General features: G+C 31.3%; 56 protein-coding genes and 1 pseudogene (1 of these 57 running past the window's edge). 8 read left to right on the top strand and 49 right to left on the bottom strand.

Going from position 1 to position 57,671, the window contains the following annotated elements; translation table 11 throughout:
• The 8 genes from J2Z42_RS14510 to J2Z42_RS10495 form a co-directional block, all read right to left on the bottom strand.
• Positions 1–85 (bottom strand): NAD(P)H-dependent oxidoreductase (locus tag J2Z42_RS14510; protein WP_245331583.1); only part of this gene is annotated, 85 nt, incomplete at its 3' end.
• A 3-nt stretch (positions 86–88) separates the two neighbouring features.
• Positions 89–373, bottom strand: coding sequence for a putative quinol monooxygenase (locus J2Z42_RS10465; protein ID WP_209702607.1), 285 nt, complete (start codon positions 371–373; stop codon positions 89–91).
• Between the two features lie 53 nt (positions 374–426).
• A complete protein-coding gene (locus J2Z42_RS10470; RefSeq protein ID WP_342590021.1) occupies positions 427–1,527 on the bottom strand; it encodes an NADH:flavin oxidoreductase in 1,101 nt (366 codons plus the stop codon).
• Between the two features lie 90 nt (positions 1,528–1,617).
• Positions 1,618–2,814 carry a MalY/PatB family protein gene (locus J2Z42_RS10475; protein ID WP_209702608.1) on the bottom strand — a complete coding sequence of 399 codons (1,197 nt, stop codon included), beginning with the start codon at positions 2,812–2,814 and terminating at the stop codon, positions 1,618–1,620.
• Between the two features lie 76 nt (positions 2,815–2,890).
• On the bottom strand, positions 2,891–3,724 hold the full coding sequence (locus tag J2Z42_RS10480) for a methyl-accepting chemotaxis protein (RefSeq protein WP_209702610.1): 834 nt from the start codon (positions 3,722–3,724) through the stop codon (positions 2,891–2,893).
• Positions 3,725–3,736: 12 nt separating this feature from the next.
• Entirely contained in the window at positions 3,737–4,990 is a 1,254-nt protein-coding gene (locus J2Z42_RS10485) for an NAD(P)-dependent oxidoreductase (protein ID WP_209702612.1), read from the bottom strand.
• A 100-nt stretch (positions 4,991–5,090) separates the two neighbouring features.
• Positions 5,091–6,245, bottom strand: coding sequence for an iron-containing alcohol dehydrogenase (locus tag J2Z42_RS10490; RefSeq protein ID WP_209702613.1), 1,155 nt, complete (start codon positions 6,243–6,245; stop codon positions 5,091–5,093).
• Positions 6,245–6,445 (bottom strand): tautomerase family protein, encoded by a 201-nt coding sequence (locus J2Z42_RS10495; RefSeq protein ID WP_209702615.1) that lies wholly within the window; start codon positions 6,443–6,445, stop codon positions 6,245–6,247. Before J2Z42_RS10495 ends, J2Z42_RS10490 begins: the two co-directional genes overlap by 1 nt.
• A gap of 305 nt (positions 6,446–6,750) precedes the next feature.
• On the opposite strand from J2Z42_RS10495, the gene J2Z42_RS14695 reads away from it, so the two are divergent.
• The 4 genes and pseudogenes from J2Z42_RS14695 to J2Z42_RS10515 all read left to right on the top strand — a co-directional run bounded on the left by J2Z42_RS14695 (position 6,751) and on the right by J2Z42_RS10515 (position 8,333).
• Positions 6,751–7,308, top strand: coding sequence for a TetR/AcrR family transcriptional regulator (locus J2Z42_RS14695; protein WP_209702617.1), 558 nt, complete (start codon positions 6,751–6,753; stop codon positions 7,306–7,308).
• 223 nt (positions 7,309–7,531) lie between these two features.
• On the top strand, positions 7,532–7,834 hold the full coding sequence (locus J2Z42_RS14700) for an FIST N-terminal domain-containing protein (protein ID WP_342590022.1): 303 nt from the start codon (positions 7,532–7,534) through the stop codon (positions 7,832–7,834).
• Positions 7,835–7,860: 26 nt separating this feature from the next.
• Positions 7,861–7,956 (top strand): annotated as a pseudogene (locus J2Z42_RS14525) (methyl-accepting chemotaxis protein); the annotation flags it as partial.
• 44 nt (positions 7,957–8,000) lie between these two features.
• Positions 8,001–8,333: a winged helix-turn-helix transcriptional regulator gene (locus J2Z42_RS10515; protein ID WP_209702618.1), complete on the top strand. Its 333-nt coding sequence runs from the start codon at positions 8,001–8,003 to the stop codon at positions 8,331–8,333.
• 497 nt (positions 8,334–8,830) lie between these two features.
• Here the strand turns inward: J2Z42_RS10515 and J2Z42_RS10520 are convergent, their stop codons facing one another.
• Both J2Z42_RS10520 and J2Z42_RS10525 read right to left on the bottom strand, forming a co-directional pair.
• Positions 8,831–9,244 carry a (2Fe-2S)-binding protein gene (locus J2Z42_RS10520; RefSeq protein WP_209702620.1) on the bottom strand — a complete coding sequence of 138 codons (414 nt, stop codon included), beginning with the start codon at positions 9,242–9,244 and terminating at the stop codon, positions 8,831–8,833.
• 570 nt (positions 9,245–9,814) lie between these two features.
• Complete coding sequence (locus tag J2Z42_RS10525) at positions 9,815–10,012, bottom strand: DUF1450 domain-containing protein (RefSeq protein ID WP_209702622.1); 198 nt, start codon at positions 10,010–10,012, stop codon at positions 9,815–9,817.
• Positions 10,013–10,411: 399 nt separating this feature from the next.
• Between J2Z42_RS10525 and J2Z42_RS10530 the strand changes: the two genes are divergently transcribed.
• Positions 10,412–10,516, top strand: coding sequence for a winged helix-turn-helix transcriptional regulator (locus tag J2Z42_RS10530; protein ID WP_439897328.1), 105 nt, complete (start codon positions 10,412–10,414; stop codon positions 10,514–10,516).
• Positions 10,517–10,703: 187 nt separating this feature from the next.
• Here the strand turns inward: J2Z42_RS10530 and J2Z42_RS10535 are convergent, their stop codons facing one another.
• From J2Z42_RS10535 to J2Z42_RS10545, 3 genes are all read right to left on the bottom strand, one after another.
• Positions 10,704–12,035, bottom strand: a complete 1,332-nt coding sequence (locus tag J2Z42_RS10535; protein ID WP_245331584.1) for a recombinase family protein — start codon at positions 12,033–12,035, stop codon at positions 10,704–10,706.
• On the bottom strand, positions 11,980–13,269 hold the full coding sequence (locus tag J2Z42_RS10540; protein ID WP_245331581.1) for a recombinase family protein: 1,290 nt from the start codon (positions 13,267–13,269) through the stop codon (positions 11,980–11,982). Before J2Z42_RS10540 ends, J2Z42_RS10535 begins: the two co-directional genes overlap by 56 nt.
• A 152-nt stretch (positions 13,270–13,421) precedes the next feature.
• A complete protein-coding gene (locus J2Z42_RS10545; protein ID WP_209702624.1) occupies positions 13,422–13,712 on the bottom strand; it encodes a hypothetical protein in 291 nt (96 codons plus the stop codon).
• A 391-nt stretch (positions 13,713–14,103) separates the two neighbouring features.
• On the opposite strand from J2Z42_RS10545, the gene J2Z42_RS10550 reads away from it, so the two are divergent.
• Positions 14,104–15,615, top strand: a complete 1,512-nt coding sequence (locus tag J2Z42_RS10550; protein ID WP_209702626.1) for a transposase — start codon at positions 14,104–14,106, stop codon at positions 15,613–15,615.
• Between the two features lie 134 nt (positions 15,616–15,749).
• On the opposite strand, the gene J2Z42_RS10555 is transcribed toward J2Z42_RS10550, so the two are convergent.
• The 8 genes from J2Z42_RS10555 to J2Z42_RS10590 form a co-directional block, all read right to left on the bottom strand.
• Complete coding sequence (locus tag J2Z42_RS10555) at positions 15,750–16,085, bottom strand: gamma-glutamylcyclotransferase family protein (RefSeq protein WP_209702755.1); 336 nt, start codon at positions 16,083–16,085, stop codon at positions 15,750–15,752.
• Between the two features lie 83 nt (positions 16,086–16,168).
• The gene (locus tag J2Z42_RS10560) at positions 16,169–17,089 is read right to left on the bottom strand and encodes an amidoligase family protein (protein WP_209702628.1); all 921 of its coding nucleotides are present in this window, start codon (positions 17,087–17,089) and stop codon (positions 16,169–16,171) included.
• 144 nt (positions 17,090–17,233) lie between these two features.
• Positions 17,234–17,674 carry a hypothetical protein gene (locus J2Z42_RS10565; protein WP_209702630.1) on the bottom strand — a complete coding sequence of 147 codons (441 nt, stop codon included), beginning with the start codon at positions 17,672–17,674 and terminating at the stop codon, positions 17,234–17,236.
• A gap of 191 nt (positions 17,675–17,865) precedes the next feature.
• Positions 17,866–18,351, bottom strand: coding sequence for a sterile alpha motif-like domain-containing protein (locus tag J2Z42_RS10570; RefSeq protein ID WP_209702632.1), 486 nt, complete (start codon positions 18,349–18,351; stop codon positions 17,866–17,868).
• A gap of 378 nt (positions 18,352–18,729) precedes the next feature.
• On the bottom strand, positions 18,730–21,396 hold the full coding sequence (locus J2Z42_RS10575) for a DUF927 domain-containing protein (protein ID WP_209702634.1): 2,667 nt from the start codon (positions 21,394–21,396) through the stop codon (positions 18,730–18,732).
• Between the two features lie 31 nt (positions 21,397–21,427).
• Positions 21,428–21,673, bottom strand: a complete 246-nt coding sequence (locus J2Z42_RS10580) for a hypothetical protein (protein WP_209702636.1) — start codon at positions 21,671–21,673, stop codon at positions 21,428–21,430.
• A gap of 44 nt (positions 21,674–21,717) precedes the next feature.
• Positions 21,718–21,930: a hypothetical protein gene (locus tag J2Z42_RS10585; protein WP_209702638.1), complete on the bottom strand. Its 213-nt coding sequence runs from the start codon at positions 21,928–21,930 to the stop codon at positions 21,718–21,720.
• 118 nt (positions 21,931–22,048) lie between these two features.
• A complete protein-coding gene (locus J2Z42_RS10590) occupies positions 22,049–22,258 on the bottom strand; it encodes a helix-turn-helix domain-containing protein (RefSeq protein WP_209702640.1) in 210 nt (69 codons plus the stop codon).
• A gap of 171 nt (positions 22,259–22,429) precedes the next feature.
• On the opposite strand from J2Z42_RS10590, the gene J2Z42_RS10595 reads away from it, so the two are divergent.
• Both J2Z42_RS10595 and J2Z42_RS10600 read left to right on the top strand, forming a co-directional pair.
• Entirely contained in the window at positions 22,430–22,858 is a 429-nt protein-coding gene (locus J2Z42_RS10595) for a helix-turn-helix domain-containing protein (RefSeq protein WP_209702642.1), read from the top strand.
• Positions 22,859–22,998: 140 nt separating this feature from the next.
• The gene (locus J2Z42_RS10600; protein WP_209702644.1) at positions 22,999–23,193 is read left to right on the top strand and encodes a hypothetical protein; all 195 of its coding nucleotides are present in this window, start codon (positions 22,999–23,001) and stop codon (positions 23,191–23,193) included.
• Between the two features lie 16 nt (positions 23,194–23,209).
• Here J2Z42_RS10600 and J2Z42_RS10605 read toward each other — a convergent pair whose 3' ends face one another.
• The 28 genes from J2Z42_RS10605 to J2Z42_RS10740 all read right to left on the bottom strand — a co-directional run.
• A complete protein-coding gene (locus J2Z42_RS10605) occupies positions 23,210–24,247 on the bottom strand; it encodes a virulence RhuM family protein (protein WP_209702647.1) in 1,038 nt (345 codons plus the stop codon).
• Positions 24,247–24,840, bottom strand: coding sequence for a type IV toxin-antitoxin system AbiEi family antitoxin domain-containing protein (locus J2Z42_RS10610; protein ID WP_209702648.1), 594 nt, complete (start codon positions 24,838–24,840; stop codon positions 24,247–24,249). Before J2Z42_RS10610 ends, J2Z42_RS10605 begins: the two co-directional genes overlap by 1 nt.
• A 266-nt stretch (positions 24,841–25,106) precedes the next feature.
• On the bottom strand, positions 25,107–26,537 hold the full coding sequence (rlmD, locus tag J2Z42_RS10615) for a 23S rRNA (uracil(1939)-C(5))-methyltransferase RlmD (protein WP_342590020.1): 1,431 nt from the start codon (positions 26,535–26,537) through the stop codon (positions 25,107–25,109).
• 236 nt (positions 26,538–26,773) lie between these two features.
• Positions 26,774–28,192 (bottom strand): pyruvate kinase, encoded by a 1,419-nt coding sequence (gene pyk / locus J2Z42_RS10620; protein ID WP_209702650.1) that lies wholly within the window; start codon positions 28,190–28,192, stop codon positions 26,774–26,776.
• Positions 28,193–28,254: 62 nt separating this feature from the next.
• Positions 28,255–29,211, bottom strand: a complete 957-nt coding sequence (gene pfkA / locus J2Z42_RS10625) for a 6-phosphofructokinase (protein ID WP_209702652.1) — start codon at positions 29,209–29,211, stop codon at positions 28,255–28,257.
• Between the two features lie 195 nt (positions 29,212–29,406).
• Positions 29,407–32,883, bottom strand: coding sequence for a DNA polymerase III subunit alpha (locus tag J2Z42_RS10630; protein WP_209702655.1), 3,477 nt, complete (start codon positions 32,881–32,883; stop codon positions 29,407–29,409).
• Positions 32,884–32,961: 78 nt separating this feature from the next.
• A complete protein-coding gene (gene lepB, locus J2Z42_RS10635) occupies positions 32,962–33,498 on the bottom strand; it encodes a signal peptidase I (protein WP_209702662.1) in 537 nt (178 codons plus the stop codon).
• Between the two features lie 149 nt (positions 33,499–33,647).
• Positions 33,648–34,952: a DRTGG domain-containing protein gene (locus J2Z42_RS10640; RefSeq protein WP_209702670.1), complete on the bottom strand. Its 1,305-nt coding sequence runs from the start codon at positions 34,950–34,952 to the stop codon at positions 33,648–33,650.
• A gap of 9 nt (positions 34,953–34,961) precedes the next feature.
• Positions 34,962–35,915, bottom strand: coding sequence for a DNA-binding protein WhiA (gene whiA, locus J2Z42_RS10645; RefSeq protein ID WP_209702672.1), 954 nt, complete (start codon positions 35,913–35,915; stop codon positions 34,962–34,964).
• Between the two features lie 9 nt (positions 35,916–35,924).
• Positions 35,925–37,262, bottom strand: a complete 1,338-nt coding sequence (gene mgfK, locus J2Z42_RS10650) for a gluconeogenesis morphogenetic factor MgfK (RefSeq protein WP_209702673.1) — start codon at positions 37,260–37,262, stop codon at positions 35,925–35,927.
• Positions 37,259–38,143, bottom strand: coding sequence for an RNase adapter RapZ (gene rapZ, locus J2Z42_RS10655; RefSeq protein ID WP_209702675.1), 885 nt, complete (start codon positions 38,141–38,143; stop codon positions 37,259–37,261). Before rapZ ends, mgfK begins: the two co-directional genes overlap by 4 nt.
• A gap of 145 nt (positions 38,144–38,288) precedes the next feature.
• Positions 38,289–39,203 (bottom strand): UDP-N-acetylmuramate dehydrogenase, encoded by a 915-nt coding sequence (murB, locus tag J2Z42_RS10660; RefSeq protein WP_209702676.1) that lies wholly within the window; start codon positions 39,201–39,203, stop codon positions 38,289–38,291.
• Between the two features lie 77 nt (positions 39,204–39,280).
• Entirely contained in the window at positions 39,281–41,149 is a 1,869-nt protein-coding gene (gene uvrC, locus J2Z42_RS10665; RefSeq protein WP_209702678.1) for an excinuclease ABC subunit UvrC, read from the bottom strand.
• A gap of 29 nt (positions 41,150–41,178) precedes the next feature.
• Positions 41,179–41,787 carry a metal-dependent hydrolase gene (locus tag J2Z42_RS10670; protein WP_209702680.1) on the bottom strand — a complete coding sequence of 203 codons (609 nt, stop codon included), beginning with the start codon at positions 41,785–41,787 and terminating at the stop codon, positions 41,179–41,181.
• Between the two features lie 151 nt (positions 41,788–41,938).
• Positions 41,939–43,363 (bottom strand): peptidoglycan D,D-transpeptidase FtsI family protein, encoded by a 1,425-nt coding sequence (locus tag J2Z42_RS10675; protein WP_209702682.1) that lies wholly within the window; start codon positions 43,361–43,363, stop codon positions 41,939–41,941.
• A 1-nt stretch (position 43,364) separates the two neighbouring features.
• Positions 43,365–44,567, bottom strand: a complete 1,203-nt coding sequence (locus tag J2Z42_RS10680) for an FtsW/RodA/SpoVE family cell cycle protein (protein ID WP_209702683.1) — start codon at positions 44,565–44,567, stop codon at positions 43,365–43,367.
• Positions 44,568–44,597: 30 nt separating this feature from the next.
• The gene (locus J2Z42_RS10685; protein WP_209702685.1) at positions 44,598–45,038 is read right to left on the bottom strand and encodes an FHA domain-containing protein; all 441 of its coding nucleotides are present in this window, start codon (positions 45,036–45,038) and stop codon (positions 44,598–44,600) included.
• A gap of 69 nt (positions 45,039–45,107) precedes the next feature.
• Complete coding sequence (uvrA, locus tag J2Z42_RS10690; RefSeq protein WP_209702686.1) at positions 45,108–47,930, bottom strand: excinuclease ABC subunit UvrA; 2,823 nt, start codon at positions 47,928–47,930, stop codon at positions 45,108–45,110.
• 23 nt (positions 47,931–47,953) lie between these two features.
• Positions 47,954–49,933 (bottom strand): excinuclease ABC subunit UvrB, encoded by a 1,980-nt coding sequence (gene uvrB / locus J2Z42_RS10695; protein WP_209702688.1) that lies wholly within the window; start codon positions 49,931–49,933, stop codon positions 47,954–47,956.
• A 4-nt stretch (positions 49,934–49,937) separates the two neighbouring features.
• Positions 49,938–51,236 carry a PDZ domain-containing protein gene (locus J2Z42_RS10700; protein ID WP_209702690.1) on the bottom strand — a complete coding sequence of 433 codons (1,299 nt, stop codon included), beginning with the start codon at positions 51,234–51,236 and terminating at the stop codon, positions 49,938–49,940.
• A 114-nt stretch (positions 51,237–51,350) separates the two neighbouring features.
• Entirely contained in the window at positions 51,351–52,526 is a 1,176-nt protein-coding gene (locus J2Z42_RS10705; protein WP_209702692.1) for a S41 family peptidase, read from the bottom strand.
• Between the two features lie 160 nt (positions 52,527–52,686).
• Positions 52,687–53,577 (bottom strand): permease-like cell division protein FtsX, encoded by an 891-nt coding sequence (gene ftsX / locus J2Z42_RS10710; RefSeq protein ID WP_209702693.1) that lies wholly within the window; start codon positions 53,575–53,577, stop codon positions 52,687–52,689.
• Positions 53,567–54,253: a cell division ATP-binding protein FtsE gene (gene ftsE / locus J2Z42_RS10715; protein ID WP_209702695.1), complete on the bottom strand. Its 687-nt coding sequence runs from the start codon at positions 54,251–54,253 to the stop codon at positions 53,567–53,569. Before ftsE ends, ftsX begins: the two co-directional genes overlap by 11 nt.
• Positions 54,254–54,406: 153 nt before the next feature.
• Entirely contained in the window at positions 54,407–54,757 is a 351-nt protein-coding gene (locus tag J2Z42_RS10720; protein ID WP_209702697.1) for a type II toxin-antitoxin system PemK/MazF family toxin, read from the bottom strand.
• Positions 54,717–55,037: a CopG family ribbon-helix-helix protein gene (locus J2Z42_RS10725; protein WP_209702699.1), complete on the bottom strand. Its 321-nt coding sequence runs from the start codon at positions 55,035–55,037 to the stop codon at positions 54,717–54,719. Before J2Z42_RS10725 ends, J2Z42_RS10720 begins: the two co-directional genes overlap by 41 nt.
• A 221-nt stretch (positions 55,038–55,258) precedes the next feature.
• Entirely contained in the window at positions 55,259–56,422 is a 1,164-nt protein-coding gene (gene alr / locus J2Z42_RS10730) for an alanine racemase (protein ID WP_209702701.1), read from the bottom strand.
• Positions 56,423–56,434: 12 nt separating this feature from the next.
• On the bottom strand, positions 56,435–57,058 hold the full coding sequence (locus tag J2Z42_RS10735; RefSeq protein ID WP_209702703.1) for a germination lipoprotein GerS-related protein: 624 nt from the start codon (positions 57,056–57,058) through the stop codon (positions 56,435–56,437).
• A 124-nt stretch (positions 57,059–57,182) separates the two neighbouring features.
• A protein-coding gene (locus tag J2Z42_RS10740) for an NAD(P)H-hydrate dehydratase (RefSeq protein ID WP_209702705.1) crosses the window boundary here: on the bottom strand, positions 57,183–57,671 show its 3' end. It continues 1,011 nt past the right edge of the window; the window shows 489 of its 1,500 coding nt (coding positions 1,012–1,500); the start codon falls outside the window, past its right edge; it ends in the stop codon at positions 57,183–57,185.

Consider the following 57,671-nt stretch of genomic DNA (forward strand, 5'->3'; position numbering starts at 1 on the left):
TTTCAAGTTCATTTGCAACTATTTTTATAGCATGATAAGTGTTTCCTTCTTTATTTGGACTTCCGTTAAACGCTACAACTTTCATTTATTATACCATTTTATATAAGTTAACCTCTGTCTCACCTTCTTGCAAATCTACAAGTTTAGGAACAATATTAGTAAAATGTTTGGAGTTATTATGAAGATTAATAGCCTCTTCATTTTGCCATTCTTCTATGAATGTTAATGTATTGCACTTATTAATATCTTCATACAAGTTATATGAAATACATCCTTTTTCATTTCTACTTTCTTTCATAAGCTCTTCTGCTAGAATTTTAAATTCCTCTGTTTTCCCTTTCTTTAATAATGATTTTGCAACTATTGTAATCATACTATTCCTCCATATTGTTCTATCTTTTGCAACTTCACAAAACTATTTATTTCTCAAATCCTATTCAAAATACATTTATTAGGTTCAGTTTCCCAGCATTTATTACATGAAATACATTTTGGTATATAATCGATATTTTTTATCCATTTATTAATTAAGTCTGGCTCACATAAAAGTGGTCTAGCAATAGAAAAGTATTCAATATTTGTTGTGTTTAAAATCTCATGCATTAAATTTATATTTCTATTTCCTCCCATCAAGATTACTTTTGCACTAACTTCTCTAGCAATCTTAGCAGTAACTTCTCTGAAATATGATTGTTTATTCAATGATTTTATACTAGTTCTTGCTGGTGCCATTCCTTTACCAGAAGATTCATTCACTGCGCTAACTTCTATTATGTCTACACCTAATTTATCCACTGTTTTGAAAACTTCCATAGCTTCAGCTTCAATTAGACCTTCTCCTTCATCCATAAAATCATCAAAATTAAGCTTAATCATAATAGGATACTCATCCCCAACTCTTTTTCTTACTTCTTCAATTACCTCATATATTATTCTTGCTCTATTATGGATATTTCCACCATATTCATCATTTCTTCTATTATAATATGGGGTCAAAAACTGACTTAAAAAATATCCGTGTGCTGCATGAATTTGAACTGCATCAAAACCTGACTTTTTCGCTCTTACTGCAGCATCTCCAAATTTTTTCACAATAGATTCAATCTCTAGTTTAGTTGCCTCTCTAGGTGTAATCTCTGTTACTCTATTCTCTACTTGTGATGGCCCTAGAATGTTCATTTCATTTACATTTGGGTGATGACTTTGAGAACCACCAAATACGATCTGTAATGCAATCTTACTACCATGCTGATGAACTTTATCTACTAAAACTTTATATTCTTCAATAAATGAGTCATCGTAAATCCCAAGCATCCTTGGATTTGGTTGTTCATCCTTTGAGATAAATGCATATCCTGTTAATATTAAGCCAACTTCGCCTTGTGCTAATTCTTCATATACTTTAATTATTTCATCATTAATATGGCCATCTTTTTCTGCCATTTTCATCCAAACTGCAGAACGAATAAATCTGTTTTTTATATCTAAATTCTTAACCTTTGTTTCATCAAATAAATTCTTAATAATACTCTCTCCTTAGTTTTATACTTTTGTAAATACTTTTATCAAAATTACAGCTATTTTTTATATCCTTATTTAAAATAAGAATTTATTCACTTACAATAATGAGCGATTTCTTAAAGCCATTTCTAATCTAATTAATGCTTCCTTAATATAAATTCTTGGACACCCAATATTAATTCTTTGAAATCCTTCTCCAGCTCTTCCAAATATAGCACCATCATTGAATTTTACTTTAGCCTCTTTAACAAGAAATTCATTTAATTCATGATTATTTAGTCCTAATTCCCTCATGTCCACCCAAACCAAAAAAGTACCTTCCGGCCTAATTACCTTCAATTTTGGTATTTTCTTTTCTATATGATTTATAAAATAATTTAAATTATCTTCTAAGTATTCTTTGAGTTGCAAAAGATATTCTTCTCCATCTATATAGGCTGCTTCTAATGCTACTTTCCCAAACACATTCCCTGAACCTACTGCTCCTCTTGCGGCAATGAATTTATCTCTCATATCCTTATTAGGTATAATAGCAACAGCTTCACCGAGCCCTGATATATTAAATGTTTTACCTGGTGCAATAAAAGTAACAGAGTGATTAGCAAATTCTTCTGAAATAGATGCAAATGTAGTATGTTGACTCCTTTTAAAAACCACATCACAATGTATTTCATCTGAAATGATAACACAGTTGTTTTCTAAGCAAATTTCACCTAATTTCATAAGTTCATCTTTACTCCAAACTCTTCCTACTGGATTATGTGGACTAGATAATATCATCATTTTAGCATGATTGCCCATTAAAGTTTTAGAATCATGAAAATAGTTCTTCAAATCTTCATAATTCATTGTATAATTTTCTCCATCAAAAGATAGTTCATTGTTTTTAACATAACAATTATTATCCTCTATAGCACTTCTAAAATGATGAAACACTGGTTCTTGAATAATAACCTCTTCTCCCTTTTGTGCAAAAGCCTTTACGGAAGCATATAAACCTCCAACCACTCCATCGCAAAAAACAATCCAGTCCTTTTCAATCTTCCATCGATAATCCCTCTTTACTTTTTCAATAACTGCTTCGTAACAAGAATCCAATTCAATAGGGTATCCAAATACAGTATGTTCAGCTCTCTTTTTAATTGCTTCTGCTACAGGCTCTGGGCAAGGAAAGTCCATATCAGCCACCCACATAGGCAGTATATCCTCAGCGTTAAACTCATTTTTATTAAAGTTCCATTTAATAGAATCTGTTTTTTTTCTTTCTATAATTTTATTAAAATCATATTTCATTTTCCCCCACATCCTTATTACTACAAATTATTTCATATAATGAAAAACAATATCTGAATTACTTAATTCCATAATGCTACAATTTCCCTCCTATTTCTTTAATGATTTTAGCCGTATTATTCAGTTCACTTATAGTTCTATTGATTTCTTCAATATTTGCCACCTGAATTTCAAACATGCTATTATTTTCATACATTTTATTAGTTATATTTTTAATTGAACTTTTTAACTTATTCATTACACTATTTATCTTTTTTATTGATTCACTACTAGAATTTGATAATTTTCTTATTTCTTTAGCAACAACTGCAAAACCCTTTCCCATTTCTCCAGCTCTTGAAGATTCTATTGCAGCATTAAGACCTAATAAATTAGTCTGTTTTGATATATTTTCAACAAAATTTATAATTTCATCTGTTTTTTCCATTTCTTCATTTGTTGTATTTATTTCATTTAATATATTATTACTAGATTTAGCTACATTTTGTATTCTAGTTACTACATTATCAAGAACCTTTGAAATTTCAGTAAAGGAATCCACAAATGTTTGTGAATGACTTTTAATATCATCTCCCCAATCTCTTCTTCCCATAGCTATACTTCCTATTATTTCTCCATCTACATTTTTTATTGGAATTGCTGTGGCTTTTATAGCTATTCCAAAATATTCTTTAGGCAAGCTTTTTACTACAGTTTTTCCTTGCTGCATACATAAATAAGCAGGAATATCCCGTGGTAATATATCACCTTCATTGTAAATACTTTCTCCAGTATCTTCTGTTTGCACAATTTTAATTATTTTTTCTTTGTCAGCAAGTAGAAAGCTTACTTCATTATTAAATAGTATACCTATATAAGGTAATACATAACTAATGCTTAAAAGCAAATTTTTATTACTAATTTTTTCCATATATAAACCTCTTTATTTAGATTTCACTTCACAACTTTGGGTAATATATCCTTCAATAGCCTGTGCAACTAATTTTGATACCCGTACAGCAGCTACTACCGTTTTAGCCCCTGTTACCACATCACCAGAAGCAAACACCCCTTCTCTAGTAGTTCTTCCTAATTCATCAGTAACTACTAATCCTTGAGCATTAACCTCAATTCCTTTTGTACTAGACACTATATTTGCTCTAGGTACCTGACCTGCTGCTATAATTATGGAATCTGCTTTAAATATATCTTCTGAGCCTTCTATTTTCACTACTTTTGCTTTCCCATTTTCATCTTTTACTATTTCAGTTCTTGCATATTTAATGCCTTCACCAATTATTTCTACAGGTACCTTATAGTACTCAAACTTAACACCGTCAATCCGAGCATATTCCACTTCAGTTCTCCCCGCTTGAATATCTCCTGGCCCTCTTCTATACATTATATAAACCTCTCTTGAGCCATTTCTAAGAGCAATTCTAGCTGCATCCATTGCTACATTACCACCACCTATAATGCACACTCTATTTCCTAATTTATATGCATCAGGTTTTTTTAAGTAATCTATAGCATAATGAACATGTCCTAAAGTTTCCCCTTTTATACCTAAGGCCCTAGATTTCCATACCCCCGTCCCTATAAATACAGCTTTATACTCATCTCTAAAAAGATCATCAATGGTTATAACTGATCCAATTAGGGTATTAGGTCTTATTTTTATTCCCATACTAACCAATTTTTCTTCCAACTTTTCTAAGACACTATTTGGCAACCTAAAGTCAGGGATACCATATCTTAAAACTCCACCAATCTTATCATGAGCTTCGAAAATAGTTATATCATAACCTTTATCCGCAAGAATAAATGCTATGGTAATCCCTGCTGGACCTGAGCCTATTATAGCTACTTTTTTATTAATTTTTTTTACTGCTCCTGAAGTGATGAAGTTCAAATAATAATTTGATATATAATTTTCTACTGAACTTATTTGAATTGGATTACTTTTTCTACCCATTACACAATGTCCTTCACACTGATTCTCATGAGGACATACAAGTGAACACACTACAGAAAGAGGATTGTTTTTAAAAAGCTTTTCTCCGGCTTCTATAATATTTCCTTCTAAAAACAGCTTCATAACCTCATTTACTGGCGTGTTAACCGGACAACCTTCTCTACACATTGGTTTTTTACACTGAAGGCATCTTTTTGCTTCTTCTATTACAAATTCTCCCATGAAACTTTCACCTTTCTTATCTAGCTTAATCTTATTTTTATTTAATAATAAGAGCCTCAGCTTCTAAGGCTTTGGCTCTTATTGTTGTCAATATAAATACTTATTCTGCACTTACTCCATAATAAGCATTCTTATAAAGCTCTGCTAATTCTTCTGCACTTGTTTCTCTTGGATTTGTAGGAGTACATACATCATTGAAAGCATTTTGAGACATTTCTTTTAAAACAGCATTAAATTTATCTTCACTTATTTCATTTTGAGTTAATTTGTTAAATGAATCCGGAATTCCTAAAGTTTTATTTAACTCTCTTATAGAATTAGATAAGTTATCAATACCTAAATTCTTTTCTATTAGGTGATACTTATTTGTACCTTTTCTGTTATATTCGATAACATACGGAAGTAAAATAGCATTTGCTAAACCATGAGTTATTCCAAACTGCCCTCCTATGCTATGTGCTAAACTATGAACAATACCTAAAGATACATTACCAAATGCCCATCCAGCAATAGTAGATGCATTATGCATCGCTTCTCTTGCTTCCATATCTTGTCCATTTTCATAAGCTTTAGGAAGCCACTTAAATACTAATCTAACCGCTTCAATTGCCAATGGGTCTGTTAGCATACTAGCAACATTTGAGACATAAGCTTCTAAAGCATGTGATAATACATCCATACCAGTATAAGCGGTAGCATTCTTTGGCATTTTAGCTGGAAGATCTGAATCAAGTATTGCAATATCAGGTACTATCTCAGGAGATACAATAGGATACTTCGCATGGGTCTTAGTATCTGTTGCTACAAAGCACCCTGTAATTTCTGATCCTGTTCCACTTGTAGATGGAATTGCAATAAATTTTGCTTTGTTTCTTAATGTTGGAATTGAACCTGGTTGAATTAAGCTTTTGAATTCTAGTTCAGGATATTCATAAAACACCCACATGCCTTTTGCTGCATCTAGAGATGAACCCCCTCCTATGGCAATAATCCAGTCTGGTTCAAATTCTAACATATCCTTTGAACCTCTAATAATTATTTCAACAGTTGGATTAGGCTCTACATAATCTATAACCTTAACCTCAATACCTGATTTATTTAAATATTTTTGTGCTTTTTCAATAAAACCAAATTTCTTCATTGAAGATCCACCAGTTACTATTATTGCCTTCTTACCTTCAACTTGAGAAAGATACTCCATACTTCCTTCTCCTGATACGACCAAATTTGGTACTTTAAACATAGAATAAGCCATTATTTATCTCCATCCTCTCTTAATTTTAATAATGTATTTCCACCAATTCCTATATTTTCAGGTTCTACCTCGTTAATAATTATTCTAAAGAACTCCTTTTCAATTTGAGTGATCTCACTTAATTCATCTGTTACTTTTTTTATCATCATTTCTTTTATCTCTTTTTTTTGTGGGGTTATATCAATATTTATTATAGGCATAAATTCCCAACTCCTTTTGTTTTATTGATCTATTAAAATTTGTAAATCGACTTACAGACATAGTCTATATAACCTATTCAAAATAAACAAGTATGCACTTTTATGTAACAAAGTTTCCTAGAGGTAACCTTTATTTATAACATTAAGAAATTTGCAGCAATTTTTTATTATTTGCCAAAGTCACAATTAAAAGTTAAAAATTCAGTGAACACTTAAAGAAAAGTAAGTATTGACATTACATAAATAATGCCTTACTATTAACCATATGAATGATTGTTCATTCAGAAGGAGGACTTTTAAATAAAATGGATAAGAAAACTTTAATTCTGAAAAGCGCATTAAAGCTTATAACTGAAAATGGATTTCACGGAACGCCTGTATCTATGATAGCTAAGGATTCCGGTGTTGCGGCTGGAACAATTTATTTACATTTCAAAAATAAAGAAGATATTTTTGATGAACTATATATTTATGTAAAAGCAGATTATAATGATGCTATTGTAAATGGAATGTATGAAGGTATCAGCGTAGAAGATGAATATCACTTAAAGTGGACAAATATGGTTAACTATCTTATTAATAATCCAGCAGAAGCTAAATATATAGATCAATATCTTACCTCTCCAAGTGCAGATAAGGATTTAATTAAAGATAAACTTGAAAAATGCGCTGGATTAAAAAATCTATACGAAAGAGCTATTACAAGTAGTTTAATTAAAGACATTTCTTATGAAACTGTTATAACTGCTATGCTTGGTACTGTAAATCAAATATTTAGAATGCATAATTCAAATATTTTAAATATAGATGAAAAAGTTATAGAAGAGGTTTTTCATTTATTTTGGACCGGAATAAAAAAATAGATAAACAAAAAATTCAATATTTATAAAAATTATTGAATTTTTTATTGAATATTTATGAATGAATATTCATTCTTAAGTAAGCAGATATATTTATACAAAATAATTTAAATTTAAAAAGAGGAGTTTCTTTATGGAAAATATAAAAATGGCTTATAGTGAGTTACATTAAGTTAAAATATCTGCATTCCATTGTACTAAAAATTTCTCAAATCCAAAACTAATAATTTATTTTGCACCAGCCAAAAACTTTAAAGAAATATCTGAAAGTTTTAAAGAGCTATTTCCAAATACCTTAACGGTAGGATGTACATCACAAGGTCAATTTTCAAATAATGGATTCAAAGTGAATTCTATAATTGCAATGTCTTTTGAAGGAGACGTGTTAGCGAAGTCTTTAGTTATGACTGAAATAGATAAAGCTCCAATTAAATATTTACCAAAAATAAGAGAGACTATTACTTCGCTAAACAATAATAGAAATAATATTGCTATAGAACTTATGTGTGGTAATACAGGAAAGGAATAAAAGAGGTTTCCAAAAAAATAAAGAATATATCTAATCAAACAAATATACTTGCATTAAATGCTAATATTGAAGCTGCCAGAGCAGGAGAATATGGAAAAGGTTTTACAATTGTAGCCAATGAAAATAAGGCATCTTTTATACAATAATATAAAAAGGGGAGATTATTTTGATAGAACATAATAATAAGAATTATATTTGCCCATTAGATTTAGGATTTGAAACTATAAGAGGTAAATGGAAATCAATACTATTACTTAATTTATATGGGAGTTCAAAAAGGTTTTTAGAACTTAAAAGATCTGCAATAGGTGTGAGTCACAAAGTATTAACTGATAATTTAAAGCAACTTGAATATGACGGCTTAATAAACAAAGTTGTTTATGCACAAGTTCCACCAAAAGTAGAATATTCACTTACAAAAAAAGGGGAAGAATTAGTCTCTGCTTTAACTTTAATTCGAAGTTGGTCTAAAAAGTACTATTCAAATATAATATGTTAGAAGATTACTATTTTGATGAAGTCAAAGATAGATTTAATTTGATATTTTTACCACCTTATAGTCTAAACCTTAATCTATTTGAGTGGTTATGCAGATGATTAAAATCTTATGTAATTAACAATGTGTTTTTCTCTTCTTTACTAAAAGTTAAAGTTACAATTCAAAAGTTTATAGCAAATATAAATGAAGTTCCCACCAAAACAATAGACAGGCTATATGTTAGAATATAGAAACTTTATTGCAACATATATATTATAGTAATTCTATATAATCAGAAATTTAAGTGTATTCTTCCAAATCTACCATCAAATTTTCATAAAAAAAGACTATAGTAGATTTGTTTTTACACAAATCTATCTATAGTCACGAATCTCTTCTGCTTTACACAGTGCTATGTTGGATTTATTCTGCTGCACTTAATATAAAATTCCAATTAATTTCTCTAATACTAATTGGTTTCACCATTTATTGCTTAATAAAGTTTACTCTACGAATTATTATTTTGCTAATAATTGAGCAACTAATGCTTTATTGCTTTCTACACAATTACCACAACCAGTACCTACTTTAGTAAGGGCTTGCACTTCTTCAAATGACTTAGCACCACCTTTAATAGCATTCACTAAATCTTTTACTGTAACTTTAAAACATCCACATACTACTACATTTTCATCGATTTTTCTTTTTAATAATAAGTCATCAACTAATGCTTTAACACCATCTGTACAATTACCACAACCAGTACCGACTTTAGTAATAGCTTGCACCTCTTCAAATGACTTAGCACCACTTTTGATAGCCTCATTTAAATCTTGTTCAGTAACATTAAAACATCCACATACTATTTTGTTATTATCCATTTTATTTTCTCCTTTAAGTTTTTTTATTTTTGAAATTATTGATTTTATCATTTTTTTATTTTCTCCATTTAAAATCTAGTGCATATATCTATGCAGTAATTTATTTTTTTATTTTTAAAATCATTATGTATGATTTATTTATAGGTTTATGTTAATTAGACTTCAACTTTATTAAATATTATTTAGACTTTGAAGTAAATTCTCTACATTAGTTCCATGAACTGCGTTATTGATAACTCTTTTGTTCTTTGAAAACTAATGTAGCTACTTTGGTACATAAAATAATTGCCAATTTACTTTTTTACCTATTATTGCTATTGTTCGTATGTTTTAAGGGTCTTTTTATTATAATTTCTTATACTTCTTCTATTTAATATTGAATCCACTTTTGTAGACCTTCTATATGTTCAATTTATATTAAAATGTGCATTTTTACTTATCAATCATGAAAACCTTACTTACTTATACACATTAATAGCCAGTTTTTTTACTTTATATTGTTACTTTATAAACTTATTTATTATTTGGGAGAATAATTATAAACTGTCTTTACAGCGCCTAGGTCAATGACGACCTATGCCACTATTGAACTTATTAAAATTTGTATTTATCTTAATAAAATTACTTTGCTAGTTTTACAGCTTCTATAAACTCTGCACTTGAATCCTTAATAACTAGTTCGTCATTAATATATCCAAAGCTTTTTCCCTCATTTTGGCCACATAAGCCTATGCAACCTAAATATAAATTTTCTTCTAGTACACTTGCTTTTAATTCTTCAACATCTACTCCTGAGCAATTTGGACAAACTTTTATCATTTTCTATTCCTCCTAAAATATTTTATTATTAAGATTTTTCCATTAATTTTAGATTACTTCTGAAATTTGATTTTGTACGCTAAAATATTTATGCAATCTACATAATGAGATTTCTAAAACTCTTAATGCCCTTAGTCTACTTTATAAATATATACCACACAAGTATGCACTTTTAGGTAAGTTAAGTTACCTAAAAGTAAGTAATTAGTTTTATAAAGAATTTATGAACAATAAATTCAAATTAGTTTTAATTGACTAATTTGAATTTAGCTTCAGTTTTGATATACTATTACTATCTAAAAATTATATTTAAAAAGGAGAAACTATGATAAGCTATAATATGAACTAGAAACAGATGGACTTATTGAAAAGAAAGTTTTTGCGGAAGTTCCTCCACGTGTGGAGTATTCTCTGACTGAAAGAGGAAAAAAACTTTTCCCTGGTTTAAATATGATTCAGCAGTGGGCAATAGAAACATTCCAAAACAACGAAACAATTAAGTAATATATAGATTACTTGGTTTAATTCCCAAGCTATAAAATATCTTTTATAATTTAAAGCACTTAGTTATATGAGCAGCCTTTAATTTTAAACGGAATATATTTCCAAATTTATTAAACACTACTTTTAAAAAATAAAAAATAGCAGACTAAAGTGCAACTTAACACCTTAGTCTGCTATTTTTATAACTTTATTCAATTACAACTTCAATCTCTGTCCCATCAAGTAGGGTTACAATAATTTTCTCCCCTTCAAACACAGTCATCTTTTCAATAATCCTAAAAAACAAATCCATATCAAATTCTTCTATTGGTTCTGCATTTTCTATAATTCTCATAAACTGCTTTGCCTTATATCTTTGAAGCAAGTTATCACTTTTTAAATGTTCCTTCCACTTCTCCATAAAATAATTCTTATTTTCAATCATTGCATTAAAGGTATTTATAAAAGCTTGGTATAAAACTCTATCATCTATATGCTTATTCTGGCATCTCTTCTCACCTTTTACTGTATACTTCTTATTACATCTCCAAATAATTCTTCTAAGTCTTTCATCTGTAGAATTCCATACCTTTCTCCCAAAGGTACTGCCACAGTGTCCACAAATAACTCTTCCAGCAAAAGGATTGTAAGCTGTGGCATAATCTAATTTGCTAATGTTATATTTTTCAGCAAATACTCGCCTTCTTTCTATTTCAAGCTGTACTGCCTCCCACATTTCTTTATCAATTATGGCAGGATGGCTTTCTTCTACATAGTATTGAGGAACCTCACCATTATTCTCTACCCTTTTCTTAGTAAGAAAATCTACTGTATAAGTCTTTTGAAGTAAGGCATCTCCTTTATACTTTTCATTAGTTAGTATTCCTCTTATAGTGCTTTCATACCATTTAGCTTTACCATTCCATCCTTTAACCCCTTCTTCTTCAAGTTCTCTTGCAATTCTGTTTGAACCTTTTCCATCAAGGTAATCCTTATAAATTCTTCTTACTATCTTGGCTTGTTTTTCATCTATTATTAAGTTTCCTTCTTCATCTTTATCATAACCTAAAAACTTTTTATGATTAACTATCACCTTTCCTTGTTCAAATCTTCTACGGATACCCCAAGTGCTAATTTGACTCAGATTGTTGGATTCTTCTTGTGCCAAGGAACTTAAGATAGTTAACAAAACTTCTCCCTTACTGTCTAAAGTATTGATATTTTCCTTTTCGAATATTACTCCAATACCTAGCTCCTTAAGCATTCTTACATAATTCAAACAATCCAGAGTATTGCGAGCAAATCTTGATATTGATTTTGTAATGATTATGTCTATATTTCCAGCCTTACATTCCTCTATCATTTTATTAAACTGCTCTCTCTTTTTAGTATTAGTTCCTGAAATGCCTTCGTCTGCAAATATTCCAGCAAATTCATAGTCTGGATGATTCTCTATAAAAGCTGTGTAATATGCAACCTGTGCTTCATAGCTTGATAACTGTTCTAATTGGTCTGTTGATACTCTGCAGTAAGCTGCCATCTTCTTTTTCTGTGGTTCTAGGTTCTGTGCTAAATTGGTTCTGTTTGCCCTTGCTGGTATAACTGTAATGTTTCTTGCCATCCCTCAATTCCTCCCTCACAATAATTTCTTCCTTTATATTAAGCCTGCTTAAAACTTCATCTTCTATTGCCGTTCCTTGGCAGGCATCTTTTCCATTTTTAATATAATTACTACATTGCCACACTATCTTTTTGCAATTTAATTTGCTATTCCAAGTTCTTCTCCTTAAAGTTGAGCCGCATTTACTGCAGTAAAGCATTCCTGTTAGAGGATACCTCTTTGTGTACTTATCTGTATCTCCTGCAACATTACCTTTGGCTTCAGCTCTTCTTTTAATTTCTTCTTGAACTTGTTCCCACATCTCTCTTGAAATTATCGGAGAATGGTTATCTTCAATATAATAACTATCAATAACTCCTTTATTCCTTACTGAGCCTTTTTTCAAATGGTCTGGTGTGTAATATTTCTGAAGTATTGCATCTCCCTTGTACTTCTCATTCTTTAAAATTCCTAGGATTGTGGTATCGTGCCACCTTGCTCCTCCAATTGTAGGAACCCCTTCTGCATTTAATTCCTTTGCAATGGTAAAACCACCTTTACCACTTAGGTACTCATTAAAAATTCTTTTTACCACCTCAGCCTCTTTAGGATTTATAACTAAATCTCCATACTCATCCTTGTCATATCCTAAAAACCTTGTGGTATTAATTATTAGTTCCCCTTGTTCAAACTTTTTTCTTGCTCTCCATTTAAGATTATCGCTCACATTTTTACTTTCTTCCTGTGCAAATGAAGAGAGGACGGTAAGCATTAACTCACCGTCCCCTGACAAAGTATTTATATTTTCTTTTTCAAACCTAACTTCTACACCTATATCTTTCAGTTCCCTTACTATCTGTAGCATTATTGCTGTGTTTCTTGCAAATCTTGAGATTGACTTTGTTATTATCAAATCTATATTTTTATTTCTACAAAGTTCTAACATCCTTTGAAACTCTGGTCTGTTTTCAGTAGTTCCTGTGACACCTCTATCTGCAAATACTCCTACATACTCATAGTCTGGATTATTTGATATGATATTTTCATAGTATTGTATTTGATTTTCTAGAGATTCTCCTTGCTTGTCATTATCAGTGGATACTCTAGCATAAGCACAAACTTTTTTCTTTACCTTTTGAACCTTTTGTATTGGCTCAATAATCCTTACACGCATTGATTTTACTCCTTTCTATCAAATTGTTACTACTATATATCACTCTGAAGGTGATAGAAGTCAAGCTATATAGAAGTGAAAGCGGCTACCCTAATTTTAGAGTAACGACTACTTATTAAATATCATAATTGTTGCATCAAATCTTGCTGCCTTTAAGATATTTTTAACTTTGAATATCTTTCTCTAATATCATCAATCAGCCGTTTTATTCCTTCTAAGTCTGGCTTAAGATTCATATGTCTTTCTACAATTTCAAGCCTTTCTTTAGTCTGCCAGACATAAATATCAAATTTAGAGCGTACTGTTTTTCCGCCAGATATTTCAATGTCATAACCATTCCTTATGTTTAAATAAATGTAATTTTCAAAATCAATAGTTTTTACTGTATATGGCTTTCCTAAATATTCTAATAATCTTTGTTTACCTTTTGATATTTTTAACATTTCAAATCCTCCCCAAATTTAAATAGAGCCTTTGCAAGCTCTATATTTTTTAAACCTACTATCAATTCCTTAACAAGTTAAACTTCATGTAAACCTTCCATTGCCTTATTAAGATGGGTTAATGATATACCCCAATCTTCATAGCCTTTAATTATAGTATTAAGATAAGCTTTTCTAGGCTCACCCCTTTCCTTATTAAAATGTGTTCGGAAACCCTTCAGGCCTCCACTTATCTTAATCCCGGAGGGTTATGTTATTTCACTTCCCCCCAGAATTTCAATTAAATTTGTATTAAACCCTTAAATTTTTTCCAAAAGCACTTGACAATAATAGGAAAATTTGCAGCCTCACAATATGGAATCTATTTCCAAAAATATTGTGAGGTGTTTTTATGTTAGGTAATTGGCGTAGCCATTCAGATTATCAAAGTTTTCTACTATCAAGTCTTATGGAAATTTATAAAATTAATCCCACTATCGTGGAATATTACTCATCAAGTATAGATAAACTCTACAACCTAAATCTTGATGATATAAAGCCATTAATTAGTCCAAATTATTCTTTAACTGGCAAGCCTTCAAATCAACAACCGGAACTTCTTAGGTCATTTATTCTAATGTCTGACCTAGGTTTTCATAGCCTTCCTAAATGGATAAAGCACTTACGTGCACATAACATACTTTGCACTATTATAGGTGTTGAAAAATCAAGTGTGCCAGGTTTAGGAACTCATTATGACTTTATAACAAGATTTTGGGGCGTGAGCCCTGAGGCTGAAAAGAAAGCCTTGGACTCACTGCATCCTTTCACTTCCAAGCCCCACAAAAAACTTAGGAAAAATGAAAAACTGCCACCCAAACATCCTGGTGTTATTAAAAATTTAGTTGAACAAGCTCTCAAGGGACGAACCATCGAAACCCGACCTGAAAAGCTGTTTCAACAAATTTTTGCTAAGTTAGCTGTTGAGCCATCCGCCAAACTCGGTCTCCTTGGTGATACTCATAAAATCGACATATCAGGAGATGGAACCTGTGTTGAAACAGGCGGTAGCTCATTAGGCATAAAGACCTGTGATTGCATTAAAAAAGGAACTTTCAATTGTAAATGCAATAGAAGATTCTCTGACCCTGACGCTAGACGCGGTTGGGACAGCTACCACGAAAAGTGGTACTACGGTCATTGCCTATATTTTCTTAGTGTATATAACCCTAAACTTAAGAAGGATCTTCCTATATATTTTAGGATGGTACAAGCGCAGCGTTATGATGGCGTTACTGCAATATTTGCATTATCAGAAGTTAAAAGGATGTATCCTTTATTCAACTTTGATAAGTTCATCGGAGATGCTGCTCATGATAACTATCCTACTTATAAGCTTCTTAATGAATGGAATATAAAAGCAGTTATATCCCTTAATCCAAAAGGTGAAGGTAAAAATAAATATGAGCCACCAGTCGGATTTACTAAAGATGGAATACCTATCTGCAAATGCAATCAACCAATGGTATATGATTGGTATGATAAAATCAGAAGCAGAATTAAGTATCGTTGCCCTTTAGTAAAAAAGAAAATTGAACAATGTCCCTATAAAGATGAGTGTTCTCCGAGTGCCTACGGCCGTGTGGTATATGTTAAACCCAGTAATGATCTACGTCTATTTACTGCTATCCCTCGAAACACGGACATATGGAAACAAATAATGAAAAAGAGAACTTCCTCTGAGCGAGTAAACAAAAGAATACTTGAAGATTACAATATGGAAGAAGCACACTGCCGTGGTAAAAAACGTTGGTCTTGGTGGACATTAATCCATAGTATCAATATTCATTTGGATGCCCAAAACTCAATTCTTAAAACTAACATATTGGACATTTTAGAATCAGCTATAAGTAAAGCAATCTAGCCTAGATAGTTATCATATTTCTTAAAAAATTCACCTATCGGTGGGTTAGCTTTGCTATGCCCATTTTAAACTGAAACTAAATAAAAAATACTAATTTAAGGTGTGCTCCGCACTAAAAACATGTAAAGTCATTTTTAGCTTTGCTGGAAACTAGTTTCCGAACTCACTCTATTAACCATTACATATACAAAGGCTTCGTAAACTTTTCCATTATCATCTTTTACCCTTACAAATATTTTAGTGTAAAGTCTAGGGTAGCCCTCATAAATATCTAACTTTTTAACATCCCTTGGTGATACTTCATAAACAGCACCGTAAACTACTTCAGCATCAGCTTCAACAATATCAGCAACCCTGTTAAATACCAACTTATAGCCTTTCAATTTAACCTTTACTACAGGAACACAATCTGGACACCTTTTTGCCATTTGCTCTAGATTCAAATTACTCCCATAACTAAAATACAGAATTTTTTATCAGCTCCTTTTTATCCTTCTATTCATCACTCAAAAGCTAAAGATAATCAATCTTTAATTTTAAATAGCAGAAGGCTCTATTCTCCTGCTGCTATTCTCTCTGGTCTGCCATACCTAAAGGCAATATCACCCTCTAATTCTTTAAGTAGGTGGTATCTTGCTGTTTCAAACTCTTCTCCAATTAAGCCTAGCCTTAAAAGCCAAGTTCTAAAGGTGTATTTTGGATTTGAACTTTCAGTTTTCTTAGGACTTGCACTACTTTGATTTAAAGCTTGATTGCATATGGCTAGGCAAAGTTGTATATATGATTTGATTTTTCCAGCGTGGGTACATGAATTTAGAAATCTCATTTCTACAGTGTTTCCATTAAAAAAACTATGTAAATTAAGACCTCTGTATCTGCTTGTATTGTACTTTCTATGCCTGTCTTCCCCGAAATAATTTTCGTACCAAAGGTTTGCAAACTCCTCTAAGGTATCAGGTTTTCTTTTATTAAGCATGTTTAAAAAGTTCTTATCCACCTTCTTACAATACCTGCCTTCCCTTCTGCTCTCCACTTTTAAAGCTTTATAAATCAAATCCTCTTTACTTGCCATAATGTTTACTAAGTTTCTAAGGGTCTTTGCTGTGAAAGGGCTCTTATCAACATGTATATGAATACCGGTAGACTTATTTTCAAAGGCTCCTTCTTTTCTTAAAGCTCTAACTATCTCCTGCACCGTTTCAATATCTTCATATTTGCAAATTGGAGAAACTACCTCAACTCTATACTTGTTATCTGCTTCAACTATTCCTTTGCCCTCTTTTCTTTGAGGATTTAAACTGGAGTCATTAACCACCTTCCAAATCCTATCCTCTGAATCCTTTATCTCAAAGCTATCATAAGCACCACCTACATATTTTGCTGCTACTCCAAAATATGCTCCAATAGTTGTAGCTGCCTTTTCCCTTGTAACTCCTGTCAGTTCTATTTCAATACCAAAATTTAAGTCCTTCAATTCTAGAACCTCCTAAAGGCTTAAGCCTGTGTGTTTTTGTTACATACATATATCACTCTAAAACACACATATATCAAGTTAACTCTGGATAATACGTAAATGTTTATTTAACATAAAACCTAAATTGGAGCAAAAGAAAAACACCTACTTTAAAGTGGTGCTACCAAACCTAAAATCAATGGAGCATTTAATAGAGCAATACTTTCTGTTTTTATTTCCGTAAGTTTTAAATTCTTTGCCACAGTTTTTGCATTTAAAGCTATACCAAGCGCTATCTCTTTTGTTTTTCTTGTCATCATTATTTTTCCACCAAGTCCTTCGACAAGTCTCACAGCAGAACTTAGGTTTTCTTCCTCGCTTGTCTTCTGTATTTAGTTCCTTGCCACAATTAAGGCAATTTTTAATTGTAGTTGATTCTTCTACTGTTTTATTATCAACAGGTTGTCCATAACCTACAAGTCCATGGCTCTTACATAGATTTCTTACGCTATCCCTTTTAATTTGAAGAATGCTTGCAATGCTTTTGTAGCCGTAGCCTTTTTTCCTTAGTTCTAAAATTTGCTGTTTTTGCTCTGTTTTTAGCATGTTTTTTCACCTCTTTTTTATGGTCTAAGAGAGCCTAAGCCCTCTATTTTTAACACTTCACACTATCTCATAAAATTTACACTCCGGGGGCCTTGAAATATGCGTTTATTAGCATGAGGGCATCCGCCCGACGTAGCATCAAAAAGTTGTAGAGATTTCACCCCCCCTAGGGTCTATAAGCAAAAGTTTATTTAGATTTTATTCTTCTCAAAATGCTTCCAAGCCTTTTCAAAAGCTTTCATAGCACCAAGGCAGGCATGTTTACTATATAGATAATCTTTAATCTCAGTTTTGTCTATTGACTCCTTAGGAAACTCAGGAGCCTTTTCCATATCCCTAACAAAATCACCAAGGCTTGAATCGTTATATTTATAACGTCTTATACAAAATCTATAAAAGCTATTTGGTATTCTTTCCTTCATTTTAAAATGCCAGTTTTGTTCATTTTCATATATTGCAGTAAAGCCAGCCCTAATCATTGCGGCTTTAAACTGTCCGTTGTAAACATAAATGCCTGTTTCCCTTTCAAAATCATGCTTTAAGCCATAACTACTACCTTTGGCATAAGTCCTCTTTGACAACTGAAATTTCCCTTTTATCCATTTATCCAAAATTGCCTTATCCTTTTCTTCAAGCTCCTTATAAGATTCTGTTTGGTCATAATAATTTTTACACATAGCATCATCTCTCCTTTAAAATTTGACCTAACCGTCCTAACCGTTTTTTTCCCCCACATACCTTCTATATATAGGGTAATATAATAAAGGTTTATTTTACTCTTTAAAATCATAGTCCCTACATGTATTGTATGTTTACGGTTATATGGTTATATGGTTAGGTTAATATATATTAGTATTAAAGAATATAGTAATATCAATACTTATAGCTACTTTGACTTTTTCCTTTACCCTAACCGTAACCGAACCGTCCTAACCGTAATTCCTATGTTTTTTAAATATTTTTATCTTATGCTTAAATTGACTCTTTGATTTTTAATGCCATAACCATTTTCACATCATCAACCTAACCATTTTTTCGGTTAGGGCAATACTCCTTCAGTTTAAAAAATCCATATCTACATCCACATTTTCACCCTTAGGTACTTTAACCACATATACTCTACAATTTTTACCACAAATACTTTTAGTCATTTGTAATCTTAAAACTCCCTTATTATCCTTTTGACTCTCAATATATCCTCTTTCAGCAAATCCCCTAAATACCTTCTTTGGTGAAAAGCCGCTCTCCTCTAATGCCTTATGTGCAAAGGATGGAATAACAAGATAATTTTCATCAACATCTATTCTGCCATACCTAGGACTTGGATTATCAAACTCAAACCTTTGGTTATTTGCTATAATCCACCCTGTTAACATCTCCCAAGCTCTTTCGATATTATCATTTTGTGTTAGCTGCTTATTATTTTCTATCATATCTGTTGCTGTTTTTATAGCATTCTCTCTAGCAGATACTTCATCTTCTCCAAATACATATATTGAAGATAGATAATCTCCAAGACACACCACAGCAACCTCATCAATATGAATGCATTCTTGATATCTTTCTTTTAAGCTTACCCTTAACTCTTCATAAAGAGACTGTAGAAAGGTTTTATCCTTCTTTAGGTCAACACATAGCTTGTTTACAAATACTTCACCAGCAAAGCCATAATGTGCCTCTGACACCTCATGCATAAGGCTTGCAAATGCTATATCCTCCACAGGTTTTGCATATATTTCAAAGGTTCTAGTGCTTGCTCCATCTTGCATATTGCTGCTAAGTAGAGCCTCTTCTCCTGTGGTAATTATAATATTTCTCCAAGTGCGTATTTCTTGAATTCCTCCATCCTTATTGCCTCTAGTTCTTCCTTGCCCTTGTGAAAGCATATAGATAATGCTATCAGTAGTCATTCTTTTGGTATTTAATACTTGAAGCTCGTCTATGGCAAAGGGTAAATTCCTTAGTGCTGCTGCCATTCTCTCAAGTCCTACTATGGTGCTGTTAAAGGAACCTATAAGCTTATTTGGATTACCAAAGGCAGACATTGCAAGCTTTATTGTAGCTGTTTTCCCACTTCTACTACTATGCCATAGGTGAATGAAAAACACTCTTTTATGAAGTGGTTCTATAAGTACTGATGCAAAGCTTGAGGCAATAATAAATTTTGCAGCAGGGTTTCCCCTTGCTAATCTTGCAACCTCTAACCATTTATTAAAATCTCCGCTCTTTTCTAGTCCGCTCATTATGGTGGAAGCCTCTTTGCTATCATCTTCAAATTCTAATTTTTCAAAAGTACTATATGGAAAGAACTCATTATGCTTAAGCCACCCTATCCTTGCAACTGATTTTACAATAGGAATAGTTTTAGCATTTTCCCTTTCAAAATCAGATATATAAGAAATTAAATCTCCTGCATTATTTGAGGATACTGGAAAACTACTATCTGCAAGTCTAAGTATGCTGTTTCTATTAAATATAACTGACCTTGGTGCAAGTACATCTCTCCAATAGCCATCTCTAAAAAAAGCTAATTCTACCTTTTCAGTTTCTGTATCTAAATTATGAAATCTTCTACTTATAACAACTGGAGTAAAGCTTACTGGCACTGTCTTTATATTTCCTTCTGCACTCTGCTCACATTTAACGATACCGTCCTTAAAATCAACATTCCAACCAAATGGAACATTATAGCCTTTAGTATCTAATCCCTTAAGCTCTAATGGCTTTTTATTGTAAGCTTCTTTTTCACTGCGTTTAATGTGCTTTATACTCTTTTCTAAATCTCTAAAATTAACCTTACCCTTTAGCTTTGACTTAATTAATGCATAAGTTGCAGGATCATTTTCTTTAACCATTGAAAGCTTTTCTAGCATTTCTTTTTCATAAACCTTTGAGATATCCTCTAAGCTAGAAATGATATCAAGCAAATCCTCACTCCTAAACTCCTCCCACTCCTCGCCTGTTATAGGGTCTTCAGGCCTATACTTGCAAATGCTCTTAGTAATAGTTTCAATCTCTTTATCATCAAGTGGTGGGTTGCATCTAGTATTATTTTCAACTAGTAGTGCTGCTAAAATAGCTTCAAAGCTTAATCCCTTTCTCCTTAAAGCTCCTGCCATACTTGCCATCACTGCATTTCTTGAGCCTTCTTCTATAACATCTGGAATCTCCTTAAAGCTAGTTCTTTTCTTTAGAATTAAATCTATAAGCCATTCATCTGGTGCAGCCATTTCAATATCATCTATCCACTCATAATAATTACCACTTTTATGAATGCTCCCAGGAGCTACAACAAGACCACCATTCGCCCTAATATCTACACCTTTAAGTATTCCCACCTTATTAGGAATGGTTACTCCTTCTGGCATTAGGTAGTAGTGATGGCTTCCACCACTACCTGTTCTAACACTTAAAGTTCTGTTAAGATTTCCATACTCCTTTAAGCTTTCATATCCACCATTGTCTATATCAAGTACAAAATAATTATCACCAGTAGCAAAACCTATATTGGCATAAGGATGCTTCTTAAACTCTGTTATGATTTCTTCTTCAGAGGTAGTTGCTTTTTTCACCCAGCTATTATAGATTGGATGTTTACCGCTACTTTTGCAATTAGCACCCTTACTACAAGTACAATTACCAGCTTCATTAATTCCATTAAGCATAACTATCTTAAACCCTCTTTTGGAATAGCTTACTGCTAGACTCGCTCTATCTATCAAATCCTCACATCCTTTCCTATCTTAATTGATGCTATTCTTCAAACCATGGTGACTCTGTAATTTTAATATCTTCTGATACATAGGTAACTAGATTTCCATATTCACAAAGGCTATAAATGTATTCTGTATCACAGCCTGTGTTTTCTATAAGACCTTCTACAGAAGCAATAACCTCTGCATCTTCACACTTAGCAAGTATCTTTAATTGCTCCATAATTCTTGCAATTATAGTTTCTGCTCCGTATTCATTTATAAGTTCATTCAAATTTTTAGCCATTTATAAATTCCTCCTTAATTTTTTGTATTAAAAAAGCACCCGCATTAAAGTGCTTGCATATTTCTTCTATCCTTTTTTACTGACATTTTCCCTAAGCTTAATTTAGAGCTGCTTGTAATAACTCTTCCTTTAGATGCACCAAAGGCTACAAGGTCTACTCTGCCAAAATCATCCTTAGCTGAAACATCTCCAAATAGATCTCTTCTCTCCTGCATAAGCCTATACTGCTTATACTTTCTGCTTACATTTCCAGACATGTTATCATCTCCGTAAAATTTATTTTTGCACTACATCGGTTTCACCAGATTTCTTCCGATCAGGTTTTAAGTACTTTGCCGAATCACCTTAAACTTGTGCTATTCAGTTTTATTGCGTTTACGTAAGTTGTTTATCAAAAAAAATATCTTTTACATCTTTGATATTCAAGCATTCACAAAGCTTACATATTTCGCTTCTGTTAAACTCACTTTTCCCATTTATCTTGCGATATAGTGTAACCTTGTTTATAGCAAGCATATTTGCTATATCAGACATTGATTTCCCAGACATAATAATCTGAGCCATAAACTTATTTCTATTAAACATCTTAACTCCTCCTTGTTACTCTAATTGCGTTTACGTAATTATATTTTAATACTTATTTTAGCCTAAGTCAATACGTAAACGCAATTATAATAGCTATATTGCATAATTTTATTGCAAATACGCAATTTATCTGCTATAGTATAGTTAAAATACTCATTAGAAGGTGATAAAGTGGATTTTAAGGATAAAGTTAAAACTAGAAGGCTAGAACTTGGGCTAACTTTAGAAGATGTAGCTAAAGCAGTTGGTGTTACTGCTCCTACTATACTACGATACGAAAGTGGTAATATTAAAAATGTTAGAAAAGATAAAATTAAAGCATTAGCTGATGCATTACAAGTTTCTCCATCTTATTTAATGGATTGGGAAAACAGCGATGATTTTAATAGTAGTTTTAACTATTTTATGAAAATGCAAATGCTTCTTTTAGGATATAAAATCATTTTTGATGATGAAGATGGTTATATTATTCTTAAAGGAAAAGAAGGTGAGTTTGAAATCTCTGAATCTGATATTGATAGTTTAAGCAACGATTTAGAGTCTTTTTTAAATTTTAAGATATATGAGTTAATGAAGAACTCTAGAAAATTCGGTAAATAGAAACACTCTTTCCTTTAATTTCAAAAGTAGCAATGCTAACTGCGGTAAATATTTTGTACCACTGCGCAGCTCCGATGCTGAAAAACTAAGAAGGAGCATTTACCAAACACTACAAATGCGTGTCAGAAGAAATCCTGAGGATGAAAATCACAAGGACTATTTTGAAAGGTAGAAAAAAGATGTTGCCAAATGGAAGAAAGATATTAAAAAAGGCAAGAAAACCACTGAAGAGTTTGTCCAGTGGCTGCTTAAGAGTAAGTAGAAATGAATCTATAAACTTCACTTTAACTGTAAAAATAGAGAGATTCTTTCACAATTCTCTCTATTTTTCTTAATTATCAATATTTTGTATTACTTGTTTCTACCACCTTTTAAATACCTTTCAAACTCTTTATCAAAATCCGATATATATAGTTTATCTTGCTTAATTCTAAACTTCTCATACTCTTCATGAGCCTTTGCAACTGCCATATCGTGAGATATTATGCCTGAATTTTCTAGTATTTCTTGATCAGAAAAAGCTAAAAATTTATTTACATGAATAAGCCAATCTTCCATAGTCATAATTTGCTGATTTAAAGCCCTAAGCTCCGCAAAATCTATGAATAAAGTAACAAGCCTATTTAGCTTATCTATCTCTTTTTCATTTAAATAATTTTTTGCAATTGTTGTATCGCTTTTTAAAACCTTTCCTTTAGGAGCATTTTTCCATGTAGTTAATCCCATATAAGGCATATCACTATCTGCTCTATTATAAATAATTTCAGCTGCAGTTTGGCCCGTAGTAGCAAAATGTAATTTATTTTGCACAGTTTTATAAAACAACTTTGTTTCTTTAGAATTTGAACTATAATCACTGCTACATTGTTCAAAAACATCCGCTATCTTTTGATAAGCTCTACGCTCGCTAGCTCTTATTTCTCGTATTTTTTCTAATAATTCATCAAAGTAATCTTTTCCAAATGGTTTCCCATTTTTAAGCATTTTATCATTTAAAACAAAACCTTTAGTTATGTATTGATTTAGTGTATTTGTTGCCCATTTTCTAAACTGCGTTGCCTGTTTTGAATTCACTCTATATCCAACTGAAATAGTTGCATCAAGATTATAAAACTTCACACTTCTATTAACACTTCTATTTCCTTCTTTTTGAACTATCCGAAATTCTCGGATAGTTGACTCCATATGTAGTTCTTCAGTTTCATAAATATTTTTCAAATGGTCATTTATAGTTCTAACATCTACATTGAAAAGCTTTGCCATTGATTTTTGTGAAAGCCAAAATGTTTCATCAGCAAAATACACATCTACTGTGACAGTTTCCTCTTCATTTGAGTAAAATATAATTTTTTCCTCTTGAATAATCATGTTATTTTTATCTATATTCATTATAGCAACACCTCCATATATTTCTTAAGTATTTCATTAACCCTAAACACTTTTGCATACTCAAAAAGCTTATTAAAATCAGTAGTTTTTAACCTAACGTAATCCTTTAAAGCTTGAGTAACTATTTGAATATCTATTCTTTCTCTGCTTCTTAAAATATCACAAATAGTTCTTTCAACATCATATACTTTGATTTCATTTCCAAAAGAAGTCTTAGCTGTAACAACCCCTAATAGATGTAATTCTCTTTTTATGTAGTAAATCTTATTATTATCACTAACATTTTGAGGAGCTTTATAACCACTTGGCACAGTAACAGCATACTCAAAAGGAGTTCTATCAGTAAGCTCATGAATAAATAAAGCTGTTTCATGTGAATAGATAAGCTTTGGGTACTTTGCTTGCATATAAAACATTTCATCCTCTATCTCACCAACTGCAACATATACACCTCTTTTAACTCTTTCTATTTTTCCCATATCCATTAACTTGGTTAAGTATATCCTAGGAATATTAAATTTATCTAAATCGGAGGTTACTATCGTTCCATTGTTTTCCTTAATCAAATCTTCTAATTTCTTTATATAATCCATTCTCATCATCCTTTACAAATATACTTATATTGTATTTTATATACGTATATTTGTAAACACTTATTTTTGAGATACATTTAAGTATCGGAGAAATCCTCGGCAACTGATAATTTAGCTTTTGGTATTTTGTATTCTTACCGCAAATCTCCATACCATTTCGTAAATATCCAATTACTCCTAATTTAGCGAATTTGTACAACCCCTTAACACAAAAATTCCCTCAAACCACAAGTCTGAGGGAACATAAAACACACCTTAATATTTACTTAAATTCCTTCAAAACCTTTGATATCAGCCAATTTCTTCTCTATCTTCACGACACACTCAACATGAGCTGTCTGGCTGAACATATCAACAGGCTGAACACATTCTGTTTTATATCCAAGTTCTTCTAAAATGTTAAGATCTCTGGCGAGGGTGCCAGGATCACAAGATACATATATTATTTTTGATGGAGCCATTTTAGCAATTGATATTAAAAGCTCCTTGTCACAGCCCTTTCTAGGTGGATCTACCACAACTACATCTGCCTTTATTCCTTTATCTATAAGTTCTGGTATAACAACTTCTGATTTTCCAACTATAAACTCTGTATTGTCTACTCCATTCTCTATAGCATTAACTTTAGCATTTTCTATAGCCTGGGCAATTACTTCAACACCATATACTTTTTTCGCACTTTGCGATAAAAATAAAGATATAGTTCCGGTTCCACAATACGCATCAAATACAATTTCATTTCCAGTCAAATCTGCATATTCCATAACTTTTTTATACAATATTTCAGTTTGTACAGGATTTACCTGAAAAAATGATAAAGGCGCTATATTAAACTTAAACTTACCAATATAATCATTTATAGTACCGCTGCCCCATAAAGTTATGCATTTTTGTCCCAATATTACGTTTGTATTTTTATTATTTATATTTTGTATTATACTTTTTACTCCATTTACATTTTCAACTACTGATTTTATAAGCTCCGACTTAAATGGTAATTTTGAAGATGAGGTTACAATAACAAGCATTACCTCTCCAGTAGAAAAAGCCTTTCTAATCATAATATGTCTTAATGTGCCGACTTTATTTTTTTCATCATATATATCGATATCATATTTATTTATCCACTGCCTTACAATTTTAATAATTTCATCTGCAGTTTCATTTTGTATATAGCAGGAATCCGTATCTATAATTTGATGACTTCTCCTGGCATAAAAGCCCATAGCCACACCATTTTTACTTTTTCCAACTGGAAGTTGAACTTTATTTCTATATCTATAAGGTTTCTCCATACCTATTGTGTCATACAACTTTACTTTGCCGCTTTTATTGTCTAAGTCTTCGTTTTCCTCTACTTGAAGTTTTCCAATTCTCTCAAGACAATCTTTTACTCTATTTTTTTTAAAGTCAAGCTGATATTCATATGACATATGTTGAAGCTGGCATCCCCCACATCTTTTATAAATATTACATGACGGATCTTTTCTATATTTTGATGTTTCAATTATATCCATTAATTTTCCAAAAGCAAAATTTTTGTTTACTTTTATAATCTTCACTCTTACTTTTTCATTAATTATAGCGCCGGGCACAAATACAGTAAATCCATTTACCTTACCCACACCCTCTCCTTCATATCCCTGACTATTAATAGTCATAATATATTCTTTATTCTTTTCAACTATATCATTCACAATCTCACCTACTATAAAATTATTATTTATTGTCCAAAAAAATAGCACCTGTTAAGGTGCAAAATATAGAATCAGTTGTCTCTTGTTTTTCTTTTCATTTTATATAATTCTAACCATATATCATTATATTATACAATAAGTCATATTAAATTTTCAATAGATTTTTGCTATTTTTTTAATTAATAAAAATAAAATAACCCTGTATAAAAAACAAGGTTATTTTTATTACAATATTATTATTTGATTAAATTAACTTTAATCATGTTTGTAGTTCCTGAGCAACTTACAGGTACTCCTGCAGCTATGACTGCCAGATCACCTTTCTTCACATATTCAGCTTTTAAAGATGCTTCTACTGATTTTTCTATCAATTCATCTGTAGAATCAAATCTATCTGTAAGCAATGGGAATACTCCCCAATTAAGTGCTAATCTTCTTGTTACTTTTTCATTTGGAGTAACAGCAATAACAGGACAAGCCGGTCTATATTTTGAAACTTTATTCGCTGTGCTTCCACTTTGTGTAGCTGTTATAATAACAGCTGCATCTAACTCTGATGCTGTAGAACAAACTGCAAAACTTATTGCATTTGGTACATCCTTAAAATGAGATTCTCTCTTCCTTTGAAGTAATTCTTCATAATTGATCTCTGCTTCTGCAGCCTGAGCTATCTTTGCCATAGTTTGAGCTGCTTCTACAGGATATTTACCATTTGCAGATTCACCACTTAACATTATAGCATCTGTTCCATCAAATATTGCATTTGCTATATCTGATGCTTCTGCCCTTGTTGGTCTTGGATTTCTTATCATTGAATCAAGCATTTGAGTAGCTGTTATAACAGGTTTACCAGCTTTGTTGCACTTTGATATTATTTCTTTTTGAATTAATGGAACTTTTTCTATTGGGATTTCAACTCCCATGTCTCCTCTTGCAACCATTATTCCATCTGAAGCTTCTATTATTTCATCTATATTCTCTACACCTTCCTGGCTTTCAACCTTCGAGAATATTTGTATATCTTCTCCACCATTTTTCTTTAGAACTTCTCTTATAGTATTAACATCTGAAGCTTTTCTTATAAATGAAGCTGTTATTATATCAACTCCCTGTTCACATCCAAACTTCAAATCTTCTTCATCTTTTTTAGTTGTAGCTGGAAGATTTACAGAAACACCAGGTACATTTACTCCCTTATGACTGCTAACTGAGCCTGTATTTTTTACTACACAGTTAATTTTATTTCCATCAACACTTTCAACTTCCATACCTACTAATCCATCATCAATAAGTATTTCGTCTCCAGGTTTTACATCTTTACAAAGTCCTTTATAAGTTATAGAACATTTTGTTTCATCACCTAAAATTTCTTCTCCACAATATACTGTAAACTTTTTTCCCTCTTGTAGTTCTACTTTAGTTTTAAAATCTCCAGTTCTTATTTCAGGTCCCTTTGTATCAAGTATAATTGCTATTGGTTTATTATATTTTTTCCTAAGTTTTTTTACTAAATCCATTCTTTCCTTGTGTTCTTCATAATCTCCATGAGAAAAATTGTGTCTCGAGGCACTCATACCAGCTTCAATAAGTTTTGATATAACTTCTTCTGTTTCGCTGGCAGGACCAACTGTAAAAATCATCTTGGTTTTTTGCATAATTTTATTCTCCTCAAATATAAATTTATTTTCATTAAAGTTATTAAATTTGCTAATATATTTTATGCTAATGCACTTGCTATTTCATATAACTTTTCATCAAAACGCTTTGGTTGTTCAAGCGCTTCATCTATATCTAAATCTATTATTTTATTATTCCTTATACCAACCACTCTTGAAGATTTTCCATCTTCCAAAAGTTCTACAGCCCTAAAAGCCAATCTTGATGCTAAAATCCTGTCTTGGCACGTTGGACTTCCTCCTCTTTGAATATGTCCAAGTTTTGTAGCTCTTGTTTCTATACCGGTTATTTCTTCAACTTTCTTAGCTAAATCCTCTGCACCGCCAATTCCTTCTGCAAGTACCACTAAATTGTGCATCTTTCCATTCATTTTTCCTTCTAATATTGTCCTGCAAAGCTTATCTTGTTCATATCCTTTTTCAGGAATAATTATATTTTCTGCACCACCTGCTAATCCTGCATAAAGTGCAATATCACCACAATTTCTTCCCATAACTTCAACTATACTTACTCTTTCATGGGAAGTAGATGTATCTCTTAATTTATTTATTGCATCCAGTACTGTATTTATTGCTGTATCAAATCCTATAGTATAATCTGTATAAGCTAAATCATTATCTATAGTTCCAGGTAACCCTATAGTTGATATTCCTAATTTAGATAATAATTGGGCACCTCTAAATGAACCATCTCCACCAATTACAACTAAACCATCTATCCCAAAAGTTTTTAATATATTGGCAGCTCTCTTTCTTCCTTCTTCTGTTTTAAACTCTTCACATCGTGCAGTTCTCAGAATTGTCCCGCCTCTTTGAATTATATCTGCAACACTATGTCTATCCATAGGAATTATTTCACCACTTATCAATCCACTATAACCTCTAAGAACTCCCATTACATTAAAGCCTTTATCCAGACCTGCTCTTACAACCGCTCTTATGGCAGCATTCATACCTGGTGCATCGCCGCCGCTTGTTAATACAGCTATCGTTCTCATACGTTTATACCTCCTATGACCATAGGGATGTTTTTTGTCCCACTTATATAATAACAATCTGTTTTTCTTGTAATAATTGTAACTATATTATATCACAGATTAATCCATTTTTCATTATATATACATATGTTTAAAACAAAACTATTAAATATTATCATTTAATAGTTTTGCCATTTAATATTAAATTATTCGGTATTAAATTAATTTAATGTTATCATATCCAAAAATATTTCTTAATTCCAGCATAATATCTCCTTCATTTTTTATCCACAAATCACTATCCAATCTAAATTTTTTTCTTTCCTTTCTGGTACATAAGTAAACCGGAATATTTCCTTTGTATAAAGCTATAACAGATTTTAATTTATCAGCAGCAGTTTTTAATTTTTCCTGATCTTCTATTAAAATATACAATTTTTGGGTATCCACCTTTATAAGTGGTTCTATATTTTCACATAATATCTTTGGTTGTTCTTCTTCTTTTATACTGATTCTGCCATTTACTATAATCATAGCATCTTCATTGATAAGATTTTTAAACTTATAAAATGTTTTAGGAAATACTATAACTTCTATTATTCCATATAAGTCCTCCAACTTTACAAACGCCATCATATCATTTTTTTTAGTGATTTTCCTAGATACTTCAGATACTATGCCGCCTATTATAACCTTATCCCCATCTTTAACTTTAGATTCACCTATATTTTCTCCCTCTAAAGTTTTATTTATAAGTATATCTGAAATTTTTATACTTGTTTGAAGTCTAAGCGTCTTTTTATACTCATCTAGTGGATGTCCTGAAAGATAAAGCCCTGTCATCTCTTTTTCCATGGAAAGAATATCTTTCTTCTTAAATTCCTTTATATCTGGATATTGTATTCTTATGCTTGTATCATCTAATTCAGAGAATAAGCTTACCTGTCCTTCTATATTCTTCTTTCTGGAATTACTTACACTATCCAAAACTTTCTCATGAACAGCTATAAGTTTAGATCTATATACATTAAAACAATCAAAAGCACCGGATTTAATCAAGCTCTCAACCACTCTTTTATTTATAGCTCCTATTTCTATATTGTCACAAAAATCAGCCAGTTCTTTAAATTTTCCATGCTTTTGTCTTGATTTAACTATGCTATCTATTACATTTTCTCCAACATTTTTTATAGCGGAAAGTCCAAATCTTATGCTATTGTCCTTAACAGTAAACTTAGCATAACTTTCGTTTATATCTGGAGGCAGTATTTCTATTCCGCTGTCTTTTGCAAACCTTATGTAATAAGCAACTTTTTCGCTGTCTCCTTTTACACTATTAAGCATTGCTGCTGTAAATTCTGTTGGATAATAATACATTAAATATGCAGTTTGAAATGCCACTACTGCATACGCTGCTGCATGCGATTTATTAAAAGCATATGACGCAAAATCTATCATGGAATCAAAAATTTTATTTGCAATTTCACTAGATATCCCATTTTTGATACAACCAGGAACCTGTATTTTGCCATCTTCATCTTCTATTCCGTATACAAAATTATGTCTTTCTTCTTCCATAACATGATGTTTTTTCTTAGACATGGCACGTCTTACAAGATCACTTCTTCCCATGGAGTATCCTGCCAGGTCCCTTACTATCTGCATTACCTGTTCCTGATACACCATACATCCATATGTAACAGAAAGAATATGTTCAAGTTCTGGAGTTATGTATTCTATTTTTTCAGGATTGTTCTTATTCTTAATATATTTTGGTATTTCGCTCATAGGACCCGGTCTGTATAAACTTATTCCTGCTATTATATCTTCAAGAGAATCAGGTTTTAGCTCTTTCATAAATGATGTCATGCCCGGAGATTCAAGCTGAAATACACCTACAGTTTTGCCTTCTCCTATCATATTATAAACAGCTTCATCATCATAATCTATCTTGTCTAAATCTATATCAACATTTTTATTCTGTTTTACCATAAAAACTGCATCCCTAAGTACAGTCAATGTTCTAAGTCCCAAAAAATCCATTTTTAAAAGTCCAAGTTCTTCAAGAGTTCCCATCGTAAACTGTGCTACAACATTATCTTCATTTTTTTGAAGAGGGACATAATTTACAAGTGGCTGCGATGATATAACAACTCCTGCTGCATGTGTTGATGTATGTCTTGGAAGTCCTTCCAGTGATTTAGCCACATCTATAAGTTCCCTGGTTCTTGGTTCGCCGTCATATGCTTCCTTAAATTCCTGATTCATATCAAGTGCTTTATCAATAGTTATATTAAGAACTGAAGGAATCATCTTGGCTATCCTGTCAACCTCACCATATGAATAATTCATTGCTCTTCCAACATCTCTTATACAAGCTCTAGCTGCCATAGTTCCAAAGGTTATAATCTGTGATACATTGTCCTTGCCATATTTTTCTACCACATAATCTATTACCTCACCGCGTCTTTCATAACAAAAGTCACTATCTATATCAGGCATAGATACTCTTTCCGGATTCAAGAAACGTTCAAATATAAGATTATACTTTATAGGATCTATTTTCGTGATTCCTAAGGTATAAGCAACTATAGAACCTGCTCCGCTGCCCCTTCCAGGACCAGTCATTATTTTATTCTGTCTTGCAAACCTTATAAAATCCCAAACTATGAGGAAATAGTCAACATAGCCCATTCTCTTTATTATGCCAAGTTCATATTCAAGCCTATCTTTTAAGTCTTTGGTTACTCTATGATATCTTTTTTCAAGTCCTTCATAACATAAATTTTTCATATATTCATAAGGATCTACATCATCTGGAAGTGGAAATTTAGGTAATTTTGATTTGTGAAATTCATAATCAAAATTGCACTCTTCAGCTATTTTAGCAGTATTTTCTATTGCTTCAGGTACATCTTTAAACATTTCATACATCTGTTCAGATGACTTTAGATAGAATTCATCAGATGGATATCTCATCCTGTCTTCCTCATCAACAGTTTTTCCTGTCTGTATACATAGTAATATGTCATGAGCTCTATAATCTTCTTTTCTTATATAATGAACATCATTAGTTGCAACTAATGGTATATTAAGCTCCTTTGACATCAATTTCAATTCTTTATTTACCTTAAGTTGTTCCTTCATACCATGATCCTGCAGTTCAAGATAAAATCCATCTTTAAAAGTATCCCTGTAAAATTCGGCAGTTTCTCTCGCTGCTTTTAAATTGTTCTTAAGAATATATGATTGAACTTCCCCGCTCACACATGCACTCAAGGCAATCAAACCTTCACTATGTTTCTTAAGATAATCATGATCAACCCTTGGTTTATAGTAAAAACCTTCTATAGATGCGGTAGATACTATTTTCATAAGATTATTATATCCTGTTTCATTTTTTACCAGCAGTACAAGATGATAATTCTCGTTTTCTCCATTATTTCTTTTTACATACATGGATTTTTGAGATACATATATTTCACAACCTATTATAGGTTTAATTCCCTGTGCCTTTGCTTCTTTATAAAACTCTACACAACCATACATGACTCCATGGTCAGTTATAGCTATGCTCTTCATTCCAAGTTCCTTAGCCCTTTTTATAAGTTCCGGAATTTTAGCTGATGAATCCAGGAGTGAATATTCTGTATGCTGATGAAGGCTCACCCATTCATGTTTTTCGTTTTCCACCAAACATGCCTCCCTTCACTTTACCTTTTATTTCAAGTATAATGTTCTCTATAACAATTATATCATACTAAAGTTTCATTAAAACGTGCTTATTTTATCAAAAGGATAAGCTCTAAATATAACATGACCTTTGACATCTTTTAAATTTATAGGTCCAAGTATTCTGCTATCAGTACTGTTGCCCCTGTTATCTCCCATTACGAAAATATATCCTTCAGGTATAATATATTCTGTATTAATAGAATTTGGATCAGTAACTGTACCCTGTTGAAGATAATTTTCTGAAAGAAGTTTTTCATTTAAATATACTTTTCCATCTTTTATATCAATTTTATCTCCCGCTATACCTATTACTCTTTTTATATAATCATCATTATTTTCATCTTTAGAATTGAAAACAATAACTTCTCCTCTATTTATATGTCCAGTTTCTGTGCTTATTTTTTCTAAAAATATTACATCGTTATTATTAAATGTTGGCTGCATAGAAGGTCCTACTACATAACTTTTAGCAAAAACATAAGTGTGAAATGCAAATGCAAAACCAATCGCCAGCAAAATACATCCCATGTAATTCATTAATTCTTTTGCGATTTTTTTATGTTTATCATCCATATTTTTTCATACTCCTTTGTCATTTATAGACTATAAATTTCAAAATAGATTATACTATATTAATATGAATAATTTATGTCCCTAAAAATAAAATAAGCCAGATATAGATACATATTTGGTTTATATTTAAAAATGAAAAATTAATAATATTACTTCCTTATTATCCTAGCAGACATTATGCATTTGCCTACTATCTCCTTTTTATAGTTATACATATTTATTTCAATCTTACAAAAATTTCTTCCCATGTCTATTATATTACAATATATGTCTATATTACTATCAATTTGAACAGGCCTTATAAAATATGTATTTATGCTATCTACAAGTACATTTATATTGTTTTTTTGTCTGAGTGTCATAACTCCCATGGTTGATAGCAGCATATTGAGTGAACTATATGATGCGGTTCCTATGGGGTTTAACATTTCAGGTGTTATTTTTCCATAAAAATGTGTAGCATTTCCTTTAGGTTCAAATTCAAATTTCTTAAAGACCATATCTTCTAAAGTTTCTCCTGATTGAGGCTGCCTTGACATATATTGAAGCGCTTTAATTACATCTTCTCTTGTAACAACCCCTATTAACTTTTTTCCATCTACTACCGGGAAAAGATCTATTCCTTCCCATCCCATTATATGTGCTGCATAAGCCACTGTGGTTTTTGGAGTCAATACTATCGGATTTCTATGCATAACCTTACTTATAAGCTCATCATCAGATGTCCTGCTTGGAATATCTTTTAAAGTTACGATTCCAATAACTCTTTTTTTACTATCAACTACAGGATATCTCTCGTGTTTGGTTTTTTCTATATTTTCTCTCCATTTTAAAACTTTATCTGTATTATTCAAATATTCAGGATTGCTTTCCATTATATCCTCTATAAGTAAAATATATTTTTTTATCATATTTTCAGAAATAGCCTTGTTTATCATGCTTGCCACTGTAAAAGTATCATATGTAGTAGATATAAGTGGAAAACGTCTTTCATTCGCCAGTTCTCTTATTTCATCACTGCATTCAAAACCTCCAGTAATCAAGACTCCTGAATTATTTAAAAGTGCAAGTCTCTGAGCCTCTTCCCTATTTCCAACTATCAGTAAACAATCCTTTTTTATATACCTCTCCATAGCATCTATAGTCATAGCTCCTATTACAAAACAATGAAGTACTTTATATATTCCATCCCTACCACCAAGCAGCGTTCCATCCACTATATTAATTACCTCACCATAAGTAAGAGCTTCCATGTTTTTCTTTTCAACTTTTTCTATTCTTACTGTACCAACTCTTGGTATAGTAGTTACAATTCCCAAAGTATCAGAATCCTTTATTGCTCTATATGCTGTTCCATCACTAACTCCTAAATCACTAGCTATACTCCTAACTGATATCTTTGTTCCAACATCAAGTGAAAGTATATAATTGATTACATCTTCATGCTTTGACATAACCTTATCCTACCTTTCTTCTCTCCTAAGTTCTTCTGCTATTTTTTCAATTCTCCTTAATCTATGATTTACTCCAGATTTTCCTACTTTGGGATTCAACATTTCTCCTAGTTCTTTAAGTGATTCGTCGGGATACTTTAACCTTAGTTCTGCAATTTCTCTTAAATTTTGAGGAAGACGTAATAACCCAATTTCTTTTTCTATTAATTTTATACTTTCGATTTGCCTTACTGCTGCATTCACAGTTTTGCTTAAATTAGCCGTCTCACAATTTACCAATCTATTTATATTGTTTCTCATTTCCTTCATTATTCTAACATTTTCCAAGTCCAAAAGTGCAGAATGCGCTCCTATTATATTTAGTAGATCAACTATTTGTTCTCCCTCTTTTAAATATACTATAAAGCTATTTTTTCTCTGGATAACCTTTGAATTCAAATTATATTCATTTATAAGCTTGCTCAAATCATCTGCATAATCACAATTATGAGTTACAAATTCAAGATGATAGGTCTTTTCAGGATTGCTCACACTTCCACCGCCCAGGAAAGCTCCCCTGATATATGCTCTTTTATATTCATTCTTTTCAAAAACAACATCTGGTATATTATAATTCAGTGAAAAAATATTTTCATCTTGCTTAAGAAGCCCAACCTTTTCAAGCAAAGCTTTAACATGCATTTCCTCAGTAATCAAAACAATATATATATTATTCTTTTTTAATGAATTACTCTTTTTCATCATTATTTTAGTGTGAATATAAAATTTGTCCTTTAATATTGTAAAAATAAATCTAGCAATCGTAGGATTTTCTGTAGTTATTTTAAAACTAAACTGTTTATTCCCACCAAGAGACAAAGTACCGCTTACTTTCATTATAGCAGACAGCTCAGCTATAGCTTCTCCTTTGCTAATATCTACATATCTGCAAACCTCATTTTTTACTTTTAATGAAAATGACATATATATCTCCTACCTATTGCTTTTTTTATTTTGTTTAATTCTTTCAGATAAATAAAAATACTCGATTATCTTTTTTCTATCATATAAAAGTTTTTTATCCATAATTGTTTCTATTAAAATAGAAGCAAGTTTTTCCGAGTTATGTCTTATGAGACCATTCTTTATACTAATAAAGTCCCCTTCTATAGGTTTTACTCCCAATTTATTTATATTCTCTTCATCTATATTTACAAGATGTGATGCTTCTTCATGATATTTTCCTTCTAAAGCTTTGTCTATTTTACCTACATTTACAACAACATAGTCAATTATTCCACTTCCACCATGCTTGTAAATAGTCTTTATATGATCAGATACAGAAAATCCATCTGTTTCTCCGGGCTGTGTCATTATATTAGATATATATATTTTAACACCCTTAGTCTTGTGCAGGGCTGGAGCTATACCTCTAACCAGAAGATTTGGTATAACACTCGTATAAAGACTTCCCGGTCCAAGAATTATGGCATCTGCTTCTATTATGGCTTCAATAGCTTCTTTTAATGCAGTTGCCCCCTTTGGTTCAATAAAAAGTCTGTCTATTTTAGTATTGCGCTTTATAGCTTCTTCAGGTATGGTAGATTCTCCCTGTGCCATGGTTCCATTCTTATATTTGGCTTTAAGCACTAAATTGTCAAGTGTAACAGGCATAACCTTTCCTGTAACTGCAAGTACTGAACTCATTTTTTGAACAGCTTCTTCAAAGTTTGAAGATATACCATCCATAGCCGCCAAAAATAAATTGCCAAAGCTCTGATTTTTTAACCTGCCATCTTTGAATCTATATTGAAGTAATTCTTCCATAATAGGTTCAGTATCAGCAAGAGCCATTATACAGTTTCTTATGTCTCCTGGAGGAAGTATACCAAGATCTTCCCTCAAATCTCCAGATCCACCGCCATCATCCCCAACAGTAACTATAGCTGTTATATTCGATGTATAATATTTAAGCCCTCTAAGCATTGTTGAAAGTCCTGTACCTCCACCAATCGCAACTATTTTAGGACCCTTTACAAGAAGTCTTTTTTCATATATTAGATTTTCAAGTCTCCTAGAATTTAATGAAACATTTAAATAACCCTTATTTATAAGTGCTATTATAGAACGCATTCCCTGAGTTATAGAAATATATAATACAAAAATACCCGATATAATTAAAAAAATATAGAATGAAATATAATAAATACTATAAAATCTTCTATTTACAAATTCAAGTACACCAAATATTATAAAAAGTACTCCCATAGCTCCAAGCATGATCCATCTTTTAACTTTTATACCAGGTCTGAGCCAACCCGTAATTTTCATAACTTTTTACCACCTCTATTGGCATCTTCTTCAATATCCCTGTGATCTATGTTAACTTTATATCCGTTTTGTTTAAGATTGTTATAAATAATATTTGCAATTGTTACAGATCTATGTCTTCCTCCAGTACATCCTATTGAAATAATTAATTGTCTTTTTCCCTCTTTTAAATAATAAGGTATTAAAAATTCCAGCATATCAGAAAGTTTATTTACAAATTCATTGGTCTGCTTGAACTTAGTTATATAATCTACCACCAATTTATCATTTCCTGAATATTTTTTAAGTTTAGGAATATAAAATGGATTTGGAAGAAATCTAACATCAAAAACCAAGTCTGAATCCACAGGTATTCCATATTTAAAGCCAAAAGAAAGCACTGTTATCATAAGCTGTGTTTCAATCTGGCCTTCTTCTGAATATATCCTGTTTATCTCTTCTCTAAGCTCTCTTGTGGCCAGTTTAGATGTATCTATTATAGTATCAGCTCTATCTTTTAACTCTCTAAGTTTATTTCTCTCCATGGATATTCCATTTAATATTCTTCCTTCTGGTGCCAGCGGATGTTTTCTTCTGGATTCTTTAAATCTTTTTATAAGTACTTCATCTGAGGCATCTAAAAATAATATTTCATATTTATATTTATTATCTTTTAGATAATTTAAGCTTTCAAAAATATCATTAAAAAATTGTCCACCACGTATATCTATAACTAAAGCTATTTTATCTATTTTTCCATAGGTTTTATAACAAGCTTCTGCAAACTTAGGTATAAGTGTTGGAGGAAGATTATCTACGCAGAAATATCCTAAATCTTCCAAGTTTCTTACAGCCTGAGTTTTACCTGCACCAGACAATCCTGTCACTATAACAAATCTCATGTTAAGCCCTCCTATTAAAAATTGCTTTAACTTAATGCTGCAATTTCATTGATTTGTTGTTATAATTATAACATAAAAAAATTTCATAAAAAATAGAGAATCTAACTGTAATTAATAGATTCTCTTTCTAAAAACTATTTAATAATTAGTCCTCACCTATAATCCTAACTTCAGTATAAAGATCAACATCAAACTGTTCCTTTACAGTCTTTTGAACTACCTTTATTAAATTCAAGATATCGTTTGCTGTGGCATTACCTTTATTTATTATAAATCCAGAATGTTTTTCAGAAACCTGTGCTCCGCCAACACTTACACCCTTTAATTTACTGTCATCTATTAATTTTGCTGCGAAATGGCCTTCCGGTCTTTTAAATGTACTTCCTGCAGAAGGATATTCAAGCGGCTGCTTTTCTTTTCTTCTTCTATTCAAATCTTCAATTCTATTATGAATTTTATCATAATCTCCTCTTTCAAGCTTAAAGGTAACTTCAAGAACTGTATATCCATATTTTAAAATAGAACTCATTCTATAATCAAGTTCCAGTTCTTTTAAATTAAGTGTTCTTACATTAGTATGATTGTCTATAACTTTTACACTTTCTATAACGTTTGATATTTCTCCATTATAGGCTCCTGCATTCATAGTAACAGCACCACCTACACTGCCGGGAATACCACATGCAAATTCAAAACCAGTTAATTTGCTATTTAAAGCAGCTTCTGATACATCCTTTAAAGAAGCCCCGCTTCCAGATATTATTTTATTTTCACTTATTTTTATAGAATTTAAATTTGTTAATTTAATTACAATTCCTCTTATTCCACCATCTTTAACAAGTAAATTAGAACCATTTCCCATTATGTAATACGGTATATTTTTATCCTTACTCATTTTAATTACATCAATGACTTGATTTGAATTTTCTGGAGTTATTAGAATATCCGCTGGTCCTCCTACCTTAAAAGAAGTATGATTTTTCATTAGCTCATCTATTTTTATATCTTCTTCATTCAATACTTTTTTTAAATCAACAATAAAATTCTTAAATTTATTCATGGTTCTATTCTCCTCGAAATTAAAATTTAAAACACTAATTAGTATAATGTATATGCATGTCTTAATCAAGATTCATATCAATTTTTTTGATTTTTAAAAAATTCTATAATACTTTTTGCCGCGCGTCTATCAATGGAGTTCGTTTTAATAAGTTCATCCATATCTGCTTTTTTTATATTTTCTATGCTCCCGAACTTCTTTAAAAGCTCTTTTCTTCTCTTGCCTCCCACATTTGGTATATCATCCAATACAGAGTGAAGTACTCTCTTATTCCTTAAACTTCTATGATATGTTATAGCAAATCTATGAACTTCATCCTGTATTCTGGTTATAAATCTCATCAAGCTTGAATGTAATTCTATATTTAACTCTCTATTATTATATATAAGTCCTCTGGTTTTGTGACTATCATCTTTTACCATGCCGCAAACAGGTATATCTATATCAAATTTTTGAAGTACACTAATTGCTACATTTACCTGCCCCTTTCCACCATCCATAAGAATTAAATCAGGAAATACACAAAATTTTCCCGAGCTCAATTTTAAATCTTTTTTCTGTATTCTCCTTATTTCGTCCAATCCATGTTCAAACCTTCTTGTAAGCATTTCATTCAAGCTATCATAGTCATTTGCTCCTTTAACAGTATTTATTTTAAATCTTCTATAATCACTGTGCTTTGCTCTTCCATCTTCAAAAACGATCATGCTTCCTACAGAATCAACTCCCTGAATGTTTGATATATCATATGCTTCTATTCTATGGGGGATATCTTCAAGATCCAATAATCCGGCAATTTCTTCAACAGATTCTATATGCATTTGTTTATCCTGAATTAATTTCATTTTAAAATTGCTAAGTGTAGTTTCTGCATTCTTTCCTACCAGATCAAGAGTAGCTTTCTTATCACCTTTTAATGGAATTTTAATATTTACTTTTGAGTCTTTTTTCATGCTGAGCCACTGCTGTAAAAGTTCTATATCTTCTGCATCCGGGACATATATGTTTCTAGGTATATGCGCAGTTCCCCCATAAAATCCCTTAATAAAATTACAAATTACATTTTTTTTAGGTAAATCTATGGTATTTTCTATGACATAATGTTCCCTTCCTATTATTTTCCCGTACCTGAGAAAAAATATTTGAACACAACTATCACATTTATCTGAATATATATTTATAAAATCTTCATCTTCAAAATTTCCTGTTATTATTTTTTGTTTTTCCGTTACTTTTTTAACTGCAATTATTTTATCTCTTAAGTTTGCCGCTTTTTCAAATTCCAACTTTTCTGAAGCAATTTTCATATTATCTTCTAATTCTCTTATAATATTTTTATCTCTTCCAGATAAAAGATCTATCACTTCATCTATTATTTTTCTGTACTGCAGTTTAGTTATATAGGCAGCACAAGGGGCCTTGCATAATTCTATAAAATAGTTTAGGCAGGGTCTTACGTTAGTCTTTTCTTCCACTATTCTCATTCTACAGTTTCTTATAGGAAATATCTTTTTTATAAGTTCTATAGTTTCATGTACAAAAGAAACATTGGGAAATGGTCCAAAATATTTTCCACCATCTTTTTCCATATTTCTTGTAACAATTACTCTTGGAAAATCTTCATTTATAGTTACTTTTATAAATGGATATTGTTTATCATCTTTCAGTAAAATATTATATTTTGGTCTGTATTTTTTTATCAAATTACATTCAAGTATAAGTGCCTCTATTTCAGAATCTGTAACTATATATTCAAATTCTGATATATTTTCTACCATTGCCTTCACTTTGGCAGAATGATTTTTAGAATTTTGAAAATACTGTCTTACTCTATTTTTAAGTATTTTTGCTTTTCCTACATATATAACTCCACCGAAGGAATTCTTCATAATATAAACACCAGGTTTATCTGGTAAAACCTTTAACTGGTATTCAAAATCAAACATTCCCTCACCTCTTGAATATATAATTTTAATTATTTGTAAAATATAGCTGGTATCTTATATATAGTAAAAAGAAGACCACCTATCATAAGTAATTGCTCTATGGCAGAGCCAATTTTAGAATTAGTACTATATGTAAATGGGAATTTAACTTTCTTTTTTCTAAAAGGATAGAATAAAGGAACGCCTTTATTTGTAAACATATCACAAAGTAGGTGCATACCATACCCTGTCATAAAATAATATACAAGGTAGTGTATATTATACATATTACCCAGATATCCTGCAACAAATGAAAACATAGACATACCCATTAAGCTGTGTGTAAGTCCGCCTCTATGAGAAGATACAGCTATTATAATAAATACTATACCTAATGCTTTTATTATTGGTTTATCCACATACAAATAATCATACCATAATAATACTATACCAAGACACCCATATAAAGTAACCTTTGTTATTTTATTTTTAAATGGGAGTATGTACTTATTTACTATACTTTTAGGATGGTCTATATCAGGTAATATAGATGCAAATATAACTAGAACCATACCAAAATAATTAAATCCCCCGGGAATTAACTTATAAATGGATAAAAAAGTAATCACTCCCATTCCTGCATGAGTTCTACCTTTCATTTTTTCTCCTTTTCATTTTGCTGCAAAAGTCTAAATACACCATACTTAATCTCAATAAACTGCTTAGTCTCTATATTATAGCATTAAATTAAATTAAATATTACTTTTTTCAACAAAATTTCCCGGGTAATTACATAATTATTATATTGTATTATTTTCCAAGAGATGTACTTATTACTCCAGATGCTATCTGGGCAGCAAGTATTCCTCCCTGTCCTCCATTTTCCACAATTACTGCAACTGCTACCTGTGGATTATCATAAGGTGCAAAACCTATAAACCAGGAATGAGGAGGAGAATCATTTCCCATAACTTGATTATCAGCTGTACCAGTTTTTCCAGCTACTTCAACTCCTTCTACAGAAGCATTAGTTCCTGTACCATAATCTACAACAGATTTCATCATTGTTTTCATAGTATTTGCAATATCTGGAGATATAATCTGACCTATAGATTCCGGAGATACCGACTTAACTAATTTTCCACTGTTTGTAACTACACTTGTTACAAGATGAGGTTTCATCATAACCCCGCCATTTGCTATAGTACTTACTACCAATGCCATTTGAAGTGGACTTGCAAGCACGCTGCTCTGTCCAATTGCACTTTGAGCAATATTTCCTTTTTCATAAGATTTTAAAGCAGGGAAGTTACTTGCTTCAACAGGTATTCCATCTGTTGGAATACTCTTATTAAAATAAAATTCTTCAGCAGTACTCTTCAATTTATCATTTCCAAGATCAATACCAAGAGATCCAAAATATACATTACTCGAATGAGCATAAGCCTGCTGGAAATCTATATTTCCCAAAACTTCTCCATTATAATCATGCAATGTATAATTTCCAATTTGAATTGATCCTGTATCATCAATGGATCTGTTTTGAACACCACTTATATTTTCCAGTGCACTTATAGCTGTTACAGTTTTAAAAGTAGAACCCGGCGGATACAGTCCACCAGTAGCTCTATTCAAAAGCGGCCTGGTTGAATCCTTATTTATACTTGCCCAGCTTTCTCCAAGATTGTTTGGATCAAATGATGGTTTAGAAACCATAGCAATTACTTCACCTGTTTTAGGATTTAATACAACTACAGCTCCTCTATTATCTCCCAAAAGATCATATGCTTTCTTCTGAGTTGCTGTATCCAGAGTAGTTTTTACTCCATCTCCAACTTTTTTTACAGACTTTCCTTTATTTTTAATAAGGCTTTTTAAGTTATCCTGTATATCTGTAGACATAAGCTGAGTATCGTATTTTTTTTCAAGACCTGTTATTCCATATTTCTGATCCACATAACCAAGTACATGAGAAAACATAGCTCCACCTGTATATTCTCTTTTCTGTGTTTCTTCATTTATAGGTTCACTTTTAGTTAATGGATTTCCATTTCTATCATATATGGTTCCTCTAAGTACCTCATTTCTTTTAATCCATACTCTCCTATTGTAGCTGCTATTTACTATATTAGGTCCTACTACCATTTCAAAATAAGTCATGTATGAAATTAATCCAATAAAGCACAATAAAAAAACAAACATTACTTTTTTAATATTATTTAGTATGTTATTCATGCTACCTACCCTCTTCTGATATCTTCTGAATTATACCCAGAGAAAAAAACGTTATTAGCATAGAGCTGCCTCCATAACTAACAAGCGGCAGAGTTACACCTGTAAGCGGGATGGCATTCATAACACCACCAACTATAACTAAAACCTGACATGCAATCATAGTACTATAACCTACAGCCAGAAGTCTTGAAAATTCATCGCTGCAATAAACAGCTGCCCTAATACATCTGTAAAAAAGCAAAAAGTACATTATAACTACCGCAAATCCCATAAGTATACCAAGTTCTTCACATAATCCTGCAAATATAAAGTCAGTAGTATTTATAGGAACAAATTCAGGATGGCCTAATCCAAGTCCTGTACCGGTGAGTCCCCCTGACGATATGGAAAACATTGACTGAACTATCTGATAACTTTTGTCATTCGCATAAGGCCATGGATTCTTCCATATTAAAACTCTCGTTCTTACGTGATTAAACATTTTATAGCTCATATATGACCCTGCCGCTGCCAGTAAAAAACATGTTATTACATATTTGAATTTTGATGTAGCTATATAAAGCATGGTTACAGCTATTCCAAAAAATATAAGTGCTGAACCAAGGTCTCTTTGAATTACCATAAATCCAAGACAAACCATTACAACTAAACCTGGAACTATAAGATTTTTAAAATTTTTATAATCCTTTAAATCTGCAGCAAGATAAGCTACTAATGTTATTTTACCAAATTCAGATGGTTGAAAACTAAATCCTCCAAAACTAACCCAGTTTTTTGATCCGTTTATCTCAGTTCCGTGCAAAGTACCAAGACTCATAAATATTATAGTAAATACTAAATATATGTATTTATATTTGCTAAAGCCTGTAGTATCAGGCGTTAAAACTACAATTAATATAAATCCGGTAACCCCAACTGCAAAAAATATAATCTGTTTAATAGAAACTGCCATATTTATCCTATATAGCATAACCATACCTATAACAGATAAAATACTTGAAAAAACAAATATATATTTGTCTCCATCTGAAAAAAATCTTCTTATAACAAAATAAGAATAGCCTATAAGCAAACATGTAACCACAGCCATAACCATAGCACCTTTGTCAAAAGGCTGTTTTATCACAGCTAAATTGAAAAAACATGCTAAACATAATAAATATGTATATCTAAGCAGTTTTTTCTCATCTCTAGTAGTATCCAATTGTACTCACCACCCATAAATATCTTATAATTATCCTATTAATTTAAAAGAAGTATTGCCAATTTTTATTTCATCTCCTGAGCTCAAATACTGGCGTCCTTCTAATTTTTTACCATTTAAAAGAGTTCCATTAGTACTTCCTAAGTCTTCTATAATGCAATCCTTGCCATTTTTAACATATACTCTTGCATGGTGAGATGAAGCATAAGGATCCTCAAGTCGTAAAAGATTATCACTTTTCCTCCCTATCGTTATTTCTTTACGTATAGGAATAACGGCACCTTTTCTCAAATTTGAATTATTTCCAGCTATCAATACTTCAAGTCCAAAGGCTCTTCTATTTGCCATTCTTGCCCTTTTTCCTCCATTTTTTATATCCTTGTACATTATTCTCAATGAACAAACTATTATTATATATACTATTCCTATGATTACAATCTTAAAGATTAAACTCAATTTACTCAAATCCATTTTAAAATATCCTCCCCTAAGATGAAAAAACTAGCATTTTGAGCCTGTTTATGCTAGTCATTATGTAGATTATATCATTTTTTTTAAATATTGTCCTGTATAAGAATTTTTATTTCCAGCTATTTTTTCAGGTGTACCTGTACAAAGTACTTTTCCACCTTTTTCTCCACCTTCCGGCCCAAGGTCTATTATATAATCTGCACATTTTATAACATCCAGATTATGTTCTATAACCACAACAGTATTTCCTGTGTCAACAATCCTCTGGAGTATATCTACAAGTCTCTTTACATCATCTATATGAAGTCCTGTAGTTGGTTCATCTAGTATATACAAAGTTTTACCTGTACTTCTCTTAGAAAGTTCATAAGCAAGTTTAATTCTCTGAGCTTCTCCTCCAGATAACTGTGTTGATGGTTGGCCAAGTTTAATATACCCCAGTCCTACATCAAATAACGTTTGTAGTTTATTTTTTATTCGAGGTATATTCTTAAAAAAATCAAGTGCTTCTTCTACAGTCATATTTAGAACATCGTCTATATTTTTACCCTTGTATTTCACCTGGAGAGTTTCTCTATTGTATCTTTTACCCTTGCATACTTCACATGGAACATACACATCCGATAAAAATTGCATCTCAATTTTTATTATTCCATCACCACTACAAGCCTCACATCTTCCACCCTTTACATTGAAACTAAACCTCCCAGGCTTATAGCCTCTCATTTTAGCTTCGGCAGTATTTGAAAAAACCTCTCTTATTACATCAAATACTCCAGTATATGTAGCCGGATTTGATCTTGGAGTCCTGCCTATAGGGCTCTGATTTATATCTATAATTTTATCTATGTTTTCTATCCCAAGTATATCCTTATGCTTGCCAGGATTATTCTTAGAACCATTTATTTTTTTATTCAGTCCTTTATATAATATTTCATTTACGAGTGTACTCTTTCCAGAACCTGATACACCTGTTACACAATTAAAAACTCCAATATGAAAATCGACATTTATATTTTTTAGATTATTCTCTTCTGCTCCTCTTACAGTTATAAAATTTCCATTTCCCTTTCTTCTGGATTCTGGCACCTCTATTTTCTTTTTTCCACTTAAATATTGTCCTGTTATAGATCTTTCACTTTTAATTATATCAGATATAGTACCGGTTCCAACTACTTCACCGCCATGTTCTCCTGCTCCAGGTCCTATATCAACTATGTAGTCTGCAGCTCTCATAGTATCCTCGTCATGTTCCACAACAACCAAAGTATTTCCTATGTCTCTCAAATGCTTTAAAGTTCTAATAAGCCTGTCATTATCCCTCTGGTGAAGTCCTATACTTGGCTCATCAAGTATGTATAATACTCCAACTAAACTTGATCCTATCTGTGTAGCAAGCCTAATTCTTTGAGACTCTCCACCGGATAAAGTTCCTGCGGTTCTAGCTAAAGTTAAATAATCAAGTCCTACATCTACTAAAAATTCGAGTCTGCTATTTATCTCTTTTAATACCTGATCACTTATTATCTTGTCTTTGTCAGACAACTTAATATTCTTAAAAAATTTCAACTCATCTTTTATAGACATACTACAAAATTCATAAATATTCTTGCCGCCCACTGTAACTGCCAGAGCTTCCGGTTTAAGCCTTGCTCCTTTACATGATGGACAAACATTATCACTCATATAGTTTTCTATTTCACTCTTTATATAATCAGAATTAGTTTCCATATATCTTCTTTTTAAAGTATTGATTATTCCCTCAAAACCATGATTGAATTCCATCAATCTTCCGTCTTTTTCATATTTAACTTTTATTTTTTCACCTTTTAAACCATAAAGAAGTATATTAACTATTTTATCGCCTAGTTTATCTATAGGTGTATCTAATTTAAATTTATATTTTTGTGAAAGTGCCTTAAGTATACTATATGTCCATGCTTCTTCCTTCAAACTTCCAGCTCCCCATGGGAGAACTCCTCCGTCCATTATACTTTTCGTTTTATCCGGTATAACTAATTTCTCATCAATTTCTAAAAGTTTGCCAAGTCCATCACAAGTATCACACTTTCCAAAAGGAGAATTAAAAGAAAAAGTTCTAGGTGTTATTTCTCCTATACTTATGCCACAATGTACACAGGCAAATTTTTCGCTGAAAAGTATATCTTCACCGCCAACAACATTTATTATTACTATGCCATCTGAAAGTTTAAGTGAAGTTTCTATTGAATCTGCCAGCCTGCTTTCTATATCATCTTTTACTATGAGTCTATCTACTACAACCTCTATAGTATGTTTTTTATTTTTCTCTAAGGCAAGTTCATCTTCTTCTAAATCCACAATTTCTCCATCAATTCTAGCTCTAACATATCCATTTTTCTTTATATTCTCAATTGTTTTTACGTGCTGACCCTTACGCCCCCTGACAATAGGTGCAAGTATCTGTATTTTAGTTCTTTCGGGCATAGATAATATTTTGTCTACCATCTGATCTACTGTCTGCTGTGTTATTTCCCTCCCACATTCAGGACAGTGAGGTACTCCAATTCTTGCATACAAAAGCCTTAAATAATCGTATATTTCAGTAACTGTTCCTACCGTGGATCGTGGATTTCTGCTTGTGGTTTTCTGGTCAATGGATATAGCTGGGGACAATCCTTCTATATATTCAACATCAGGTTTATTCATCTGTCCTAAAAATTGCCTTGCATAGGCAGACAAAGATTCAACATATCTTCTCTGGCCTTCTGCATATAATGTATCAAATGCAAGAGATGATTTTCCAGAGCCAGAAAGTCCTGTGAAAACTATAAATTTATTTCTTGGTATAGTTAAATCTACATTTTTTAAATTGTGAACTTTAGCACCTTTTATAACTATACTTTCTTTCATATTTTTAACTCCTTAGTATAATATCAATTTTTTTCTTTTTTTAACTTTGCTATAATATCTCTAAGTCTGGCAGCCTCTTCAAATCTAAGTTCACTGGCAGCCTTTTTCATTTCTTTCTGATTTTTCTCTATTAATTTATCTATATTTTCATTATTGCCAGCTATTGCTTCATCTAAACTATCATAATTCTCCTGTTTCTCCAAAACTGTAGTTGCTTCTATTATATCTCTTATTTCTTTACTTATAGTTTTAGGAATTATACCATGTTCTTTATTATATTTCATTTGTATTTTTCTTCTTCTATTGGTTTCAGTAATAGCTTTATTCATAGAGTCTGTAATTGTATCTCCATACATTATAACTTTACTTTCAGAATTTCTGGCAGCCCTTCCTATAGTCTGTATAAGTGATCTTTCTGATCTTAAAAATCCTTCTTTATCTGCATCCAATATTGCAACCAATGCAACTTCAGGTATATCAAGTCCTTCCCTTAAAAGGTTAATTCCAACAAGTACATCAAATTCACCTTTTCTAAGGTCACGAATTATCTTCATTCTCTCAATTGTAACAATGCTCGAGTGCATATATCTTGCTTTTATATTCATATCTTTGAAATAATCTGTCAAATCTTCCGCCATCTTTTTTGTAAGTGTAGTTACAAGCACCCTGAAGCCTCTTTTTACAGTATCATTTATAGCTGTATATAAATCGTCTATTTGATCTTTAACCGGTCTTACTATAATTTCTGGATCCAAAAGCCCTGTCGGTCTAAGTATCTGTTCCGCAATGTTTTCAGAATGCTCCATTTCATAATCTGATGGTGTTGCACTGACAAAAACAATCTGATTTACCTTTTTTTCAAATTCTTCAAATTTTAAAGGCCTATTATCAAAAGCAGATGGCAGCCTAAATCCATAATCCACAAGGGATTGTTTTCTAGATTTATCCCCTGCATACATAGCTTTTACCTGTGGAAGTGTAACATGACTTTCATCTATAAACATCAAAAAATCTTTTGGAAAATAATCCATAAGTGTTTGAGGTGGACTTCCTTTAGCCCTTCCATCAATTATCCTGGAATAATTTTCAATACCACTGCAATAACCAACTTCTCTCATCATTTCTATATCAAAATTAGTTCTCTGTTTTAGTCTTTGAGCTTCAAGAAGTTTATCACAAGATGTAAGCTCCTGCAGCCTTTCTTCCAACTCTTCCTCTATTTTGCTTATTGCACCTTCCATCTTTTCCTTCGAAGTCGCAAAATGAGATGCCGGAAATATTGAGACATGATTCCTTGCTCCAATAGTATTTCCGCTCAAAACATCAAATTCTTTTATTCTGTCAATTTCATCCCCAAAAAATTCTATCCTTATACCGTGATTTGTAGAAGAAGCTGGGAATATGTCCAAAGTGTCACCCTTTACTCTAAAGGTTCCACGAACAAAATTAATATCATTTCTTTCATATTGTATTTCTACCAATTTTTTAATAATTTCATCTCTGTCTTTTACCATACCTGGTCTTAAAGATATCGTAAGTCTTTTATACTCTTCTGGATTTCCAAGTCCATATATGCATGATACAGATGCAACTACAATTACATCTTTTCTTTCAAAGAGAGCTGAAGTAGCAGAATGCCTGAGTTTATCTATTTCATCATTTATAGATGCGTCTTTTTCAATATATGTATCTGTTTGTGCAACATAGGCCTCAGGTTGATAATAATCATAATAGGACACAAAATATTCCACACTATTTTCCGGGAAAAATTCTTTAAATTCAGAACAAAGTTGTGCTGCCAGTGTTTTATTATGAGCAAGTACCAAAGTTGGTTTTTGAACTTTTTCTATTATATTCGCCATAGTAAAAGTTTTACCTGATCCAGTTACACCAATTAAGGTCTGATATTTATCAGCATTTAAAATACCATTTTTTATACTCTCTATAGCCTGAGGCTGATCTCCCTTTGGTTTAAATTTAGAGTGTATTTTAAAATTTCCCATTTTTCTAATCGTCCTTATCCTTATTTTTATTCTTTATCTTATTTAATACATCTGAAAATTTATTTTTGTTTAAGTTTATTACCATACTGTCTTTAGGTACATTTCTAGGTACAAATACTATTCCAAGTCTTCTATCACCATTCATTTTGTCATAACTCAATTGTTCAAATTTTCCTGTTACTCTTTTTACTTTAAGCCATATAAAATTTGAACTCTCCTTTACTATTTCGCCTATTTTTTCTTCATCTTCAATTTTCTCATTATTTATTTCTACCAGCAAATCTCCACTTTTTACTCCCATTTCATTAGCTGGTGAATTCGGTGCAACAGCCAGTACCATAATACCTTCACTGCTGCTTATGTATTTAGGTTTTCCTTTAGTTTCAATATATCTTTGAAAAATTATCATTCCTTCATGTGCAATAGGTGCAAAAAGTAGAACTAACACCTTGAAAAACAAGCTAAAATTTGCGAGTTGAGCTAATCCAAATAATATTACACTGTATATCATAATAAAACTTCCTGATATAAATGTCTTTTCTCTTGTATTTTTTGTAAAGGTTATAGTATTATATCCAACCACTGCATAAAATGGCATAAGAGTTAGCACTGCTGTCTTTAAAGTATCTGATATAAGTGAATCCTTTAATATAGGCCACCAAGATGGTGTAGATACTTGCCATGCAGATGATACTACAGATTTATCTTGAAGTATAAAAAATATAGCCACTGGAATTATCCAATATCTTTTGAGTGCAAATCCTCCAATTATCCTTCCTTCTTTACTTGTAAAAATTGGTATGCTACCTGTTTTACCATCTATGATAACAAGTAATCCTTCTACAAAATGCAGCACAGCTACCATACTCATAAGTGACATTACATCTATTTTTAGGAAGTCGAGTCCTGGAATATTAAAATATACGGATATTTCACTAAGTATAATACTAAGTATTCCAATTACAGCTCCAGAATAAGAAAAACATATAAATCTTGGATTAAAAAACATAAAGATTATTGATGCTAAAAATACAAGATCTACAGCAGAATTTTGTTTGAAAGCTATACCCAAATAAGACATTATAATACTTACCAATGTTCCCGCAAATATTCCTATTACAACCTGAGATATTGTAAGCTCAAAAGGAGAATTAATTTTCTCTCCAATTATCATCTTCTGCATAACTGCAGTTTGCATATTTTTTTTATATAATACAAAAGCCATAATGGCCAAAAGCACTATTAAATATGGTTCTGTAAGTGCAAAAGCTATAGACTTAAGTGTGTACAGCAATATATTCATTAAAAGTTAATACCCCTCTCCATAAATTAAATTAGACAGAACTTTTCTGTCTAATTTAAAATGTCAAATCCATTATAGTAATTTATTTATATTTGGTCAAAGATAAAATAATATCTATTGAAGTTTACTCTGTGCAATTTCCAATGCTTTTACAAATTGAGGATCTATGCTTCTATCATAAGGCTTTCCTTTTAAACTGTCAGGATAAACTACATTAGTATCAGGCTTTATTCCTTTTTTCTGTACATTATCACCATTTGGAGTATACCACTTAGATATAGTCACCTTAAGTGCAGTACCATCTCCTGTGTCAAACATAGTCTGAACAACACCTTTTCCAAAAGTTTTTTCTCCTACTAATGTTCCTTTTTTATAATCTTTTATAGCACCCGAAAATATTTCTGATGCACTAGCAGTGTTTCCATTCGTCAGTATGGTAACTGGCAAATTATAAAAATTGCCTCCTTTAGATTTGTATTCCTTCTTATTATTGTATTTATCATTAGTAGAAACTACTACCTTACCTTTAGGTACAAAATTTGAAACCATATCAACGCATTGGTCAAGAACTCCACCTGGATTATCTCTCAGATCAATAATTACGGATTTCATTCCCCTTGATTCTAATGTATCCAATTCATTTTTGAAATTTTTAGCTGTATTTTCATCAAACATTGATACCTGAATATATCCTACACTTGAACTTACCATATCTCCAGTGACAGTCTGCATATTCACTTTTTCTCTCTTTACTTTTACATCAAAGCTTCCTTTGTTCTCTCTAAAGATTGTAAGTGTAATTTCAGTTCCCTCTTTTCCCTTCATCATAGCAACAGCTTTATCGAGTTCATTTCCATTTACCGCAGTTCCATTTACCTTCTCTATTATATCCTTAGCTTTTAGACCAACCTTTTCAGAAGGCGTTCCCTTAAATACCTTATCTATTTTGATTTTGTTGTCGCTTGAAGTAACTTGAATTCCTATTCCACTGTATTTACCTTCAGTTTCACTATTAAGAGCATCAAATTCATTTTTATTCATAAATACAGTATATGGATCATTTAATGAAGCTGTCATGCCTTTTAAAGCTCCCTCTAGCAATGCATCGTCACTAATAGCTCCATCATAATATTTATATAATGTATTTCTCACCTCAAATATCTTTTCAAATTTACTCAGAGCATTTCCTTCACGCATGCGCCAAAAATTAAAGGTTCCAAACATAGTAATAAGATTAGTTATAACAACAATAGCTATAGTACAAAGTACCCACTTTTTATTCTTTTTCAAATCATATACACCTCTTTCAAGTAAATCTCAAATATGTAATTAATCATCTATATATTAGTATTTATGTAATTATTAAATAATTATAACATTAAAAATTCAAATCGTCTTATAAAATTGGCATGCAGAATTCTGCATGCCAAATAATTTACAATATAACAAATTAAACTGCCAAAAATTTTCTCATAGAAAGTATACTTCCAATTGCCCCAATAATGATACCAACAAGTACAAATAATGCCAGTATATTAGTATATATATATTGAGGACTTATAAGCTGCATCATTATAAAAGAAGAAGAAATTTTAAAATACATAATTCTATATAAATAATATAAAACTATATCTGCAAAAATTCCACCTATCAATCCTATCATCATACCTTCTATTATAAAAGGCCACCTTATAAACCAGTCTGTAGCACCTATATATTTCATTATACCTATTTCTTTTCTTCTTGAATAAACAGTTAACTTTATAGTATTTCCAATTAAGAACAATGAAACTCCAATTAATATAACCAATATAACAGTTCCTACCCACTTTATGGTTCTTGTTATACTTATGATTTTATCCACTATTCCCTTACCATCTTGAATGCTGTCAATACCATCCATATTTTTAATGTTGTCTACAACCTTTGACACAACTTCAGGTGTTGTTACTTTTATTATATAAGAATTTGGAAGTGGATTATTTTTTTCGAGTCCATCTGCGAGAGACTTATTCTGGCTTCCAAGCTGATTTTTAAATTTATCCACTGCCTGAGCTTTAGTTTCATAATTTACAGAAACAATTCCATCCGTTGTATTAATTTTATCTTCTATACTTCTTTTCTGGGAGCTAGTTATATTATCCTTCAAATATACTTTTATTTCAACTTTTGACTGAACTTCAAGTATCCCCTGCTTGATATTTAACATTGCAAGAAGTGATATTCCCAATATGAAAAGAGTAGCTGCAACTGTTGCTGCCGATGCAATACTTATGGTTTTGTTTCTCTTTAAACTCTTAAAAGATTCCTCTATAAAAAATTTTATTGTGCTAATCCTCATAACCATATGCACCCCTTTTTTCATCTCTTACAATTATTCCTTTTTCCAATGCGATAACTCTCTTTCTCATGTTATCCACTATTTCTCTGGCATGAGTTGCCATAAGGACTGTAGTTCCCGCACGATTTATGTCATTTATTGTATCCATTATATCCATAGAAGTATCCGGATCCAGGTTTCCTGTAGGTTCATCTGCTATCAGTATAGAAGGATTATTTACAATGGCTCTTGCAAGTGATATTCTCTGCTGCTCTCCTCCTGATAGTTCATGTGGGAATGCTTTATATTTTTTAGCAAGTCCTACAAGTGACAATACTACTGGAACTTTTTTTCTTATTTCTTTAGGTGAAGCTTCAATTACTCTCATAGCAAAAGCAACATTTTCATATACATTCAATGTAGGTATCAATCTAAAATCCTGAAAAACTACTCCAAGCTTTCTTCTATATAGCGGTATTTTTTTTCGCGGCAAATTAGTTATATCCTGACCATTTACTATTAAATTACCATTAGTTGCTTCAATCTCTTTAAGCATCATTTTAATAAAAGTGGTTTTTCCTGCTCCACTAGGGCCTACCAAAAATACAAATTCGCCCTTTTCAATTTTAAGATTTATGTTAGACAACGCAAATATGTTATTATTATAAACCTTACTTACGTTTTTAAATTCTATCATCTATACCTCTCCTCATATATTCTTGTGTTTTTAAAGTCTCCCCCCTTAACGTCATATTTTACATTATATCATAATAAGCTAAATAATTAAAAATTTAAACTATTAATTTATTATTAATAAAAAATAAGGGCACAAATTTCGCCCTTAAATAGTTTACTGTATACCTACACTTACCAGAAGTGCATTGTCAACTTTTTTCATATCTATATCTGTCATATGACCAATTTTTTCTTTCAATCTTCTTTTATCCAAAGTTCTTATTTGTTCAAGCAATACTACCGAATCCTTATTAAGTCCATAGGCTTCTGAAGAAATCTCCACATGAGTTGGAAGTTTTGCTTTATTTATCTGAGAAGTAATTGCTGAAACTATAACTGTAGGGCTATATTTATTACCAACATCATTTTGAATAATAATAACAGGTCTAATGCCACCCTGTTCAGAACCCACTACAGGACTTAAATCAGCATAAAATATATCTCCTCTTTTCACTATCGTTGTCATTAGGCAAATCACTCTCCGAAAGCTTCGCTTCATATTCTTTTAACTCCCTTATGTCTCGTGCAAAGCCCATTTCCGCAAACTCAAGATTAAGTTGTGCCATTTCCCTATATCCCTTTTCCATATAGGATATATTATCTAACCTTTTTTTATCCCTAATATATAATATGATAGCTTCCTTAATAAATTCACTTCTTTTTTTGCAATCTTTCTTAAGCGCTCTATTAAATTCATCATACAGTGTTTCTGAAAGGCTCACTACTAATCTTTTTGAATTTGACATTTAAAAATTAATACCTCCTATTAACGTAAGAAAAAAGATACATATAGTATATTATATATCTATACATATGTCAAAAAATTATAATATCTAACTTATATACTTTTTTATCGACATTATAATATCTTTTGCCAAACGTTTATTCTCCATATACATATTTAATTTTAGTTCAATATGTATTTTATAATTACAATTTCTTATGTAAATAGGATAAGTATTAACTTTTAAACAATATAATTTTTTACTTTTAATATTTTGCCATCTTTTATATATACTCTTGGGAGTCTTTTTGACATCATACAAAGCACTTCATAATTTATAGTTTCCAGTATAGAGGCTATGTTGTCTGCATTAAACTTCAAATTTCCCTTTTCACCAATCAATATAACTTCATCACCAACACTTACATCACCTACATCAGTTACATCTACCATGCATTGATCCATGCATATATTTCCAACTACAGGAGCCAATTTGTCATTTATAATAATCTTCGACTTTTGAGACAATCTCCTCGAATACCCATCAGCATAACCTATAGGTAAAGTTGCAATTACAGTCTTTCTAACAGATTTAAATTTTCTGCCATATCCAACATACTTGTCTTTATCTATAGTTTTTAAATGAACTATATTAGCTTTTAGTGTCATTACAGGCTTTATATTCAACTTATTCTTGTCAACTTCATTTGAAGGATAGTATCCATAAATTATTATTCCAGGCCTTACTTCATCAAAATAAGTAAATGGGAGCTCCATTATTGCAGCACTATTAGCTATGTTTTTCATATTTATTTTAACATTCTTGTCCATTAACTTACCATAAAATTTTTTGTATTCCTCAAATTGAAGCTTGGTATAAGTTTTATCTGACTCATCTGCTGTAGAAAAATGTGAGAATAAGCTCTCTATTTCTATATTTTGAAGCTGGCTTATTTTATAAACAGCATCAATTCCTTCATCGTCAGGTAAAAATCCAATTCTGCCCATACCAGTATCCAATGCTATATGAATTTTTATTTTTCTACCATATTTAACTGCCATTTTAGATAAGCTATTTGCATCATCATAAGATGATATTGTAGGCTCTAAATTATATTTTATTAAATCTTCAAATAAAAAATTTGGTGTAATTCCAAGTATCATTATAGGACATTCTATGCCATTTTTTCTAAGTTCTATGGCTTCATCTAAAATAGCCACCGCCAATTTCGTAAACCCATTTTTTAAAAGAGTTGATGCAACCTCAACAGCACCATGTCCATATGCATCTGCTTTTACAACTCCTATTATATCTCTATCCCCTACCTTATTTTTTATCTGTCTGGCATTATAAATTAAATTGTCTAAATTAATTTCTACCCAGGCAGGCCTAAAAAATTCATCCACAATGTTCACTCCTTATTTTATCTGAACAGTACCTGCGTCAAATAAATTCTTTTGTAAATCTATATTTTCTTTAAAATTACTATATTCAACTTTTACTTTTTCTCTATCATGAGAATCATAGATTAACAGATATTTTGGAACAGCTTTTTCTGAACTGACATACAATTCAGCCTTGCATATATTTTTATTATTGCCTGGTATATCTAAACCTATAACCTGATATTCCTCATTATATATATTCTTAAATGAATTATCAACCCTTTCGTTTGTGTAAATAAGACTTACATATTCATCTATAAAGCATAATCTGAATAAGCTGTCAAAACTCTCATCTGTATTATAATTACTCCCATTTTTCAAATCATGGATAAACATCTTATCGCCTTTATATATAAATATCCTGTCTTTGCCCAATTCAAATCTATTTCCATATTCCTTATTATAAAATTGCTTTCCTTCATAATTTATTTTTTGTTTGTCATTTTCTATCTCTATATTTACATTGCAGCTATAGCTGTCCAAATTTTTAAGATAATCAATAGTATTTTCTACATTATGAGTTTTCTTACTGCACGATGAAAAAATAAATATTATAGGAATGCATATAATAAAAATAATCAGAAGTTTCTTAAACATCCAATTCCTCCAATTCATGTATTTTTACTAATAATATTATTCCATGCAGTTTGTTTCTATTACACTTATATTAATATAACTTTAAATTTACTATACATAATTTTTATTTTATCTGCTTATGTATCTATTTAAAAATATCTTTTATTGCAAAAGGTATTTCATCCATTATATGTGACGCATTAACACAAAACATTTTTTCAGACAATCTATCACCGCAAAGTCCATGTATATATGCACCTATACATGCTGCTTTAAAAGCACTATATTTCTGTGCCACAAAGGATGTAATCATTCCAGTTAAACAATCACCCATTCCACCTGAAGCCATTGCACTGTTTCCAGTAGAATTTACAGCTACCATTTGTCCATCAGTTATAATAGTATTGTAACCTTTAAGAAGCAATACTACATCATTTTCTCTGGCAAATTTCTTTGAAACTTCTATTCTGTTCTTTTCTATATAATCAATATCAAGTCCAGTAACTCTAGACATCTCCCCTAGATGTGGTGTCATTACCACATTACATTTTTTGTGCTTTAAAATATCCAATTTTCCACTTAAAACATTTATAGCATCTGCATCAATTACCACAGTATTTCTTGCTTTTTCAAT

This window comes from Clostridium algifaecis, assembly GCF_017874415.1.
In the GTDB taxonomy this organism is placed as follows: Bacteria; Bacillota; Clostridia; order Clostridiales; family Clostridiaceae; genus Clostridium_B; species Clostridium_B algifaecis.

Bases quoted from the DNA above. Each gene is read 5' to 3' on its own strand.
- J2Z42_RS10585 (WP_209702638.1), bottom strand. From the start codon at position 21,930: ATGTCTGGAAATGTAAGCAGAAAGTATAAGCAGTATAGGCTTATGCAG.
- murB (WP_209702676.1), bottom strand. From the start codon at position 39,203: ATGAATAAATTTAAGAATTTTATTGTTGATTTAAAAAAAGTATTGAAT.
- J2Z42_RS10725 (WP_209702699.1), bottom strand. From the start codon at position 55,037: ATGTCAAATTCAAAAAGATTAGTAGTGAGCCTTTCAGAAACACTGTAT.
- whiA (WP_209702672.1), bottom strand. From the start codon at position 35,915: ATGTCATTTTCATTAAAAGTAAAAAATGAGGTTTGCAGATATGTAGAT.
- J2Z42_RS10565 (WP_209702630.1), bottom strand. From the start codon at position 17,674: ATGCTAAAAACAGAGCAAAAACAGCAAATTTTAGAACTAAGGAAAAAA.
- J2Z42_RS10675 (WP_209702682.1), bottom strand. From the start codon at position 43,363: ATGAATAACATACTAAATAATATTAAAAAAGTAATGTTTGTTTTTTTA.
- J2Z42_RS10605 (WP_209702647.1), bottom strand. From the start codon at position 24,247: ATGAATATAGATAAAAATAACATGATTATTCAAGAGGAAAAAATTATA.
- rapZ (WP_209702675.1), bottom strand. From the start codon at position 38,143: ATGAGATTTGTTATAGTGACAGGATTGTCTGGTGCAGGTAAAACTCAG.
- J2Z42_RS10550 (WP_209702626.1), top strand. From the start codon at position 14,104: ATGTTAGGTAATTGGCGTAGCCATTCAGATTATCAAAGTTTTCTACTA.
- J2Z42_RS10545 (WP_209702624.1), bottom strand. From the start codon at position 13,712: ATGTTAAAAATATCAAAAGGTAAACAAAGATTATTAGAATATTTAGGA.
- pfkA (WP_209702652.1), bottom strand. From the start codon at position 29,211: ATGAGAACGATAGCTGTATTAACAAGCGGCGGCGATGCACCAGGTATG.
- J2Z42_RS10485 (WP_209702612.1), bottom strand. From the start codon at position 4,990: ATGGGAGAATTTGTAATAGAAGAAGCAAAAAGATGCCTTCAGTGTAAA.
- J2Z42_RS10525 (WP_209702622.1), bottom strand. From the start codon at position 10,012: ATGATAAAAGTTTGTCCAAATTGCTCAGGAGTAGATGTTGAAGAATTA.
- J2Z42_RS10490 (WP_209702613.1), bottom strand. From the start codon at position 6,245: ATGGCTTATTCTATGTTTAAAGTACCAAATTTGGTCGTATCAGGAGAA.
- J2Z42_RS10720 (WP_209702697.1), bottom strand. From the start codon at position 54,757: ATGACAACGATAGTGAAAAGAGGAGATATATTTTATGCTGATTTAAGT.
- J2Z42_RS10735 (WP_209702703.1), bottom strand. From the start codon at position 57,058: ATGTTTAAGAAACTTCTGATTATTTTTATTATATGCATTCCTATAATA.
- ftsE (WP_209702695.1), bottom strand. From the start codon at position 54,253: ATGATAGAATTTAAAAACGTAAGTAAGGTTTATAATAATAACATATTT.
- J2Z42_RS10520 (WP_209702620.1), bottom strand. From the start codon at position 9,244: ATGATAAAATCAATAATTTCAAAAATAAAAAAACTTAAAGGAGAAAAT.
- J2Z42_RS10600 (WP_209702644.1), top strand. From the start codon at position 22,999: ATGAAAATCACAAGGACTATTTTGAAAGGTAGAAAAAAGATGTTGCCA.
- ftsX (WP_209702693.1), bottom strand. From the start codon at position 53,577: ATGAGGATTAGCACAATAAAATTTTTTATAGAGGAATCTTTTAAGAGT.
- uvrC (WP_209702678.1), bottom strand. From the start codon at position 41,149: ATGTTTGATTTTGAATACCAGTTAAAGGTTTTACCAGATAAACCTGGT.
- J2Z42_RS10570 (WP_209702632.1), bottom strand. From the start codon at position 18,351: ATGTGTAAAAATTATTATGACCAAACAGAATCTTATAAGGAGCTTGAA.
- J2Z42_RS10475 (WP_209702608.1), bottom strand. From the start codon at position 2,814: ATGAAATATGATTTTAATAAAATTATAGAAAGAAAAAAAACAGATTCT.
- J2Z42_RS14695 (WP_209702617.1), top strand. From the start codon at position 6,751: ATGGATAAGAAAACTTTAATTCTGAAAAGCGCATTAAAGCTTATAACT.
- pyk (WP_209702650.1), bottom strand. From the start codon at position 28,192: ATGCAAAAAACCAAGATGATTTTTACAGTTGGTCCTGCCAGCGAAACA.
- J2Z42_RS10700 (WP_209702690.1), bottom strand. From the start codon at position 51,236: ATGAATATATTGCTGTACACACTTAAGTCTATAGCTTTTGCACTTACA.
- uvrA (WP_209702686.1), bottom strand. From the start codon at position 47,930: ATGAAAGAAAGTATAGTTATAAAAGGTGCTAAAGTTCACAATTTAAAA.
- J2Z42_RS10535 (WP_245331584.1), bottom strand. From the start codon at position 12,035: ATGGCAGCTTACTGCAGAGTATCAACAGACCAATTAGAACAGTTATCA.
- J2Z42_RS10685 (WP_209702685.1), bottom strand. From the start codon at position 45,038: ATGGATTTGAGTAAATTGAGTTTAATCTTTAAGATTGTAATCATAGGA.
- J2Z42_RS10610 (WP_209702648.1), bottom strand. From the start codon at position 24,840: ATGGATTATATAAAGAAATTAGAAGATTTGATTAAGGAAAACAATGGA.
- mgfK (WP_209702673.1), bottom strand. From the start codon at position 37,262: ATGAAAATTACGGGTTGGCTCAGACCTGGTATAAAAGTTAAAAGATGG.
- uvrB (WP_209702688.1), bottom strand. From the start codon at position 49,933: ATGGGAAATTTTAAAATACACTCTAAATTTAAACCAAAGGGAGATCAG.
- J2Z42_RS10495 (WP_209702615.1), bottom strand. From the start codon at position 6,445: ATGCCTATAATAAATATTGATATAACCCCACAAAAAAAAGAGATAAAA.
- J2Z42_RS10465 (WP_209702607.1), bottom strand. From the start codon at position 373: ATGATTACAATAGTTGCAAAATCATTATTAAAGAAAGGGAAAACAGAG.
- J2Z42_RS10640 (WP_209702670.1), bottom strand. From the start codon at position 34,952: ATGTCAAAGCATGAAGATGTAATCAATTATATACTTTCACTTGATGTT.
- J2Z42_RS10580 (WP_209702636.1), bottom strand. From the start codon at position 21,673: ATGGCTAAAAATTTGAATGAACTTATAAATGAATACGGAGCAGAAACT.
- J2Z42_RS10670 (WP_209702680.1), bottom strand. From the start codon at position 41,787: ATGAAAGGTAGAACTCATGCAGGAATGGGAGTGATTACTTTTTTATCC.
- J2Z42_RS10540 (WP_245331581.1), bottom strand. From the start codon at position 13,269: ATGCGTGTAAGGATTATTGAGCCAATACAAAAGGTTCAAAAGGTAAAG.
- J2Z42_RS10480 (WP_209702610.1), bottom strand. From the start codon at position 3,724: ATGGAAAAAATTAGTAATAAAAATTTGCTTTTAAGCATTAGTTATGTA.
- J2Z42_RS10590 (WP_209702640.1), bottom strand. From the start codon at position 22,258: ATGTTTAATAGAAATAAGTTTATGGCTCAGATTATTATGTCTGGGAAA.
- lepB (WP_209702662.1), bottom strand. From the start codon at position 33,498: ATGGATGATAAACATAAAAAAATCGCAAAAGAATTAATGAATTACATG.